This window comes from Brachyspira innocens ATCC 29796 (assembly GCF_000384655.1).
GTDB classification, from domain to species: Bacteria; Spirochaetota; Brachyspiria; order Brachyspirales; family Brachyspiraceae; genus Brachyspira; species Brachyspira innocens.
The window spans coordinates 1-57,671 of the sequence record NZ_ARQI01000118.1 but is presented as its reverse complement, the minus strand read 5'-3'; the positions used below and the strand labels follow the sequence as shown (position 1 = coordinate 57,671).

General features: G+C 28.2%; 49 protein-coding genes and 2 pseudogenes (1 of these 51 running past the window's edge). 31 read left to right on the top strand and 20 right to left on the bottom strand.

What is annotated here, in order from left to right:
• Window positions 1-740 carry the 3' portion of a cation:dicarboxylate symporter family transporter gene (locus F811_RS0109905; RefSeq protein ID WP_026364414.1) on the top strand. It extends 442 nt beyond the left edge of the window, so only the last 740 of its 1,182 coding nucleotides appear in the window; the start codon falls outside the window, past its left edge; its stop codon occupies window positions 738-740.
• Between the two features lie 1,044 nt (window positions 741-1,784).
• Window positions 1,785-2,645 (top strand): DUF368 domain-containing protein, encoded by an 861-nt coding sequence (locus F811_RS0109900; protein ID WP_020005090.1) that lies wholly within the window; start codon window positions 1,785-1,787, stop codon window positions 2,643-2,645.
• A gap of 12 nt (window positions 2,646-2,657) precedes the next feature.
• Here the strand turns inward: F811_RS0109900 and F811_RS0109895 are convergent, their stop codons facing one another.
• The 7 genes and pseudogenes from F811_RS0109895 to F811_RS0109865 all read right to left on the bottom strand — a co-directional run bounded on the left by F811_RS0109895 (window position 2,658) and on the right by F811_RS0109865 (window position 8,873).
• On the bottom strand, window positions 2,658-3,221 hold the full coding sequence (locus F811_RS0109895) for a hypothetical protein (RefSeq protein ID WP_245555851.1): 564 nt from the start codon (window positions 3,219-3,221) through the stop codon (window positions 2,658-2,660).
• An 89-nt stretch (window positions 3,222-3,310) separates the two neighbouring features.
• Window positions 3,311-3,826, bottom strand: a complete 516-nt coding sequence (locus tag F811_RS0109890) for a YfbM family protein (RefSeq protein ID WP_020005088.1) — start codon at window positions 3,824-3,826, stop codon at window positions 3,311-3,313.
• 98 nt (window positions 3,827-3,924) lie between these two features.
• Complete coding sequence (locus tag F811_RS0109885) at window positions 3,925-5,031, bottom strand: hypothetical protein (RefSeq protein ID WP_020005087.1); 1,107 nt, start codon at window positions 5,029-5,031, stop codon at window positions 3,925-3,927.
• A 114-nt stretch (window positions 5,032-5,145) separates the two neighbouring features.
• Window positions 5,146-6,163, bottom strand: a pseudogene (locus F811_RS16065) (Rpn family recombination-promoting nuclease/putative transposase).
• A 166-nt stretch (window positions 6,164-6,329) separates the two neighbouring features.
• Window positions 6,330-7,577 (bottom strand): cell division protein FtsA, encoded by a 1,248-nt coding sequence (gene ftsA / locus F811_RS0109875; protein WP_020005086.1) that lies wholly within the window; start codon window positions 7,575-7,577, stop codon window positions 6,330-6,332.
• A 97-nt stretch (window positions 7,578-7,674) separates the two neighbouring features.
• Window positions 7,675-8,193 (bottom strand): hypothetical protein, encoded by a 519-nt coding sequence (locus F811_RS0109870; RefSeq protein WP_020005085.1) that lies wholly within the window; start codon window positions 8,191-8,193, stop codon window positions 7,675-7,677.
• A gap of 5 nt (window positions 8,194-8,198) precedes the next feature.
• A complete protein-coding gene (locus F811_RS0109865) occupies window positions 8,199-8,873 on the bottom strand; it encodes a hypothetical protein (protein ID WP_020005084.1) in 675 nt (224 codons plus the stop codon).
• A gap of 232 nt (window positions 8,874-9,105) precedes the next feature.
• On the opposite strand from F811_RS0109865, the gene F811_RS0109860 reads away from it, so the two are divergent.
• From F811_RS0109860 to F811_RS0109850, 3 genes are read left to right on the top strand one after another with little or no spacing between them, the layout of a single operon-like run.
• The gene (locus F811_RS0109860; RefSeq protein WP_020005083.1) at window positions 9,106-9,792 is read left to right on the top strand and encodes a hypothetical protein; all 687 of its coding nucleotides are present in this window, start codon (window positions 9,106-9,108) and stop codon (window positions 9,790-9,792) included.
• A gap of 9 nt (window positions 9,793-9,801) precedes the next feature.
• Window positions 9,802-10,578: a hypothetical protein gene (locus F811_RS0109855; RefSeq protein WP_020005082.1), complete on the top strand. Its 777-nt coding sequence runs from the start codon at window positions 9,802-9,804 to the stop codon at window positions 10,576-10,578.
• Between the two features lie 26 nt (window positions 10,579-10,604).
• Window positions 10,605-11,588 (top strand): glycosyltransferase family 9 protein, encoded by a 984-nt coding sequence (locus tag F811_RS0109850; RefSeq protein ID WP_020005081.1) that lies wholly within the window; start codon window positions 10,605-10,607, stop codon window positions 11,586-11,588.
• A 205-nt stretch (window positions 11,589-11,793) separates the two neighbouring features.
• On the opposite strand, the gene F811_RS0109845 is transcribed toward F811_RS0109850, so the two are convergent.
• Window positions 11,794-12,816, bottom strand: a complete 1,023-nt coding sequence (locus tag F811_RS0109845) for an SDH family Clp fold serine proteinase (RefSeq protein WP_020005080.1) — start codon at window positions 12,814-12,816, stop codon at window positions 11,794-11,796.
• Window positions 12,817-13,001: 185 nt separating this feature from the next.
• Here F811_RS0109845 and F811_RS0109840 point away from each other — a divergent pair, with 185 nt between their 5' ends.
• From F811_RS0109840 to F811_RS0109820, 5 genes are all read left to right on the top strand, one after another.
• Entirely contained in the window at window positions 13,002-13,964 is a 963-nt protein-coding gene (locus F811_RS0109840) for a flagellar filament outer layer protein FlaA (protein ID WP_020005079.1), read from the top strand.
• 125 nt (window positions 13,965-14,089) lie between these two features.
• Window positions 14,090-14,650: a hydrolase gene (locus F811_RS0109835; protein ID WP_020005078.1), complete on the top strand. Its 561-nt coding sequence runs from the start codon at window positions 14,090-14,092 to the stop codon at window positions 14,648-14,650.
• A gap of 29 nt (window positions 14,651-14,679) precedes the next feature.
• A complete protein-coding gene (tpiA, locus tag F811_RS0109830; RefSeq protein ID WP_020005077.1) occupies window positions 14,680-15,441 on the top strand; it encodes a triose-phosphate isomerase in 762 nt (253 codons plus the stop codon).
• A 241-nt stretch (window positions 15,442-15,682) separates the two neighbouring features.
• Complete coding sequence (locus tag F811_RS0109825) at window positions 15,683-16,651, top strand: DUF3298 domain-containing protein (RefSeq protein ID WP_020005076.1); 969 nt, start codon at window positions 15,683-15,685, stop codon at window positions 16,649-16,651.
• Between the two features lie 22 nt (window positions 16,652-16,673).
• Window positions 16,674-17,357 (top strand): endonuclease III domain-containing protein, encoded by a 684-nt coding sequence (locus F811_RS0109820; RefSeq protein WP_020005075.1) that lies wholly within the window; start codon window positions 16,674-16,676, stop codon window positions 17,355-17,357.
• Window positions 17,358-17,504: 147 nt separating this feature from the next.
• Here F811_RS0109820 and F811_RS0109815 read toward each other — a convergent pair whose 3' ends face one another.
• On the bottom strand, window positions 17,505-18,416 hold the full coding sequence (locus F811_RS0109815; protein WP_020005074.1) for a DMT family transporter: 912 nt from the start codon (window positions 18,414-18,416) through the stop codon (window positions 17,505-17,507).
• A 33-nt stretch (window positions 18,417-18,449) separates the two neighbouring features.
• Window positions 18,450-18,605, bottom strand: coding sequence for a hypothetical protein (locus F811_RS16780; RefSeq protein ID WP_020005073.1), 156 nt, complete (start codon window positions 18,603-18,605; stop codon window positions 18,450-18,452).
• A 177-nt stretch (window positions 18,606-18,782) separates the two neighbouring features.
• Between F811_RS16780 and F811_RS0109805 the strand changes: the two genes are divergently transcribed.
• Window positions 18,783-19,178, top strand: a complete 396-nt coding sequence (locus F811_RS0109805) for a rhodanese-like domain-containing protein (protein WP_026364412.1) — start codon at window positions 18,783-18,785, stop codon at window positions 19,176-19,178.
• 68 nt (window positions 19,179-19,246) lie between these two features.
• Here F811_RS0109805 and F811_RS0109800 read toward each other — a convergent pair whose 3' ends face one another.
• Entirely contained in the window at window positions 19,247-19,612 is a 366-nt protein-coding gene (locus F811_RS0109800; protein WP_020005071.1) for an STAS domain-containing protein, read from the bottom strand.
• Window positions 19,613-19,634: 22 nt separating this feature from the next.
• Window positions 19,635-19,880, bottom strand: coding sequence for a DUF3467 domain-containing protein (locus tag F811_RS0109795; RefSeq protein WP_020005070.1), 246 nt, complete (start codon window positions 19,878-19,880; stop codon window positions 19,635-19,637).
• A gap of 325 nt (window positions 19,881-20,205) precedes the next feature.
• On the opposite strand from F811_RS0109795, the gene F811_RS0109790 reads away from it, so the two are divergent.
• The 8 genes from F811_RS0109790 (at window position 20,206) to F811_RS0109755 (ending at window position 30,345) form a co-directional block, all read left to right on the top strand.
• Window positions 20,206-20,940, top strand: coding sequence for a LolA family protein (locus tag F811_RS0109790; protein ID WP_026364411.1), 735 nt, complete (start codon window positions 20,206-20,208; stop codon window positions 20,938-20,940).
• Between the two features lie 27 nt (window positions 20,941-20,967).
• Window positions 20,968-22,293 carry a helix-turn-helix domain-containing protein gene (locus F811_RS0109785; protein WP_020005068.1) on the top strand — a complete coding sequence of 442 codons (1,326 nt, stop codon included), beginning with the start codon at window positions 20,968-20,970 and terminating at the stop codon, window positions 22,291-22,293.
• An 11-nt stretch (window positions 22,294-22,304) separates the two neighbouring features.
• A complete protein-coding gene (locus F811_RS0109780) occupies window positions 22,305-23,375 on the top strand; it encodes a PDDEXK-like family protein (protein ID WP_020005067.1) in 1,071 nt (356 codons plus the stop codon).
• Window positions 23,376-23,557: 182 nt separating this feature from the next.
• Window positions 23,558-24,880, top strand: a complete 1,323-nt coding sequence (gene rimO / locus F811_RS0109775; RefSeq protein WP_020005066.1) for a 30S ribosomal protein S12 methylthiotransferase RimO — start codon at window positions 23,558-23,560, stop codon at window positions 24,878-24,880.
• A gap of 17 nt (window positions 24,881-24,897) precedes the next feature.
• Window positions 24,898-26,712: an ATP-dependent Clp protease ATP-binding subunit ClpX gene (gene clpX / locus F811_RS0109770; protein WP_020005065.1), complete on the top strand. Its 1,815-nt coding sequence runs from the start codon at window positions 24,898-24,900 to the stop codon at window positions 26,710-26,712.
• A 78-nt stretch (window positions 26,713-26,790) separates the two neighbouring features.
• Window positions 26,791-27,363: an RNA polymerase sigma factor gene (locus F811_RS0109765; RefSeq protein ID WP_020005064.1), complete on the top strand. Its 573-nt coding sequence runs from the start codon at window positions 26,791-26,793 to the stop codon at window positions 27,361-27,363.
• Window positions 27,360-27,689, top strand: coding sequence for a hypothetical protein (locus tag F811_RS0109760; protein WP_020005063.1), 330 nt, complete (start codon window positions 27,360-27,362; stop codon window positions 27,687-27,689). Before F811_RS0109765 ends, F811_RS0109760 begins: the two co-directional genes overlap by 4 nt.
• A 169-nt stretch (window positions 27,690-27,858) precedes the next feature.
• Window positions 27,859-30,345, top strand: a complete 2,487-nt coding sequence (locus tag F811_RS0109755) for an ATP-dependent Clp protease ATP-binding subunit (RefSeq protein ID WP_020005062.1) — start codon at window positions 27,859-27,861, stop codon at window positions 30,343-30,345.
• Between the two features lie 62 nt (window positions 30,346-30,407).
• Here F811_RS0109755 and F811_RS0109750 read toward each other — a convergent pair whose 3' ends face one another.
• Together F811_RS0109750 and secA are read right to left on the bottom strand one after the other, a co-directional pair.
• Window positions 30,408-30,986, bottom strand: a complete 579-nt coding sequence (locus F811_RS0109750) for a DNA/RNA non-specific endonuclease (protein ID WP_026364410.1) — start codon at window positions 30,984-30,986, stop codon at window positions 30,408-30,410.
• A 545-nt stretch (window positions 30,987-31,531) separates the two neighbouring features.
• Window positions 31,532-34,474 (bottom strand): preprotein translocase subunit SecA, encoded by a 2,943-nt coding sequence (secA, locus tag F811_RS0109745; protein WP_020005060.1) that lies wholly within the window; start codon window positions 34,472-34,474, stop codon window positions 31,532-31,534.
• Between the two features lie 314 nt (window positions 34,475-34,788).
• Here secA and F811_RS0109740 point away from each other — a divergent pair, with 314 nt between their 5' ends.
• Window positions 34,789-35,646: a DMT family transporter gene (locus tag F811_RS0109740; RefSeq protein ID WP_020005059.1), complete on the top strand. Its 858-nt coding sequence runs from the start codon at window positions 34,789-34,791 to the stop codon at window positions 35,644-35,646.
• 78 nt (window positions 35,647-35,724) lie between these two features.
• Here the strand turns inward: F811_RS0109740 and ppdK are convergent, their stop codons facing one another.
• Window positions 35,725-38,712 carry a pyruvate, phosphate dikinase gene (gene ppdK, locus F811_RS0109735; RefSeq protein ID WP_020005058.1) on the bottom strand — a complete coding sequence of 996 codons (2,988 nt, stop codon included), beginning with the start codon at window positions 38,710-38,712 and terminating at the stop codon, window positions 35,725-35,727.
• A 278-nt stretch (window positions 38,713-38,990) separates the two neighbouring features.
• Here ppdK and F811_RS0109730 point away from each other — a divergent pair, with 278 nt between their 5' ends.
• Both F811_RS0109730 and F811_RS0109725 read left to right on the top strand, forming a co-directional pair.
• Window positions 38,991-39,554 carry an OmpA family protein gene (locus tag F811_RS0109730; protein WP_020005057.1) on the top strand — a complete coding sequence of 188 codons (564 nt, stop codon included), beginning with the start codon at window positions 38,991-38,993 and terminating at the stop codon, window positions 39,552-39,554.
• A 52-nt stretch (window positions 39,555-39,606) separates the two neighbouring features.
• The gene (locus F811_RS0109725; protein ID WP_020005056.1) at window positions 39,607-40,992 is read left to right on the top strand and encodes a sodium-dependent transporter; all 1,386 of its coding nucleotides are present in this window, start codon (window positions 39,607-39,609) and stop codon (window positions 40,990-40,992) included.
• 398 nt (window positions 40,993-41,390) lie between these two features.
• Here F811_RS0109725 and F811_RS0109720 read toward each other — a convergent pair whose 3' ends face one another.
• Both F811_RS0109720 and F811_RS0109715 read right to left on the bottom strand, forming a co-directional pair.
• Complete coding sequence (locus F811_RS0109720; RefSeq protein WP_020005055.1) at window positions 41,391-42,191, bottom strand: Cof-type HAD-IIB family hydrolase; 801 nt, start codon at window positions 42,189-42,191, stop codon at window positions 41,391-41,393.
• Between the two features lie 87 nt (window positions 42,192-42,278).
• Window positions 42,279-46,037 carry a phosphoribosylformylglycinamidine synthase gene (locus F811_RS0109715; protein WP_020005054.1) on the bottom strand — a complete coding sequence of 1,253 codons (3,759 nt, stop codon included), beginning with the start codon at window positions 46,035-46,037 and terminating at the stop codon, window positions 42,279-42,281.
• A gap of 508 nt (window positions 46,038-46,545) precedes the next feature.
• Here F811_RS0109715 and F811_RS0109710 point away from each other — a divergent pair.
• From F811_RS0109710 to F811_RS0109685, 6 genes are all read left to right on the top strand, one after another.
• Window positions 46,546-46,929, top strand: a complete 384-nt coding sequence (locus F811_RS0109710; RefSeq protein WP_020005053.1) for a VOC family protein — start codon at window positions 46,546-46,548, stop codon at window positions 46,927-46,929.
• A 10-nt stretch (window positions 46,930-46,939) separates the two neighbouring features.
• A complete protein-coding gene (locus F811_RS0109705) occupies window positions 46,940-48,628 on the top strand; it encodes an amidohydrolase (RefSeq protein WP_020005052.1) in 1,689 nt (562 codons plus the stop codon).
• Between the two features lie 84 nt (window positions 48,629-48,712).
• Complete coding sequence (cdaA, locus tag F811_RS0109700; protein WP_026364409.1) at window positions 48,713-49,495, top strand: diadenylate cyclase CdaA; 783 nt, start codon at window positions 48,713-48,715, stop codon at window positions 49,493-49,495.
• The gene (locus F811_RS0109695) at window positions 49,492-50,511 is read left to right on the top strand and encodes a CdaR family protein (RefSeq protein WP_020005050.1); all 1,020 of its coding nucleotides are present in this window, start codon (window positions 49,492-49,494) and stop codon (window positions 50,509-50,511) included. The genes cdaA and F811_RS0109695 overlap by 4 nt, the downstream gene beginning before the upstream one ends.
• A gap of 3 nt (window positions 50,512-50,514) precedes the next feature.
• Window positions 50,515-50,877 carry a NusG domain II-containing protein gene (locus F811_RS0109690; protein ID WP_020005049.1) on the top strand — a complete coding sequence of 121 codons (363 nt, stop codon included), beginning with the start codon at window positions 50,515-50,517 and terminating at the stop codon, window positions 50,875-50,877.
• 9 nt (window positions 50,878-50,886) lie between these two features.
• Complete coding sequence (locus F811_RS0109685; RefSeq protein WP_020005048.1) at window positions 50,887-51,417, top strand: Gx transporter family protein; 531 nt, start codon at window positions 50,887-50,889, stop codon at window positions 51,415-51,417.
• 104 nt (window positions 51,418-51,521) lie between these two features.
• Here the strand turns inward: F811_RS0109685 and F811_RS16060 are convergent.
• Window positions 51,522-52,416: pseudogene (locus F811_RS16060) on the bottom strand (Rpn family recombination-promoting nuclease/putative transposase).
• Window positions 52,417-52,491: 75 nt separating this feature from the next.
• A complete protein-coding gene (locus tag F811_RS0109675; protein ID WP_020005047.1) occupies window positions 52,492-54,240 on the bottom strand; it encodes an LTA synthase family protein in 1,749 nt (582 codons plus the stop codon).
• A gap of 194 nt (window positions 54,241-54,434) precedes the next feature.
• Between F811_RS0109675 and F811_RS0109670 the strand changes: the two genes are divergently transcribed.
• The 3 genes from F811_RS0109670 to F811_RS0109660 are packed head-to-tail and all read left to right on the top strand — an operon-like array spanning window position 54,435 to window position 56,917.
• Window positions 54,435-55,220 (top strand): hypothetical protein, encoded by a 786-nt coding sequence (locus tag F811_RS0109670; RefSeq protein WP_020005046.1) that lies wholly within the window; start codon window positions 54,435-54,437, stop codon window positions 55,218-55,220.
• 44 nt (window positions 55,221-55,264) lie between these two features.
• Window positions 55,265-56,053 (top strand): outer membrane beta-barrel protein, encoded by a 789-nt coding sequence (locus F811_RS0109665; protein ID WP_020005045.1) that lies wholly within the window; start codon window positions 55,265-55,267, stop codon window positions 56,051-56,053.
• Window positions 56,054-56,068: 15 nt separating this feature from the next.
• A complete protein-coding gene (locus F811_RS0109660; protein ID WP_020005044.1) occupies window positions 56,069-56,917 on the top strand; it encodes a hypothetical protein in 849 nt (282 codons plus the stop codon).
• A 391-nt stretch (window positions 56,918-57,308) separates the two neighbouring features.
• On the opposite strand, the gene F811_RS0109655 is transcribed toward F811_RS0109660, so the two are convergent.
• On the bottom strand, window positions 57,309-57,671 hold a 363-nt coding region (locus tag F811_RS0109655; protein ID WP_020005043.1), incomplete at its 5' end, for a PepSY-like domain-containing protein.

Sequence of the window (57,671 nt, the reverse complement as noted above, 5' to 3'; positions counted from 1 at the left end):
AAGGACAGGGAGCAGAATTATTTTCTATAGTAAAAGATTCTGAAGAGGTTATACAAACTATATTAAAAAATATCATTATTCCTATACTTCCTCTTCATATTTTGGGTACATTTGCTAATTTAGCATATGCAGGAAGCATACAGCATATTATAGTAATATTTGCTAAAGTATTTGTTGTTGTTATTATTCTTCATTTGCTTTATATAACAGCTTTATTTATTATTTCTGGTATTATAGGAAAGAAATCACCTTTAATGCTTATCAAAAATCAAATACCTCCTTACTTTACAGCTATAGGTACTCAAAGCAGTGCGGCAACTATACCTGTTAGTTTGATAGCGGCAGAGAGAAACGGAGTATCTGAACAAATTAGAAAATTTGTAATACCTCTTTGTGCTACTATACACTTGGCAGGCTCTATGATAACTATTACATGCTGTTCTACTGCTGTTATATTAATATTGGGACAAAACCCTACATATAGCTCAATACTTCCTTTTATCCTTATGTTAGGAATTGCTATGGTAGCAGCTCCAGGTGCTCCCGGCGGTGCTATAATGAGTGCTTTGCCTTTCCTTTATATGGTTGGAATTACTGGAGAAGAATTGCAGGGACTAATGATAGCATTATATTTAACTCAGGATTCATTCGGTACTGCTGCTAATGTTTCTGGAGATAATGCTATTGCTGTATTTGTTGATTGGTATTATCAAAATAAAGTTAAAAAAGATGCTGCTTGATTTTATTATTTAAATTAGAATGAGAATATAAAAAGACGGTTTCTTAAAATTTTTAAGAAGCTGTCTTTTTTATTATTAATTTATTTATTTTATTGCTAGGATATAAAACTATTATTTCTTATTAAATAATAGACTTTTTTCAAAACTATTTTTATTTATAATTGCGGGGACTAGCCTCCCCACTTCTTTTGGTGGCCCAAAGAAGCAAAAAGACTGCATTTTATACTGAATTTAATAATTTATCATACATGTAAAACATAATTGGTACAATTTATTATTATTTGTGACTTGCACTTTCACAAAGCGGAAACTTTTGGCGAATCCCGCAGAGCGTGTATGGCAAAAAAGTTGATAATATATTCATTAAATAAAACTTTGTCAAAAATTTATACATTTATTTTTATTAATATTTTCTCTATCAAAAACAATGCTTTGAAGCGTTTGAAAATCTATAGATAAAACTCTACACATCATAAATATTTCTACAAGTTTTATATTTAATAGCTAGATAGTAAAAAATTATTAATAAATGAAATTGCATGAATTAAGAATAAGTTAATAAATTTTTATTAATTCTAAACCTTCAAGACCCAAGTCTTTTTTTGCAACTTTTTTTGACGAAAAAAAAGTTGATAAGATATTCATTAAATAAAAACTTTATCAAAAATTTATACATTTATTTTTATTAATAGACTTGTATTTTTATTAATAGACTTGTTTCAAAACTAAATTTTTTAATATTTATAGTTTTGAAATTTAATATTTTTTTAATTATAGTTGGGGCTTTGCTCTTACGAAGTACACAGTGTGACCGCTCTGCGTGCTTCGCAGGGCAAAACTACCACAACAATAAATTTGAAAAACTGACTTTTGACAAACTTAAAAATTTTCAGTATATATTTTAAAAAAATAGTCTAAATTATACTTAAATTGTAAATATTGTAAAATAATTGTAAAAATACTATTGATTAAAATTGTTTTACATTGTATTATCCTTTCTCTAATATCAAGTAAAAAATTATATTTTAGAGGATTATGAAAAATATGAAATTTTTAGGATTTATGAATTATATATACACAGTCATAAAGGGATTTATTATAGGAGCTTCAATGCTGGTACCTGGTTTCAGCGGAGGCACTATGGCTATGATACTTGGTATATACGATAAATTAATATCCTCTTTAAGCGGTATTTTGACTTTCTCAAAAAATGAGAATTATTTTATTAAAAATAAGTTTAACTTTTTATTTTTAATATTTTTTTCTGCAGGCTCTCTTTTAGGAATGGTGATAATATCAAAACCTTTATCAAACTTGATAGAAAGATATTATACTGTATCTGCTTTCTTTTTTATGGGGGCAGCACTTGGAGGTTTTAATACAGTTTATAATAAAACTAAAGAATATAAATTTAATTTTTTGAGTATTATATACATACTATTAGGAGCAGCAATAGTATATTTAATATCAATTATTCCAGAAGGTTTTTTCAGTAGTTCATCAGATAGAAGCGAATTATTTATGTATTTTATACTTATAATAGCTGGTTTGATAGTAGCCATTGCTATGATACTTCCGGGTATAAGTGTGTCATATATGTTTTTGCTTTTGGGTATATATCAGGAAACTATTGATGCTGTACATAATTTATATTTTCCATATTTAATACCTTTAGCTGTAGGTGCTATTTTGGGAGTTGTTCTTACTACAAAAATTTTAGAATATTGGATGGAGCATTATGTAAAGGCTTCTTATTTAATAATATCTGGTTTTGTATTAGGCTCTATTATACAGGTGTTCCCTGGTCTTCCAAAAGGCATAGAGTGGGCATTATGTCCTGTAATGTTTTTAGCGGCTTATTTTCTTATAAGGCTTTTGCAGAGATTTGACCCTGATAATAGATGATATTTTATGATATTAATTGTATATTAGCTTTATATTATAAATATTAAAATAGTACGGATATCTGCTGAAAAGCTCTATATCAAAAGTTTTATAATTATTGTTTTCTTTATAATGTTTTATTTTTTTACTGCCATTCAAATAGAAGTCTGTTTTTAGAAATGAGTTTATATTTTTTTCGTTTATACTGTCATAAATATTTTTTGGTATTTGTATTATGAATGATTTATTTTCTTTTACAGATTTATAATTATTGTATCCATCTGTAATTTCTATATTAAATAGAGTAGGGTATATATTAATTTTATATGTGTTTAATATACGCCCTAATTTAATTATATTTATTTCTAAAATTTTTATATTGTATTTTATATTTTGTTTTGCAGTTATTTTTAATTCTATATTGGCATCTTTGTCAAATGTTTCTATATATAAATTATTAGTGTCAAAATTATCATCTTCTAAAAATAAATTGTAATTATATTCATCTTTATGAAAACCTATTATATCAGACTTTTCTCTGAGTATATCATAGCCTTTATATTTTAAATCGCTTAATTTATAAATATCATCAGGCATAATTGAAAAGGCATTTATATAATAAATAGTAAAAAATAAAAAAATGAAATATTTATGCATTTATTTATTAACAATATTAAAAAATAATTTTACTGGTCAACTGTAAATATTACAGCTCTGTTTGCTTCAGAAGCATTTTTCCAAAACTCTATACTTCTGTAAAAATAGTCCCAAGTATATTCAAAGTCTTCATCATTTAACGGATACTCATAATCTTTTTCATCTATCTTAAAATATTTTTCTTTGAACTTTTCTTTTGTGATAGTTTCTATTTTTTGAGCAATGTCTTTAACTACATTTGCTTTTTTTAATGTTATAATATAATCCTCTTCTTCATCACCATTTCCGTATAAAACATCTCCTCCCATTATAACAGAGCCGAAAGGATAATTATCATCACCAAATACCAAAAGCCCATCATTAGAAAGACATCTATGCATAGCGTCCCAAGATTTATCAAGTTCATAAATATATTTTTTATGTTTTTCAAAGTATATCTCTTCTAAATATTCACAAACAAAATCAGGTCTTTCAAGTCTTGAAGTTTTTAATAATTTATTTAAATCCTTATCACTTAAAGCAAAGAATACACCAAGACAACCCATAAAATAGCTCCAAAACAATTAATTGTTATGTTATAGAAAATAATTATTTTGCAATTATTATTTTCTATAACTATTAATCAATATTATAATGCTTAAAATTAATTAAGTAAACCTTTTAATATATTATTGACATCAAATTTAGGTATATATATGTCAATTAAATCTTCCATATCAATATCCATTACATATACTAAAGATGATATTTTTCTATATCTATTCATAATATTATTAAAGTCACTATTGATTTGACATATTGTTTTATTATAGTTATTTATATAATTCATTGCATCATTTTCTTTTTCTATATTATACTCAGCAGATAAAATAAAGAAATTAGCAGCTTTTATCTTTTCTTCAGCTTCTTTTTTATCAGCATCTTTTATATTTTCATTCTTTTTAAAAGAGTTTTCAAATTCCAATACTCCTTTTTTAGCATTATCAATATATTTAAGAAACAGTTTTTTGATTATATCATCGTCCAAAATATTTTTATCTGTATCGTTAGAAGATGGTGTTTCTTCTTTACTATCATTAACAGTTTCAGTATTTATCTCGTTATTCGTTTTGTTATCAGCTGCTTCTAAAATTTCATTATTTTCATCATCTAATGTAAAAACTTCATCGCATTTATAATCATCAATATTAGTACTGTCATATAACTTGTTTTCAATATATACAGCTAATGAGGCTAAAAGAGTTCTTATGTCTTCATCAATATAAGTAAAATATTCATCTTTATTATATTCTTTAGGGATCCTGAAGAAGTTCGAATTATAATGAGTATGACCATATTTAGACTTACATTCTTTATCTTTTATAATTGGTATATTATTAACTTTTAAGAAATTTTTTAAAGATAGTTTAAGCAAATTAAAATGTTTTTTATTAATCTTAACAAATTCTTTAGTAAACTTAATTATACTTTTATATTTATCAGAGTTTTGTGAATATGATCTTTCTATATTAAATGTACCATTACTGTTAAAATAAAGACCGCCTTCAAATTTTTTACGAATAGAATATTCATAAATTTTATTTATACCTGTGTCAATTACTACATGACTGTCATAATAATACAAATTTATATTTAAATACCCTGATGTATTATTATTGAAAATTTGATTATTATGTAAATATGAAATTATATTTATAATACTTTCTTTTGGTGCATATATTGATATTTTGAAATCGCTATATTCATACATAAATAACTCCTAATTATTTTTAATTTTTTTATTATAGTTTTTCTATTTCTTTTATAATATATACATAAAAAAATTATTCGCTGAAAATATCTGACAAGTAAACTTATCAGATGCTCATAATTTTTTTATTTTATTTATACTTAAACCTGTAATTCTGCTTATATCTTCATTACTCATATTCATGTTTTTTAAATTTAGTGCTATGTCTTTTGCTTTATTTATTTCACCTTTCTCTATACCCTTTTCTATACCTTGTTCTATACCTTTTTCTATACCCTGCTGAAATCCTATTTCTATACCTTCTTTTTTTCCTGCTTCTCTTTCATACTGGAGCATTACAGACTGTCCGTAAAGAAAAGTATCTCTTTCATTATAGGCAGACATCTCTTTTTCATCGGCTACAAATCTTTTATATTTATCTATAACTTTAGTCATTATATCATTACCTCCTATAAGTTTATTAATATCTTTTTCTAAATCTTTTGTTGTAAAAAAATCAATCCAAGATAAAAGTTTATTTTTATTATAGTCATTAGTACTAGCATTTTTTAATATTTCGGCAAATCTTTTAATCTCGATAAAATGTATCTGAAAATCGTCCAGTCTAATGCTAGGATTGTTAATATCAGCAAAAATAAAAAACTTGTGAGCGTCTAGTAAATCTATTTACTAGACTATAAAAGCGAGCAAGTTTTTTATGTATAAATAACATCAAACATTTATGTTCTTTTTTTATATCAGCTTCACTTCCAATATCTAAATTAAAATTTATAAAACTAATACTAATCATCTGGCTTATATTAATGTATAAATCACTTTCTTTTAATTCAGAAGCTATATTTTTAGCTATGTAGTATAATATCCTTTTTATAAAATTATTGTTGCCTACTAATTGTATTTCAACAAGCACTTTCTTACCATCTTTAGTTTTTGCTTTAACATCAAGTATAGATTCTTTTAAATTTTCATTTTCAGGTAAGTTGTAAGGATTTATAATTTCAAGATTACTCACAGATTCAAAGCCTACATCATTTAAAACGGCATTAACAATATTTTCTAATATATCTTCATCGCCTTCAGTACCGATTAAGTATCGTACAAATAAATCATTAAGTCTGTTAATCTCTTTCATAGTTTAATTATACTAAAAATGATTTAATTTGTCAAAAATGTATATAATTGATTTTTAGTATTATAAAAGTTATGAATATCTGATTATTGGGTATAATAAAATATTATACCTCAATAAGTTATATATGAGGTATAATATTAATTATGTTTATATATTAAATTCCAAATTATTTGAAAAACTCAGAGAAAGGATTTTTAAAGTTGAATTTAAACTTACCTTTTTCAGAAGTTTTTTTATGAGGCACATTAACCTGAGTAGCTTCATCTAAACTCATCATAAGTATTCCAACAACAGCAGAGTAGGCAGGATTATTTGCTATATCTCTTATACCTTCTATTTTATCAGGTACACCTATTCTTGCGGTTATTGGGGCTGCACCTTTTACAGCAGTCTGATAAGCCTTAGCAAGCTCTACAAGCCCCGGAAGTAATGATCCGCCCCCAGTAAATACCATTCCAGCTGAAAGAGAATCAATATATTTCATTTTGCTTAATTCCTTTCCGCATAAACTGAATATTTCTTCTACTCTAGGCTGTATGATTTCAGTTAAAACTCTTTTAGGTATAGTACGCATTTGTCCGCTTGCTGTAGGCACTTCAATAATTTCTTTTTCTCCTACCATATCGATAAAAGCAAATCCATGATCTTTTTTTAATTTTTCAGCAGAAGGTATTGTTATTCTAAGACCTTCTGCTATATCATTAGTGATATGCTGACTTCCAACAGGTATAACAGCAGTATGCCAAACAGAACCTTCCAAATATACCATCATAGAGGTAGTAGAATGCCCTATATCAAATACAACAACTCCTAATTCTTTTTCATCATCAGTAAGGCATGCTTCAGCACTTCCTCGTATATTAACTATAAAATCCTTTCCAGAAAAACGCATTTTATTTAAAGTTTTTCTAAGATGTTCGCTTACATGTTTAAGACCTGTTATAATATGCACTTTGGTTTCAAGTCTTGTACCAGACATACCTACAGGATTTTTTATTTCATCTTGTCCGTCTAAAGAGTATTCTTGTTCTATAGCCTCTATTATTTCTCTATCAGCAGGTATTAATATATTTTTAGCACTTTCCAAAACTCTGTCAACTTCAAGAGGAGTAACTTCTTTATCTTTTGTGTTTACCCCGATAACACCTTTGCTGTTTAATCCTTTAATATGATCTCCGCCTATTGCAGCGATTATATCAGGAGCCTGCAAGCCAGCCATATGTTCGGCTTCATTGATAGATTTTTCTATAGCATTAGCAGCAGCATCTATATTGATTATTACACCTTTTTTAATGCCTTCGCTTTCGCTTTCGCCTATTCCTATAACATCTAATTTATCATCATTAACACGGGCAATGACGGTTTTTATTGATGCACTTCCTGCATCTAATCCCGCTATAATTGGCTCTTTCAAGGTAAACTCCTAGTTAAATAGTATAATATTATGTTAATAATGTCGGAAAAATATAAAGTATGATTAATAATAATTTTTTATAAGCATTTTGATATTTTTACATTATAACCCATCTGTTATTTTCATAGCACATTATAAATGTTTGTCTTGCTTTTGAAGTGGTATCTTCTACTCTGTCATATACTGAAGAGTCTACATCAATATATGCTTTTTGTCCGTCTAGTTTTATATCATATACTTTATCTATTTTGGTTTCAAATTCAAAATCAAGCGAAGGATCGCTTTGTACATACTCATCAGCGTTTTTTATATTTCTGCTTTTTCTTAATATTTCTTTGTAGTTGGCAGAATAGAATTTTTCATAAGCTATGCGTACATTTTCTTTGTTATAAGGCATAGAATAGAACTCTTTTAAAGATGTTAAAGCCATTTGTTTTAACTTATCTTCATCATATTCTTTTACTTCTTTATTTTCTTCATTTATATTATCTATATCATCGCTTAAAATAATTTCTACTCTATTTGGCATATTTTCTTTTTTTTCATTACTATTTTTACTGCATGATGATGCGAATAATGTTATTGTAATGATTAGTATTACTTTATATTTATGCATTTTTATTAAAGCCCTTCCAATATAGATTTTCTTGTATTTTGAGGAGGAGACTCTTCTTTTTCTTTTATCCTTGTATCGGAAGTACTTGTAATATTGCTCATATTGATATATTTAACAACGCTTGGTCTTTCTAATATTATTCTTATATCTCCATTCTGCCAAGCTACAGTATTAGCATCTAAAAATGAGCCTTTACTGTATTTAGCATTTAAAGCAGATAACAGCTCCAAAAAATCAACCTGATTAGGCTGAAAATTGATAGTTATTGAGTATAGCGAATCATCTTTAAAAACAAAATACCCGCTTTTATAAAATTTATTTTCTTCCAATGCTAGGAAATTAGCACTTTCTTCAGCGGATAAATCTACAGTACCTGTCATATATTGTTTTGGTAAAGTCATAGTATTGTCGCTTAATATAGCATTTATAGTGTCTTCTCTTGTGGCACCTAAAGTAATATTTTTAAAACCAGTTATAGGTGTATCTATTACAGAAGGCTTTCTTCCCATAACAGCATCATTAGTTATATATTCTGTATTGTTATTATCTTGATTATTATTATTTTCTGTTACTGTATTGTTGTTATTATTGTTATTTGGCACATATGCATCGTTTGTTGCATATTGCGGAAACAGATAACAGCCAAATATAAACATCAAAATAATTATATATTTTTTCATAGTTTATTCCTAATTTTTTAAGTTATCAAAATAAAGTCTTATTATATAATATCGGCTTTATTAAAATTTTCAAGCAGTAAATTTTATTTTTTATAGTGATTTCTAGGTATATTAAATTTGACATTATGAAAATAAATTTTATAATTATTAAATTATTTTTAAGTAAAAAAAATTTGAAAAAATTATTAAATATATTATATTTTAGATATTGGTAATTTGTTAGGATTATTTGATGAGTAAATACTACAATCGTGTAACAATAATATGCGGTCATTACGGAGCTGGAAAAACCACTTTTTCTATTAATTATGGTTTGTATATTAGAAAAAATACTGATAAAGAAATTTATATAGCTGATTTGGACGTAGTAAATCCTTATTTCAGGTCTAGAGAGCATTCAGAGTATTTAAAGAATCAAAATATTAAAGTAATAGGTACTTATCTTCCGCAGTCTGGTGCCGATATACCTGCTGTATCTGCTGAAGTTTATTCTATATTTGATAGGAAAGATATTATAGGAATAGTGGATATGGGAGGAAACTCTGCAGGAAGTTTGTCTTTTGCTACTTTTAGAGATAATACTGATATTTCTGAAACAGATGTATTTTTTGTACTTAATGCTAATAGAGAAGAAAACTCTACATCAGAATATGCTTTGGGTCATTTGATAAGTATAGAGGCGACCCTTGGATTAAAAGTTACGGCTATAATTAATAATACACATTTAATGAATGATACCTTATTTGAAGATATAGAAAAAGGCGAGATGATAGCTTTAGAAGTTTCAAAAGAAAAAAATATTCCAGTTAAGTTTACTTGTGTCAATAAGGATTTTTACAGCAGGAATCCTAATATAACTACTAAATATGATTTATTTGTGATGGACTATGATATAAAAAGTATAGGAAATGTTTTTTAGTTTTTAATTATGGATTATAATAACGTCAGATTATATGAGATAGCTTCTATGCTTTCACCAAGTGTATATGAAACTGTGTTTTATAGTCAGTATCAGGGACGTTCAGATAAAGATGCCATTATTTTAGATGATGAAACTTTTGAAAAATGCTATGTTTCAGATAATGTATATAAAAATTTTTTATTTTCTAATTCGTCAAGATTAGGAAAAAGCATTGATTATATAGGTGTTAATCAGATGCATAGTGCTGTTATAGAGGATATGCAAGTTACAGATGCTCAAATAAAAATGAAATTAAATGATATAGCTTTAACTAATTTAGCTAATACATTAATTGAGCTTAAGTCTATGGATAAAAGTATAGAGCCTTTTTATATTACTTTGATATTTAACGGTATTAATTACTATGCCAATAATTGTTTAGATGAAAATGAGAAATTAATACCTGTAGATGAAGGCGTTATTAATTCTGTATATTGTCAGGATCAATTAGCATTTGTTAATGATAAGCATATAGATATGGTTATTTCTACTCAGCAATCAGTAAACAGCAGCAGATTAAGATACATGATAATAAACTGCCGTAATATTGATGTTATTGAATCTGCTAAAGATGTATGGAAAAATACTTTTAAGAATGATTTTTCTATGCTTTATGAATATTTTATAAATCTTAGAAAATCTAATAATTTGATTATGGAAGGGAGTGTTTATAAAAACATAATATCGGGATATGAAAGATTTATGGATGATTTTATAGATTTAGATGATCTTGACGATATCTGAATTTTATTATGTTTTTAAGATTATTTATGAAAAATATTAAGAATTTACTTATACATTCGCCTAATTGGCTTGGAGATATAATTATGTCTTTTCCAGCTATTTATCTTATAAGGGAAAAGTACAAAGAGGCAAAAATTACAGTAATGACAAAAAAGTCTATGTTCGGCATATTTAAAGCTAGTGATTTGGTTGATGAGTGTTTGGAAGTAAAAAGATTTCCTCATTTAAGAAAATACCGTTTTGACACTGTAATATTGTTTCCTAATTCATTTGAGAGTGCTTTCAGGGTTTTCGGACATGGTATAAAAAGGCGTATAGGATATAAGGCTGATTACAGAGAACTTATGCTTACAGATGCTGTTGACAGAAAGGAAGTAAGGTGGATACACACTGCTGATTATTATGTTAATCTTCTTAAAGCTATAGGAATAGATGAGAAAAGACCTGTTATTAAACTAAATATAAAAGAAAAATTACTCAATAAAGCTAAAGATTATTTAAAAACTGTAAATCCTGATAATAAAAAAATATTTGCATATGGCATAGGGGCAACTAATAGTTTTGGAAAGATTTGGAAAGAGGAATATTTTGCTGAAACTGCTAATTATTTGTCAAAAAAATATGACGCTTTAACATTGTTTATTACTACGCCGAATGAGAAAGAGATATCAGACAGAATATCAGCTATGCTTTTAGATGAGCCTATTATACCATATATGTCACTGGATATGATAGCAGCAATTTTAAGCTTATGCAGCGGTTTTATAGGAAATGATTCTGGAGCTATGCATGTGGCTTCTATAGTTGGTATTCCTACTTTGGCACTTTATTTTGCAACACCAGCTTATCAAAACTTCCCAATAGGTATAAATAGTCATGCAATAGAGAAAAAGCCTGATAATAAAGCCTGCATATGCGGCGGAAAGAAATGCGAACTTAATACTTTTGAGTGCAGGGAAATTATAAAACCTGATGAAGTTATAAAGAAGTTTGAAGAATTAATTAATTGATTTTTAAAGACAATTATATAAATTCTTTTTAACAGACTTGTTTATAGAGTTATTTATAAAATTATTTTAATTAGAAATAATGTTCTATATGCTGTATTATTTTTTAATTTATAAATATTAAAACGTACTTCTGTTAAAACCCAAATTATAAACGGCAAATAAAAATTACTATAGATATTTGTAAATTTATTCTTGAAAAATAAAACTATCTTATATGAAATATATTTTTAACATGTTTTCCATTTATTAAAGTATTTTTTATCCATCCGCTGTTATCATTCATAGGTATCCATCTCCTTTCTTCTGATCTGTAATGCCAGTCTTTATCCTCCTGATAGTATATTTGAACTCCAGCACCTTCATGTATATTGAGTATTTCATTGTCATGATAGTTAAATTCATCATAATCAGTACATGATTTCTGTCCCATTTCGGAATAGTATTCATTTAGAGCCATTAATGATTCATTTAATTTTTCATCCATTTCTTTTACATTCAGCCCCAATTTTTTTGCTTCTCTTATAGTGATAGGGTAGTTATGAGAAGGATAAGCAGAGTTTAGAGAATTTGATATGTTGTCTATTAATTTTTGATTATCCATATGATATGATAAAATATCTTTGCATAGTTTTATTGATAAACTTGAGGCTCTGTCAACGGCTCCCAAAACTAATGGGTGTATGTATTTATATATATGTTCATATGGATTATTGTCATTATTATTTGCCTGCTCTTTCCATAGCTTTATGACTCTTGCAAGTTCGTCCTGACTTACATAAACCAAATTATTATCTTTATTCACAGGAGAAAGTTCATGCTGAAGGGAAGTATCTACAGCTGTTATAAATGCTAAAGGTCCCATTTGTATTTCATCAGCACCCAAACAAAGCATAGTAGCAGCACTTGCAGCTTCTAAAGGCAGTAATGCCACAATTTTTTTGCATGACTGTCTAAGCAGATGAACTATTCTAAGAGAAGCCTGTCCGCTTCCTCCAGAGCTTTTTATAAAAAAATATATTTTATCGCATTTTCCAATATGTTTAAGTACATCAGATAATACTATAACATCATTTTGACATACACTTCCGCCATTGGAATTCCAATAAGAAAGCAGCGGTGCATCTAATTGTTTTGTAATTTTATTAATAATTTCCTGTGTTTTTGAAAACAGTATAGGCGGTTTAATAGTTTTAGTATGAGTTTTACTAGATGTATTTTTTGAAGCCATTTTCTATCCTTTAGGGTCTGTTTAATTTACATAACTACATTTTTTTTATAAGATTGTACATTAATAATAGATAATGTCAAATAATGATTTATTTTTTAATTAAATTTGCTTGACAAATTAAGAAATTTAGTGTATAAAAGTTGTATTATTATGCTTATTAATTAGTACAAGGAGTGCAATAAATTATGAAAAAGTTATTCGTAGTATTAACTTCCATTTTTATCGCTGCATCTGCTTACGGTTTAACAAACTCAACTTTGATTGATTTTGCTTTAACTGGTAATGCTGATAACTTAGGTGGAGAAGGTGATACAAATGAATTAGTTCCAGTTGCAGAAAATCTTTATAATGATAACTGGGTAGTGTGGTTGAATGAATCTGCTAGATTAACAGAAAATCGCAGAAATTCTTATGTTACTAACGTAGACAGTAAAGGTAACAATGGTGCTTGGGAAGCTGGTAAAGTTCTTGGTATAAGAGTACATTTCCCATTAGCAGCTTGGAACAGTTATGCTTTAGTAAAACCAGTATATGAACTTGAAATGTATGGTGGTACTAACGGTACTAAATATACAGAAGGTAAAGGTGTTATACATAACGTTGGCGAAATTAAATCTATAAGCTCTTGGGTTTACGGACGTAATTTCTTAGTTAGCTACTTCGTAAATTTACAAAATGAATTTGGTGAATTAAAATCTTATCCTATGGGTACTGTTTACTTCAATGGCTGGAGACAAGTAAGATGGGAAAACAGAGAATATTTGCCTAATGTTCGCGACAGAGTATTAGTAAGAGAACCTCTTTATCCTAGAATGGTTCCTTCTATAAAATTAGATTCTTTAGGTTTCTATAGAACTAAAGATACTCAAGGCGGCGATTTCATTACTTATGTTAAAGATATAACAGTTGAGTACGATGTAGTAGTTGTTGATGCTGAAGAAGATATCGATGATGAAGGTACTTGGCAGATCTTAAAAACTGAAAATGACAGAAAACAAGCTATAGAAGCTGCTAGAATACGTGAACAAGCAGAATTAAGAGATCTTGAACAAAGACGTATCGGCGATGGTACTGAACAACAAGATCAAGCTGCTGCTGATAACGGTGCTGCTGCTGACACAGGTGCTGCTGAAGAGCAAGCTCAATAATTTAGAATTTAGTATAACTAAATATAAAAATTAAGGGGAGACTTAAAAGTTTCCCCTTTTTTTTATTTGTATTTTTTATCATTTTGTCTTATAATTTATATCAAAATCATATTAAGGACTTATTTATGAAATTAATGAATAAACCTATACTTGATAAAGAGGATTCATTATATATTTGTATAGATTTGCAAAGTAAAATAATACCTACTATGAGTGATATTGATCCTTTAATCAAGAATACGAATATTTTATTAAGAACTGCTGATATTTATAATATTCCAGTTTTAGTTACAGAACAATACCCAAAAGGTCTTGGTGCTACTGATGAAAGGATAGTATTTCCAAAGGATTATAAATTATTTGCTAAGGATTATTTTAGTATATTTGGAACTGAAGATTTTGTAAAAGAGTTTAATTCTTTTGATAAAAAAAATATTATAGTTTTTGGCATTGAGACTCATGTGTGTGTATATTATAGTGTATTGCATTTAATAGATAATGGTTATAATGTTTATGTTGTTGCTGATGCCTGCTCGTCGAGAACTAAAGAAAATAAACATATAGCTTTAGAACAGATGAGAAAAATCGGTGCTAATATTGTAAGTACTGAAATGATTCTTTTCTGGCATATAGAACATTCTAAGGTTGATTGTTTTAAAGAGCTTAGTAAATTATTAAAAGAATAATATTAAAAAATAATCGGAGGATTTTTAAAATGGCTAGAAGAAAACTTATTGCGGGTAACTGGAAAATGAATAATTCTAATAAAGAAGCTTTAGAATTAGTTAATCAGTTAAAAGATTTGGTTAAAGATGTTAAAGACAGAGATATTATGATAGCTCCTACATTTACTTGTTTGAGCGATGTACATAATGCTCTTAAAGGAAGTAATATAAAATTAGGAGCTCAGAATTTATATTTTGAAGAGAAAGGTGCTTTTACTGGTCAAATTTCTGCTGACATGCTTTTGGCTGTAGGATGCGAATATGTTATTGTAGGACACTCTGAATGCAGAGATATTTTCGGTGAGAAAGATGAACTTATAAATAAAAAAGTAAAGAGAGCTTTAGATAAAAATCTTATACCTGTTTTATGTGTTGGCGAACATTTAGAAGAAAGAGAAAAAGGAATTACTTCTGATATAGTAAGTAATCAAACTAAAGAAGCATTTAAAGGTTTAAGCGAAGCTGAAGCTAAAAAAGTTGTTATAGCATATGAACCTGTTTGGGCTATTGGTACTGGTAAAACTGCTACTCCTCAGGACGCTGATGAAGTGCATAAAACTATAAGAGAAACTTTGAAATCTCTTTATAATGAAAATGTTGCTGAAGGAATGATTATACTTTACGGCGGAAGTGTTAATGAAAAAAATGCTGATGATTTGCTTAATATGCCTAATATAGATGGTGCTTTGGTTGGCGGAGCTTCATTAGTAGCTGATAAATTTGCAAGAATAGTTAATTATATTGCTAAATAAAAAATAAATTATTTAATATTACAGAGTATGTCATTTTATATGATGTACTCTTTTTTTGTATTATATTAAAAAATTGTTATATTAATTATGATTATAAAGTACTTGTTTTATTTTTGTAAATATATATAATAAAATTAAAAATCTCATAAAAGAGTGTAATTTGAAGCTGTTTAGAATTTTTTTTATATTGGTATTTGTTTTTTATTCAAATATCTTGTTTTCTCAATCGCCTGAATCACATGTGAAGAAATTTTATTTTTGCAGCGGTAATATAGGAAACTCTAAAATATATTTATATTTATATATTAATGATAAGGCTATTACAGGTAAATATTATTATGACGGTATAAATCAGTTTATCAATATAGAAGGCAGTATATCAAATAACACTATTAGTATAAATGAAAAAGTAAATAATAGAATAACAGGATATTTTAACGGCACTGTTTCTGATGGTATGGTATTTTCTGGAGAATGGTCTTCTTATGACGGAAATAGTAAATATAATTTTGAGTTTGCAAATAACAAATCTTATCCTATAAACAATTTAGATATTATTAATTCATCATTAAAAATAGATTATGGAGATTATGTTTTTGAGTCGAGTAAAGATGCTGTTATTGTTGATAATGAAAAAGGGCTTAATTCTGTAGATAAAATTTCTTTAGATATTGATGGTATAAGATCTCTTAATTCTGAAAGAATAGAATTACTTTTAAATAATGAGATTATAGATGATTATAAAAGCTGGAAAGATTCATCATACAGCAGTTCAGATTTTTATATGAAGAAGGAAATTAATGTTTCTTTTTTAGATGAAAAAATAATATCCTTCTCTGTTTATAACTACTCATATGCAGGCGGAACGCATGGAATATATAATTTTATACCTTCTATATATTTAATTTCGACTGGAGAGAGAATAGGGCTTAATTCATCAGAACTTTTAGAAAATAAGAATGACAGAGAGCTTATCAATTTAATGCAAAGTAAATTACTTAGAAATTTTACAGAAAGAGATTTTTTTGATTTTCATTCTATAGAACTTAGTGATGTATTTGATATTACTCCCTCTGGCATTAAATTTATATGGCCATTATATAAAATATCAGGATATGCTCAGGGTATTATAGAAATTGATTTTACATATTTAGAATTAAAACCTTTTGTAAAAAGAGATTCTAAATTTTGGTATTTGTTTGATAAATAATATATTATAAAGGTTTTATTTTATGAATGACAATGATATTCACCCAATAATGAAAGAACTTACTAAAGTTACAAAAGAAATGCCTATGCCTGTTGTAACTGAAATAAAAATAATTACAAACAGAGATGCTTATAAAATTTTAATATCTACAATGCTTTCTCTTAGAACAAAAGACCCTACTACAAGAGATGCTTCTATGCGTTTGTTTGAAAAAGCAGGCACAGCGGAAGATATGCTAAAACTCACAGAAGAAGAAATAGCAAAACTTATATATCCAGTAGGTTTTTATAAAGTAAAGGCAAAAAATATACTTGAAGTATCAAAAATGATTATAGATGATTTCGGCGGAAAAGTGCCTGATGAGATAGATGAGCTTCTTAAACTTAAAGGTGTTGGAAGAAAGGTTGCCAATTTAGTTGTAACTGAAGCATTTGATAAGGACGGAATATGTGTTGATACGCATGTGCATAGAATATCAAACAGATTCGGTTATGTTCATACAAAAACACCTGAAGAGACTGAGTTTGCTTTGCGTGATAAGCTGCCTAAAGAGTATTGGAGGGTTTATAATGATACTTTGGTAGTTTACGGTCAGAATCTATGCAAGCCTGTTTCTCCTTTATGTTCTAAATGCACAGTATCACAGTATTGCGATTATTTTAAAAACGAATATAAAGAAAAAAAGCCTTCTAAAAAAAGTAAATAAAACAGTATTATTTTTATATTTGCAATTTCACGAAGCGTATCCAAACTTGTTGAGGATATAAGGTTCTTTTACGAAGTCGCAGCGGGAAAGCAACAACATAAAAATTGACAAACTTAAAAATTTTTCAGTATATAATAAATTCTAGCATCAAATACTATTCTTCTTCTTTAATAAAAAAGAGGCAAAATTTGATTCTGATATTATAACTCCTAATAATATTAATACTACTCCTATCAAAGCAAATATTGTAATATTTTCATTTAATATTATTTTTGAAGCTATAAGAGTTATTATTGGTATGAAATATATATAAGTATTGTTTCTAACAGCACCCAAAATCTTTGTAGAATATGTCCAAGCTATAAAGCATAAAGTACATGCTACAAATGATAAAAATAAAAAGTTTATAAGATTTATAGGTTTTATATAATCGCTAATATTAACATCAAATCCAACAAAAAACATTATTGGTATCATAAATATTATGCCGTACATAAATGTCTTTTTTGTTATTGTAACAGAGTGAAATCCCATATCGCCTATCATTTTTATAAGTACAGAATAAAGCCCCCACATAACAGCGGCAAGAATAGCGAGCATATCTCCAAGAGGATTTATTTTTAATATAAACTTTCCATTAAATGTTATTACTGCTATTCCTACTATAGCAAATATAAAACCTATAATAAAATTTATTCTTAATCTTTCTTTTAATATTAGAGATGAAAAAATACCAGTAAATAAAGGACCTACAGCAACCAAAATTCCTACATTTGATGCAAGAGAATAATTTAACGCCATGTTTTCAAATAGATAGTAAAGCGTTATACCTGTTATCCCAGCGGCTGCAAATAATGCTTCTTCTTTTTTTGAGTAGATTTTATTGTTTTTAGGATATATTATCATTAAAAGTATGAAGCCTAATACAAATCTGCTTAAAAGAATTTCTATAGGCGAAAAATCATTTAATAATATTTTTGTAGAAATAAAAGTTATACCCCAAATTAATACGCTAAAAATAGTTCCAGCATAGGCTTTTGTTTTTTGATTAATAAACATGATTGTTTTTTCCATTTTTTAAGTGTTTTTTAATTATTTAGAAGAATCCTTTATTATATTTTTTATATATTCATCATCTTCCATAATATTAGGAGATTTTTTTTCTTTTGATTCTTTCTCACTTTTATCAGCACATGATATTAATAATAACATTATTATACTTAATAAACAATATACTTTTTTTATCATTATCTAAAATTTCCCGTACGAAAGTTTTACTATATAAAACAGAAAAGTAAAGAAAATATAAAATTAAAATTATTTTATTATTAAAAGAGTTTGACAAAATATATAAATATAATATTATTAGTATTATTAATTAACATAATATTTAAGAAAAAATAATTATAAAAGGATATATAAAATATGAGAAAATATTTATTATGTTTTTCCTTGATTTTAGGATTTTTATTAATGATATCATCATGCTCTAAAAATGGTTATGATAATATTAATATAAAAAAGGCATTGGATTTAATGAGCAAATCTACAAATTTGGTTCTATTAGATGTAAGAACACCAGAAGAGTATATGTCTGGAAGTGCCCCTAATTCAATTAATATTGATGTGTTAAATACTGATTTTACAAGCAAAATAAATCTTTTAGATAAAAATAAAGAGTATATAGTATACTGCAGAAGCGGAAACAGATCTACTATAGCCTCATCTATAATGTTTACAAATGGTTTTTTGCATGTTTATAATTTGGCTAATATTAATTATACAGATTTTGTAAATGCCTTATTAACAAATCAGAATTAAATAATTAAAAAATAAAGCAAGGAGTTTTTTCCTTGCTTTTTGTTTATTATATTTATTTTATTATTTCATTATGCTGTAATTTCTTCTATATCTTCTATTGCATTTTGAATATTATCGAATATCTTTATTTTTTTATGAGCTTCTAGTGATTTTACAGACCATTTTGCATATTCGTTTAATCCAGTAAGTATCATTTTACCTCCTCTAAACTCAAGCACCTTTTGTGTTTCAAGCATTAAATATATAGCATTTGATACAATATATTTTATACTATTTCTAAAATATATTATGATATTTTTACTTCCATTTTCTAAAAGTCTATTTAATGTACTATAAAGTTCATTATACATTTTTTTATTAATATCTTTTTCTATTATAAGAATAATATTTTTATCATTTTTAATACAGTATTCTTTTATATAATCATTTTTCATAAGCTTAATAATCTCCTTATAACTATAATAAATTTCCGCCTTTTCTAAACATATCAATTTTTTCTTTCAAAGTATCATATAGTCTTAAGAAACTAGGTAAAGATAAATATACAGCGGCTTCTACATCTACAACTCCCTCTTTACGCATTTCATTTCCAAGAAGAAGTACTATTTCTTCATCATTTTGTATTATTGCACTTCTGTTGCTGTATATGCTTTTATATTTTGACATGTTATATTTAGTATTATCTATTTTTTTTATTTTCATAGTTATCCTCCTAAATGTATATAGTTTATTATATATAATGTGATTTGTTTTGATAGTTTATTTTTAAATATACTTTATATTTAAAATAAGTCATTAATATGAGGTAATATATAGTTCCTATAATTGACAAAAATGATATATATAGATAAAAAAATCAAGTTTCATACCCGTTTTTGACAAAAAATGAGTATGAATTTTTTGTGATTTATTTAAAATAATGATTTCAAATAAAAAATAAAATACTTGTTTTTTATATATTTTTATTATATCATATAATTTTAGTATAAATTATACCGACTTTATTTAAGGACAAATAAAAATATCTATGAAAAAAATAATACCTTTTATTTTATTATCTCTATCATTATCTTCAATAGCATATACTCAAATAATGACCCCCGAAAGAGTTGTCAGCATGATATCCAATAGATTCTCAAAAATAAACGGATTTTCAGCCAATTTTGTAGAACGTAACGGAGAAAAATTATCCTACGGAAAACTAATAACTAAAAATCCAAATCTATTTAAAATGGAATATACAAGCGGTGCCAACGGACAGTCAATATACTGCAATGGTGAGACTTTATGGATAATTTTCCCTAGAAATAATGTTGTAGCAGAGCAGAAACTTAATTACGGAGATTCTGGGGCTATTTATACAGCAGAAGGTATATTAAGACTAACAAGTAAATTTAATATAGATTTTTATAATGAACGTGAATTGGTGGCTATTAATAGTTTTAAAGACTCTGAACTTGGCATTGCTAAATATAATAGTGCTTCTTATGCTGGTAATGATAATAGAAGAGCCTATCATATGCTTTTAACTTCTAAGCAGGCCAGTGTAGACAGAACAGGTTTTACAAAAATACATTTATGGGTAGATGATACTGGTATGATTATAAGAATATTAGGTATAACTACAACTAATGTTCCAGTAGAGTATTTATTTACAAGCATAAGATACAATCCAAAATATGAAGACGGAAATAAGGATTTTGAACCAGTAATAGAAGAAAATATGCAGGTATTAAAAGATGGTTTAGTACCAAATAATTAATTTTTAAGGATTTATTAGGAAATTTATATGGAAACTATTGGTCAAATATTAAAGAATGCTAGAGAGAAAAAAGGGCTTACAATAGAAGAGTTGGAGGCTTCTACTCATATAGTTGCAAGATTTATAAAAGCATTGGAAAATGAAGAATTTGATGTATTACCAGGTGAGATATATGTTAAAGGATTTATAAAGAATCTAAGCGACAAATTATCATTAGATGCCAATATGGTTTTGGAAAGGTATAATTTACAAAAAAACGGTATAAAATCAGAGCAGGATTTACTAAAAAATACTAAAAGCAGTAAAAATGTAAAAAAATCAAAAGAAAATACTGAACAAGATAACAGTAAAGAAAAAGAAAATCAGCCTCCTGCCAAAGAAAGCCTAAAAGATACTATAAATACAGAAAAAAATGAAGAAAAAACTATAAAAGAAACCAATAAAAGAAATAAAAATATGAATTCTGGTAATGCCGAAGCAGATTTGCTTTTTATGGCTAAAAGAGATTTGTATAAATTAAGAAATAGAAACAGATCTATAATTCCAACAATAATTATCATACTTGCGATAATTGTTGTTCTTGCTGTTATATTTGTTAATAGAAATAATATATTGGGCTTTTTTACTTCAAATAAAAAACAAAATAGAAATGAAACAGAAATATCCAAAAATATAGTTGACAGCAAGGCAAGACAGAGTGTTAAAGTAGGTGATATTATATACTTTAAGCCTCTAGGCATATCTGCTACTATAAAATTTAATACCATAGGCAATGTTGTTCATATTAATGTAAACGGTCAGGATTTATCATTTTCTAAGAGCAATCCTATAATATTGGATTTAAATGGAAATGGTATAAATGATTTTAAGATAAGCGTTATAGAAGTGTATGATAATTCTGCTACAGTTGAAATGGAAAGACTTGAAGAAGATCAGATGGTTAATACAGGCTATAATACAGAAATAGATCAAACAGAATTAAACAGCACCAACTATAATAATACAGTTTCTACTAATCTTCTTGTTATAAACGGTGAAACTTATATAGAGCAAGATACAGAAAAAGTTGATATCAGGATAGAGATAACAGCTAAACATTTTGTATATGTAAGATATTTTATAGATTCCAACAGACCTGCTACAACAAACCTTTTAAGTGGAAAGACATTATATTTAGAAGCTAAAGATGTTGTTATGCTTACTATAGGTAATGCTGGAGAGGTGGTAGTTAAAGTTAATGGAAAAACTATTAATGTAGGCGGTGCTGGAGAGACTGTTAATAAGACTATAAAATGGGTTAAGAATCTTAATGATTCTACTAGATATAATCTTATTATGTCTGATACTAAGTAATTATTTATTTTATGGACAATAGTTTAATAAATTTTTTAAATAAATATAAAATAATTGAAACTGTGAGGTCTAAAAAAAATTTTTTTGAGATTTCTGGATTTCCTCACTATGAAATAGTTTTTAATAATGTACTTGCTTTTTTTATGAATAGTGATGAATGTCATAATTTTGGTAATTTAGTTTTTACATCATTATTAGAAATTTTAAAAGAAAAAGAAAATATTATTAATATTATCGATGATCATACACAATATGTTATTAGGGAAGAGTCAACAATAAATGGTAAGCTAATAGATATACTTATAAAAAGTGAACATTATATAATTGGCATTGAGACAAAAATAGAAGCAATTTTAAATAATGATTTAGAAGAATATAATAATCATGTGAAATTATTGTCTCGGCAAGAAAACAAGAAAAGTATATTTATAGTTCTTTCTAAAACTAATAAATATAATGATGTTATTAATATTTCTCATAAAGAATTAGCAGATAAAATTTTATTTAATTTGCAAAAATATAAGAAATCTTTAATCCATAATAAATATTATTATTTTCTTAATGATTTTTTGGAGAATATTTTATTTATTAGCAGAGGAGTAAATATGAATAAAGATTTTTTGAAACTTTTAAAAGATGAAGATAAATATAATAAGATTGAAAATATTTTTTCTAATATTTGTGAAGTTAGGAAATTGTTTGAGGCTAAAGCTAATGAATTAAGAAGTGATTTGAATTTAAATATTTTTAAATCTTCTATTAAAAAACCTGAATGGACAATAGCTATATGTTTGAGTTTAGAGGGATATTTTTATGATAATGAAAATGAATTAGTTATTGAAATTTATATTAACAATATTGATGATGAATATAATATTTATATATATTTTAGAAAAAAAGGAAATGTTATAAAAATTAGTGATAAATTAAATATTTTTTTACAAAATATATTGTATAATTATAATGATTTTGATAAAAATTATTATAACGATTATGATGAACTAAATTTAGTTTTAAAAAGTAAAGATGAATTAATTAATTTAGTTAAAAATATAGAAATGAAATGCCAAGAGTATAAATAATAAATATACCTATATATAAAAATTCAGTTTTTTTGCTTCTTTGTAACAACAAAAGAAGTGGGGGTATGGGGGCTAGCCCCCATAAATTAAAAATTATTATTTTTTAGTTAATATGATAATTGACATTTTAATGATTTTGAGTATATTTTTAATATATAATCAATTAGGAAAGGATAATTAATTTGCAAAATATATATTTACACAGTTTAGGATGTGAGAAAAATACTGTTGATGGGGAGCATATATTAGCTATATTACAAAAAAACGGATTTAATGTTACCAATAATCCAGAAGAAGCTGATGTTATAGTTATAAACACTTGTGCTTTTATAGAAGACTCAAAAAGAGAATCTATTGACGCTATATTTGACCATTCTATGTACAAAAAATACGGAAAATGTAAAAGGCTTATAGTTTCTGGCTGTATGAGTGAAAGATATAAAGATAACTTTCTTGATATGTTTAAAGAGGTTGATGCAGCTATTGGCATACATGATTTGGAAAAGATATTGGAAGCTGTAAATAAAGATGGTTTTCATGATGGAGAAGATAATACAGAATATAAAGAGTATGGAGATAGAATAAATACTGGCTCTAAACATAGTGTTTATATAAGAATAAGCGATGGATGTCATGCTAATTGTAGTTTCTGTGCTATACCTAATATTAGGGGAGAGCATAGAAGCAGAAAGATTGAAGATATAGTTAAAGAGGCAGAGAATTATGCTAAAAATGGTGCTAAGGAAATTAATTTGATAGCACAGGAGACCACATATTACGGACATGATATTTATAAAAGGCTAGCTTTGCCAGACTTGCTCAAAGAACTTTCAAAAATTGAAGGTATTGAATGGATAAGAGTATTATATCAAAATCCTGTTGTATTAAATAATGATATAATAGAGGCATTTTTTACAATAGATAAAGTTGTTCCTTATTTTGATATACCTTTGCAGCATGTTGACGAAGAAATACTTAAAGATATGAACAGAGGAAAAAGAGCGTACAAATTTTACAGAAATATGATTAATAGAATAAGAAGTTATGATGAAAATGCTGTAATAAGAACTTCTTTAATAGTGGGTTTCCCCGGTGAAACTAAAGAGAGTTTTAAGAAATTAATAAAATTCGTAAGAAGTGCCAAAATAGATAGGGTAGGGGTGTTTACATATTCTGAAGAGGAGAATACAAAAGCATTGACTATAGATAAGCCTAAAATAAGCAGAAACAAAAAAATGATGCTTAGAGAGAGACTTATGAGGGCTGCTATAGAGGTTTCTGAAGAGAGGCTTGAAAGATTTATAGGAAAGACTATAGATGTATTGATAGAAGAGAAAGAAGATGATAATAAGTTCATAGGCAGAAGCAAATATGATGCCCCAGAGGTTGACGGCTGTGTTGAGGTTTTTAATGAAAATAATTATGATATAAAGATAGGTGATATAGTCAAAGTTAATATCACTCATCATACAGAATATGATTTAATAGGCGATTTGGTTAAATAGTTTTAGGAGTATTATTTATGAAGAAGAAAAATAATGAAGAAGCTAAAGAAAATCAGGAAAAATATAAAGACAGAGAAGATGCTTTCAGAGCATATTTTGAAATAATTACTAAGATAGTTTATACACTAAATTTGATATCTGACAGAAATGATATGACTAGAAGACTATCCAGCAATATTGACAGAGCTTTGGGCTATGAAGATGAAATGGTTTCCAATAATGAAAAAGCTGTCAATAATGCCAATGAAGTTGATTTGCTTGTTAATTCATTAAAGGGTGATGTAAGAAAAATATCTAGTTTTAAGAAATATAATTTTAATATAGAAAAATTTATATCTGATAGAGAACTTAATTTAGATGAGAGATTTATATTATATTCAGTTTTGGTATATACAATTTACGGGGATTCTATGTCTGCTATATCTATCAGACGTATACTAGAACTTATTACTCTAAATTCAGATATATATATAAATAAATATCATTATTTTGACCCTAAAGGTAAATTAATGTCAAGCGGTATATTTACTTTATCTCATGAACCATATCCAAGCGGGGGTATATTAGAGATATCAAATACACTTATAACATTTATTAACTCTAAAATTATTTTTGCTTTTTTGGAGAAAGAAAATTATAGTATTATAGAAGGAGTTATAAACAGCGAAGAAGTTATAAGAAAATATACATCAGAAAATAATGTATCAGGTAAGAAAAAATCATCAGATATACTTACACCAAAAGAAATAGTAGCAGAACTTGATAAAACAGTTATAGGTCAGGACGAGGCTAAAAAAGCATTGGCAGTACATGCATATTTGCATTGCCTTAGAATAAGCGGAAATAAAGAAATACCTTTTAGGTCTAATATACTTATGATAGGACCTACTGGTGTAGGAAAAACTTATTTGGTAAAGACATTAGCAGATATTTTAGGACTTCCATTTGCCCGTGCTGATGTTACTACACTTACCGAAACAGGATATGTAGGAGATGATGTAGAGGTTGTTTTATACAATCTCTATAGAAAGGCTAATGGGGATTTAGAGCATGCTCAGCATGGTATAGTATTTTTAGATGAGGTTGATAAGATAGCGAAAGCGGATGCACATCAGTCTACTACTGGCAATCCTTCAGATAAAGCTGTTCAGGAGGCTTTGCTTTCTATGATGAATGGGGAGGACATAAGGGTTCCAGAGTTCGGCGACAGACGTATGATGCATTCAAGTGACGGCATACTTATGAATACTAAAAATATATTATTTATATTTGGCGGTGCTTTTGTGGGGCTTGATGATATTATAAAAATGCGTTTGAAAGGAGAAAACAGCTTAGGTTTCGGTTCTAATGCAGTTATTAATAAACTTCAAAAGGATAGAATATTAAGTCAGGTTGATGTTAAAGATATAGAAAAATATGGTATGATACCAGAGTTTATAGGAAGAATACCTATAATCGTAACTTTAAATGAGCTTACTAAGGAAAATTTAAAAGATATCTTGACAAAAACTAAAGAATCTCCTATTATAAAATATACAGACTTTTTTAGGAGTATAGGTAAAAAACTTACTGTAACCTCAGAAGCTATCAATTTTATAGTTGATAAGGCTTCTAGTATGAATATGGGGGCAAGATCATTAAAAAGTATAGTAGAAACAGCAATGGTTAATATACTTTTTAATTTGGACGGCATAAAAGGCAGCACTCTTACTCTTACTAAATATGATATAGAGTGTGCATTTAATGAGAAAGAGGCAGTAAACTCAGGAAATGATAAAAAGAAAACAGATGGTTCTAATAAGAATTTTGTTAAAGAAAGTTATATGGCCTGATTTTACTTAAATGTTATTGTATTTGTTATAAATAATGTGTATATATTATTTTAAGAACAGATAATGGAGTTTGCAGAGATGATAGAAACTAAAGAAAAAGAATTATTAAAAGATTATGAACTTATAGAAGCACATAAAAAAGGCGACAGCGAAGCATTGGACTTATTATTAACTAGATATAAAAATTATATATTTAATTTATCATATCGTTTTATGCATAATTATGAAGATGCTATGGATTTAACACAAGATGTACTTATACGTGTTTATAAGGCTATAGACAGATATGAAGAACGTAATTATTTCAAAGGCTGGCTATACCGTATAATAAGCAATACTGCTATAAACATGTATTCTAAGGCTTATAGAAGAGAGTCGCCTTATTTAGAAAAATTAGAGGTAGTAGATGATAAGAGGTATAATACCGAAAAAGAATATGAGAGGATATACCTTCAGGAGAAAATATATAATGCCTCTACAAAATTAAAAGGAAAACAAAGAGATGTCTTTATATTGAGATATTATGAGAATTACTCATATAAAGAAATAGCTGATATTTTAAATATATCAAGCGATTCAGCTAAGAGTAATTATTCTTATGCTCTTAAAAAAATGAAATCGCTATTAGAAAAAGAAAGGACTCTTTTATGAAATTACATGAGATGATGCAATTTAAAAGCAAAATTGAAAGAAGAAAACATTATTTCGATTTGCCTAGTTTGCCTGATAGAGAATGGCAGTATATGCTTCAAAGGGCTAAGATGGAAAGTTCCAAAAAAAATGAATTTAATCCTTTTTATGCCTTTATGTGTTCTGCTAGGCTTTCTTTTGCTCTGTCTTCGGCAATAGTTTTAGCGTTAGTGTTATCATTATTATATTCTAATCCTCAAGATGAAACTAATACTAAGACAAATACTGCATCAACTGCTAGAACTAATATAAATGTTGTTAATGTAGCTAATAGCAGTTTTATTTAAAAAAATATAAATTGTTATTAATACTTTTATATCTTAGCACCATTATATATTAAATCTATGATTTTATCAGGCTTTAATTAATAATAGTATTTCTATTATAGCCGATAATAGCTACTAAACTAAAAATTATAAAAATAATTATATATAATGTTATATATAGGATTGTAATATGTTTCAATTTCATTTAACAAGTAAAGCAAAAAAGGTTATAGAACTATATGCTCAGGAAGAAGCTAAAAGATTAAATCATGATATGGTTACTCCAGAGCATATTCTTTTGGGGCTTCTTCATGAATCAGAGGCTTTAGCTACACGTGTTTTACTTAGATTGAAAATTGATTTGGATAGATTAAAACTTGAGCTTGAATCTGCTATGGTTAAATCTTCATCTACAAAAGTATTTGGTACATTGCCTACTGCTCCAAGAGTACAAAAACTTATAAGCAGGTCAGCTGAAGAGGCTAGAGCTTTAAGCCATAACTATATAGGTACAGAACATTTACTTCTTGGGCTTTTAAGAGAAGAGGGAGGTACTGCATATAATGTACTTACAAGTATGGGGCTTGAACTTACGATATTAAGACAGGAAATATTAAAAATGCTTGGTGTGGCTGGAAGTAATATATCTTCTTCAGAGCAGACTCATCAAGATGAAACTGTAAAAAAAGTAAAAACTCCTACATTAGATCAGTTTGCCCGCGATTTAACTAAACTCGCACGTGATAAGGCTTTAGATAAAGTTATAGGAAGAGAAAATGAAGTTATGAGAGTGGTGCAAATACTCTCAAGAAGAAAAAAGAATAATCCTATACTTTTAGGCGAGCCCGGTGTAGGTAAGACAGCTATAGTTGAAGGTTTGGCAGAGAAGATAGTAGCTGCTGATGTACCTGATATACTTCTTAAAAAACGTGTATTGACTCTTGATTTGTCATCTGTTGTGGCAGGTACTAAATATAGAGGTGAGTTTGAAGAGAGAATAAAAAATATAGTTTTGGAAATAAAAAAAGCTAATAATATAATAATATTTATAGATGAGCTTCATACATTAATAGGTGCTGGAGGGGCTGAGGGTGCTTTAGATGCGGCTAATATGTTAAAACCTGCTCTTTCACGCGGTGAAATTCAATGTATAGGAGCTACTACAATCAATGAATATAAAAAATATATAGAAAAAGATGGTGCTTTGGTTAGAAGATTTCAGCCTATCAATGTTGAAGAGCCTAGCATAGAGGATACTATAGAGATATTAAACGGTATAAAATCAAAATATGAAGAACATCATAAAGTAAAATATACTGATGAAGCTATTGCTGCTGCTGCTGTTTTAAGTAAAAGATATATTTCTGAAAGACATTTGCCTGATAAAGCTATAGATTTGATAGATGAAGCTGGTTCAAGAGCAAGGCTTATGAATATGACAAGACCTCAGGAGTTCAAAGATTTAGAAAAGAAAATAGAAGAACTTAACCAAGAGAAAAAGAATGTTGTTGATAATCAGAACTTTGAAGAGGCTGCCAAAATAAGAGATGAAATTACTGCTTTGCAGGAAGAGCTTGCCAAAAAAGAAGAAAAATGGCGTGAAGAAAGAGAAAAAATTGAAACTTATATAGAAGAAGATGATATAAGACATGTAATATCAGAAATAACTAATATACCTATAAAAAGACTTTTAAACTCAGAAAGTAAAAGACTTATAGGTATGGAAGACGAACTTCATCAGAAAGTTGTAGGTCAAAAAGAGGCCATAGCTTCCATATCTAAAGCTATAAGAAGAAGCAGAGCAGGGCTTAAAACTTCTAAAAGACCGCTTGGAAGTTTTATTTTCTTGGGACCTACTGGAGTTGGAAAAACTGCTTTAGCTAAAGTGCTTTCAGAGTTTATGTTCGGAGACAGCGATGCACTTATAAGAATAGATATGAGTGAGTTCATGGAAAAATTTGCTGTAAGCAGGCTTATAGGAGCTCCTCCGGGATATGTCGGTTATGAAGAAGGCGGCGGACTTACTGAGAAAGTAAGAAGAAAACCTTATTCTCTTATACTTTTTGATGAAATAGAAAAAGCTCACCCTGATGTTACTAATATACTTTTGCAGGTGCTTGAAGAGGGGCAGCTTACTGATAATTTTGGAAGAAAGGTTGATTTTTCTAATACTATAATTATAATAACAAGCAATTTAGGTGCCAGAGATATAGTTAAGGGCAGTTCTTTAGGATTTAATGCTGTTGGAAGCGAAAAAGATACTAATGATATCAAAAATTTCGCTTTAGAAGAATTAAAACAAAACTTTAATCCAGAGTTTTTAAACAGAATAGATGATATTATAGTTTTCCATACCCTCACTAAAGATGATCTTAAAGATATCATTAATATAATGCTTAAAGAATTGAACGAGGCTATTAAAGAAAGAAATATAGTAATCAATTTGACTGAAGAAGCCAAAAGCTATATTATAGATAAAGGCTTTGATAAGAAGTATGGTGCTAGAAGTTTGAGAAGAGCTATACAAAAAGAGATAGAAGATTATGTGAGTACGGAAATATTGTTTGGTAATATAGAAGAGGGTGATATTATTAATGTTGATGCTAATGATGGCTCTTTGATATTTTCTTATACTAAGTCAGTTAAGACTGAAGATAAGGAATTATCCAAAAGTTAGTTAACATACTCCTATAAATATTTAAGACGCTTCAAAATTGTCTCATAATTTTGGGGCGTTTTTTAATTGTTTGTTTCTGCTATGTTTGTAAATATTTTTATTACTTTATAATTGGTATAATCTTTATCTACTGTATAATTAATCTTTATTATATTTGGACGCATATTGGTATATATGTACTCTATATTGATTATTATATCTTTTATTTCATTGCCTTCATTTAGATTATCTCTCCATTCCATTTCTGTTTTTCTCATTTCGCCTATATTTAGTCTTTTATTTATAGGTATTAAATTATCAATATTAGGAGAGCCTCCGAATTGTCTGCCTATGATATGTCCTCCCTGATCACAGCCTTTTATACCATAAAGATTTACTATTTTTCTTTGGGCATAATTATTTCTTTTGGCATTAGAGAGTATTAAAGTATTTTTTCTTGTAACTTTATATATTCTTGAAAGTGTATCAGTATTATATTCTGTACCGTCTATATTGTATTTTATATTTGGTTTTAAATATTCTATTTTGTCTATTTTTACAAAATGAGATTTATCATCATAATCTCTTATATTGTATACTTGATTTGTTTTGCATGAAAGCAAAAAAAACATAAATATTAAATAAAAAATATATTGTTTCATAACTATATAATTTATTATCGATTAGTTTAATTAAGATATTATAAATAATATTTGTCTGTATACAACATTTTAAAAGATGACTTTTATATTTTTCTAAGTATGAATTCATCTTATATTTGGTATTGTTTTATATTACTTCTGACTTATTTATGGATAAATATTTCATAAAATAACAATTTATTTATATTACCGCACTTTATCTTTATAATGTTATTTTTTTACTCTAATATAATTATTTTTACTGCCTAATTATAAATTATAATATTGTTTAACATGCATTGTCTTCGGTTTTAAGTTTAAATAAAGCTAGGGTGGAAGTAAAAGTTAAAAAATAAATGTAATATCATAATAACAAGTAAAAATTGATATATGTTTTTGGAGATAAGAATAAAATTTTCATTATACTGAATAAAGTTTGGATATATTATTTTAATTTATTATTAATTATGAATGAGTTTGATTATAATTCTTATACAAAATAAAAAAGGCATATATAATTTATATATACGCCTTTTAAAAATTATTTTTATTATGCTTCTATTATTTTATTGCTGATTATCTTTACCATGACAATGTTTATATTTTTTTCCGCTTCCGCAAGGACAAGGATCATTTCTTCCTATTTTCTGAGTCATTTTTACATTAGCCTGAGCAGTTTTTACTTTGCTTTGAATATTTTGAGTATTGTTTCCATTCATAGCACTAGCACTGCTTTTCTCCTCGACTCCTCCGTCAAAGGCACTTTCTCTTTCCATGGCATCAAATGAATTAGGTATAATACGAACTCTCATAATTAAATTTACAAGCTCATTATGTATTACATTCATAGTGGCAACAAACATTTTATAGCCTTCAAGTTTATATTCAGTAAGAGGGTTTTTTTCAGCATATCCTCTTAAACCTATACCTTCTCTTAAACTGTCCATAGCAAATAGATGATCTTTCCATCTGTTATCTATTATTGATAGGAATATATTTTTTTCTACTTCTCTGAATATTTTTTCATTTACTTCCAAAGATTTTTTTCTGTACGCTTCTAAAAGTAAATTAGTAAGATTTTTCACAGCATTATCAACACCGCCTTCTACAGCCTTATTTGCTGCATCTTCATCTATAGCTATTAAATAACTATTAAGCCATTTTGTTACTTCCAAAGGATCAACATGTTTTTTATTGTCGCTTATATCTTTAACAGTATCTTCTGTTACTTCAGCTATAATTTCTTCTACCCTAGGAGATATATCATCAGAATAAAGTATATAATCTCTCTCTCCATAAACTGCCATACGCTGCTGATTCATAACATCATCATACTCAAGCAAATGTTTCCTTATATCAAAGTTTCTGCCTTCTACTTTTCTTTGAGCATTTTCTATAGATTTGTTAAGCCATTTATGACCAAGCTCTTCTTCTTCGCCCATTCCCATAGCAAGCATCATTTTTGATACTCTCTCACCGCCGAATAAACGCATTAAATCATCTTCAAGCGATAAGAAAAATACGCTAAGTCCGGGATCTCCCTGTCTTCCGCTTCTTCCTCTAAGCTGATTATCAATACGTCTTGCCTCATGTCTCTCACTTCCTATAACATGCAAACCGCCAGCAGCTAGAACTTTTTCTTTGTCTATTTTGGATTTTTCATTTATCTGAATAATTCTGTCAATTTTTTCTATCATTTCAGAAGCATTATTTTTTTCTGCCAATTCTTTAGCTTCATCTATTTTTCCAGCAATAACGCTTCTTACAAATGCTTCTTTGTAAAGGTCTATAGCTTTAACTTTTTTTGTCAATTCTTCTTTTTTATAAGGATCTCTTTCTTTGAATGCTTTGTCTTTCATAAGTACAAGCACTTGTTCTATCTCAGCTACCCCTTTTGCAACTGGGTTACCTCCAAGTACAATATCCGTACCACGTCCTGCCATGTTTGTAGCAAGAGTAACAGCCCCTGGTTCTCCAGCCTGTGCTATTATTTGAGCTTCTCTTGAGTGGTTTTTAGCATTTAATACTTCATGATTAATTTTATGCCTTTTGAACACTTTAGAAAGCTCTTCGTTCATCTCTACCGATACTGTACCAACAAGTGCAGGTTTTCCAGCATCTTGAAGTTCTTTTATATATTTTGCTAATGCTTCAAATTTTGCCTTTTTAGTCCTGTATATTCTGTCTGATAAGTCCTGTCTTGCTATAGGTTTATTAGTAGGAATAACTGCAACATCCAATTTATAAATTTTATAAAACTCTTCTGCTTCTGTTTCTGCAGTACCTGTCATACCAGAAAGTTTAGGATACATTCTGAAATAGTTCTGGAATGTTATTGTAGCATAAGTTTGCGATTCATTTTGTATAGCAACTTTTTCTTTAGCTTCTATTGCTTGGTGAAGTCCGTCACTGTATCTTCTTCCTTCAAGTACACGTCCTGTAAACTCATCTACAATCAAAACTTCTCCGTCTGTAACCATATAGTCAACATCTTTTTTGAATACTTTATGAGCCTTTAAAGCCTGATTAACATGGTGAACTATTGTACTGCTTTGAGCACCGTATAAATTTTCTACATTAAGAAGTTTTTCTACTTTATGTACACCTTCTTCTGTAAGGTATACATTTTTATCTTTTTCATCAAGTACATAATCACCAGTGCCTGCCACCTCACGCATTCTCTCATCTACTTCTGCCTGTTTAAGCATAGGTATTATTCTGTCAATTTCATAATACATTTTTATGTTTTTTTCAGCTGGTCCTGATATTATAAGAGGAGTTCTAGCTTCATCTATCAAAATACTGTCTACCTCATCCACTATGGCAAAATAGAATTTTCTCTGAACTTTATCCTCTTTTCTTGTAACCATATTATCTCTTAAATAATCGAATCCAAACTCATTATTAGTACCATAAACAACATCGCAGTTATAAACAGCACGTCTTTCTGGGGAATGAGGTCTAGTATTATCAAGTATACCCACACTTATTCCAAGCATAGAGTATATAGGAGTCATCCATTCAGCATCACGCTTAGCAAGATAATCATTTACTGTAACTACATGCACTCCAAGTCCTGTTAAAGCATTAAGGTATACTGCAAGAGTAGCAACAAGTGTTTTACCTTCACCTGTTTTCATCTCAGCTATTCTTCCCTGATGAAGTACAGTTCCTCCCATCACCTGAACATCAAAGTGTCTCATACCTGTAGTTCTTATACTGGCTTCACGTACTACAGCAAATGCCTCTGGAAGTATACTGTCTAATATATCCTGAAGTTTTTTCTTATTTTCTTCTTTACTTAAATCCAATTCTTCTGTTTTACAGCCTATATGTTTTTCTACTCTTTCTCTGAACTCTTTAGTTTTATTTGTAAGTTCTTCATTGCTTAATTTTTTTATCTCTTCTTCAAATGATAATGTCTTTTCTGCTATAGGTTTTAATACTTTAGCGTCATTTTGTTCTTTAGAGCCGAATATCAATTTGAATACTAAATCCATTGCTCCCATCAGATATAAATCTCCTTAAAGGTAAAATTGTCTAAACTAATAACATTTTTTATTAAAACTCAATAATAACATAAAATGTAAATATAATAAAGTAGAAAAAATTGATTTTTAAAAGTAAATAATTAATAAGTAAAATACATAATTTTATATTTTCTATTGATTTATTAAAAATATTATATATTATTAATAATCATAATTAGTTTTAGGGTTAATATATGCATTAATAATTTCTTTTATTTCATAAATTTTAAATCATATTCAAATATTTTATTCTAAATTTTTTTAATTTAAATTTTTAATTATAGAGGATTTCAATGTTAAATGTTTTATTAGTTATAATAGGCTCTATTGCCTATGGATTTTTACCAATTTTCGTTAAAAATATTATAGCATATAATTATTCATCACTTTCTATAGTTTTTTATAGATATTTTTTTACTGCTATTTTTTTATTTATAATTATACTTATTACAAGAAAAAGTTTTAAGATAACAAAAAGACAATTTATAGAATTATTAATATTTAGTATTACGGGTCTTGGACTTACTTTTTTCTTTTTGTCTCAGTCATTGCTCTATATATCAGCAGGATTAAGCAATATGATACATTTTGGATATCCTGTGATAGTTTTGCTTATAATGATATTTTTGTTTAAAGAGAAGATAAATATATTAAAAATACTTTCAATGCTGTTTGCCGTTTCTGGAATAGTTCTCCTCACAAAAGTTGTAAAAGTAGAATCATTTTTGGGAGTAATATACGCACTAGTTACAACAGTTACATACGGAAGCTATATAGTGGCAAATAAAAAATGCAGTTTTTCTAGTATTGATACTATTGTCTCTCTTTTTTATATGTCTTTGATTGTTTCTGCAGCTTTTTTTACAGCTGGAATATTTACAAATTCTTTGCAGATTTTAAACAATATTAATGTTTTTTATAATTTTATTGCTGTATCGCTTTTATGCACTATATTTTCTTTAGGGCTTTTACTTTACGGGGTTAAAAAATTAGGCTCTTCTCTAGCATCAATACTTAATATGTTTGAACCTACTACTACAGTTGTGGCTTCGATTTTTATATATAATGAAGATTTAACTTTTAATATAGTTATAGGCTCTGTTTTGATAATACTTTCAACTATTAGTATGGTTATTGGAAGTAAGAGATGATTAGTCAATTTTATTAAAAAATCAGGGCTTACAGATTACTGTAAGCCCCTCTTTATTATTTATATAAATATTTTATTATTATTTCTTTTTCTTACTTGAAGATTTAGAAGGTGTTTTTTTAGCAACAGCAGCTTTTTTAGAAGCTGATTTTTTTACTTCTACTTTTGCAGCTGTTTTTTTAGCACTGGCTGATGCTTTAGCAGCAGCTTTTTTAGCAGGAGCTTTCTTAGCAGTAGCTTTTTTAGCTGGTTTAGATTTTATAGCTCCTTGAGCAGCAGCAAGTCTTGCTATAGGTACTCTGTAAGGAGAACAGCTTACATAATCTAGTCCTATATCATTACAGAACATAACAGTAGCAGGATCTCCTCCATGCTCACCACATATACCAACAACAAGTTTTTTATTAGCAGCTCTTCCTTTAGTAACACCTATTCTTAAAAGCTCTCCGATACCTTCTTGGTCTAATGATTGGAAAGGATCTCTTTCGTATATTTCTTTATTAACATAATCTTTTAAGAATTTACCTGCATCATCTCTTGAGAAACCGCCGCCCATTTGAGTTAAGTCATTAGTACCGAATGAGAAGAACTCAGCTTCAGTGGCAATTTTGTCAGCAACTAAAGCAGCTCTAGGAACTTCTATCATAGTACCTACTTTATATGTAACTTTAGAACCTTCTTTTTCAAATACTTCATCAGCTATTTTGATAATTCTGTCTTTTATCATTTTTAGCTCTTTCAAAGTACCAACAAGCGGAATCATTATTTCAGGGTGAACATCAACACCATTTTTCTTAACTTTAACAGCAGCTTCAATAATAGCTCTAGCCTGCATATCATAGATTTCTGGATAAGTGATACCAAGACGGCAACCTCTGTGTCCAAGCATAGGGTTAAATTCATGTAAAGAATCTCTTATAGCTTTAAGTTTTTCAAAAGGAACATTCATTTCACTAGAAAGCTCTTGTAATTGAGAATCTTCATGAGGAATGAATTCATGCAAAGGCGGATCTAAAAGTCTTATAGTTACTGGATATCCGCTCATAGCAGTAAATATACCTATAAAGTCCTCTCTTTGCATAGGAAGAATATTTGCTAAAGCATCATCATAAAGTTTTCTAGGTTCTTTATATAGAGGTTCAAGCTCTTCTATAGCTTTTTTGTCGCCTATTTTTTCAGCAGCTTCCAATTTTTCTTTTAATTGTTTTACTTCTTCAGCAACAAGTATAAGCTGTCTTACGCTTTTAATTCTGTCAGCATTGAAGAACATATGTTCAGTACGGCATAAACCTATACCTTCAGCACCGAAACTTCTAGCAATTTGTGCATCATGAGGAGTATCAGCATTAGTATGTACTTCTAGTTTTCTAGCAGCATCAGCCCATTCCATAAGTTTTTTGAAGTCTTCAGACATTTCAGCTTCTTTAGTAGCAACTTTTCCTAGCATAACTTCGCCAGTAGAACCGTCTATAGATATATAGTCGCCTTCTTTTACAGTTTCATCGCCTACTTTCATAGATTTTGATTCATAATCAATTTCTAAAGCACTGCAGCCTGCAACACAGCATTTACCCATACCGCGTGCAACAACAGCAGCATGTGAAGTAGAACCGCCTCTTGCTGTTAATATACCTTCAGCAGCATTCATTCCCTTAATGTCTTCAGGGCTAGTTTCTATACGTACAAGTATAGTTTGCTCTCCAGCCTCTTTCATTTCTTCAGCTCTGTCAGCAGCAAATACTACTTTACCAACAGCAGCACCAGGTGAAGCATTTAATCCTTTAGCTATAACTTTAGCTGATTTTTTAGCAGCAGGGTCAAACATAGGGTGAAGCAATTGATCCAAATCTGAAGGATTAACTCTCATTATAGCTTCTTCTTTAGATATTATCTTAGCTTCAGCAAGTTCAACGGCAATTCTTACAGCAGCAGCAGCAGTTCTTTTACCATTACGTGTTTGAAGCATATAAAGCTTGCCTTCCTGAATAGTAAATTCCATATCCTGCATATCGCTGTAGTATTTTTCTAATTGATTTTTATAGCTTACTAATTGTTTATATACATTAGGCATAACTTCTTCAAGAGAAGGATATTTATTTTTTCTGTCTTCTTCGCTTATGCCATTATTTTTAGCCCATTCCAAGCTGCCTTCTAATGTAATTTCCTGAGGAGTTCTGATACCTGCAACAACGTCTTCACCTTGTGCATTGATTAAAAACTCTCCATAGAATTTGTTTTCACCAGTAGCAGGGTTACGTGAGAAACATACTCCAGTAGCAGAAGTGTCTCCCATATTTCCGAATACCATAGCCTGAACGTTAACAGCAGTACCTAAAAGACCTCTTATGTCATTTAATTTTCTGTATGCTTCAGCTCTAGGGTTATTCCAACTTCTAAATACAGCATTAATAGCATGCCATAACTGTACTTTAGGATCAGTTGGGAACTCTTCGCCTTTTTCTTCTTTATACATAGCTTTGTATTTTTCAACAACCACTTTTAAATCTTCAACATCTAAGTCAGTGTCTTTTACATCTTTTTCAGCTTTTCCTACTTTAGATGCTATAGATTTTTTTGCTTCGTCCAAAATTTCCTCAAATTTATCATGGTCAACGCCCATAGCAACATCGCCGAACATCTGTATAAATCTTCTGTAAGCGTCCCAAGCAAATCTAGGATTATTAGTTTTTTCTACAAGACCCTCTACTACTTTTTCATTAATACCTAGATTAAGTATAGTATCCATCATACCAGGCATAGATATAGCAGCACCTGAACGAACTGAAACCAAAAGCGGTTGTTTTGGATTTCCAAACTGCATATTCATAGCTTTTTCTAGTTTTTTAATATTTTCATCAACTAGTTTTTCTAAGCCTTTAGGATATGACTTATTTTTTGAATAATAATCACATACTTCTGTAGTGATAGTAAAGCCAGCTGGTACTGGTACTTTACTTTCTGTCATCTGTGCAAGTCCTAAACCTTTTCCGCCTAGGAGTGCTTTAGTTTCTTTAGCGCCTTCAGATTTACCATTGCCAAAGAAGTAAACCAACTTTTTTGATGCCATAATAAACTCTCCTCTAAAATAAAATATTTATATAAATTTAAACTTACTACTATATATTAAGTATATTAGTATTTTTCTTATTGTCAATTTCATTGTGAATATTTATGTAAATTTTTTTTGTTATTTAAATTTTTAACTATCTATAACGCTGCAAAAGATGATTGTTATATTAAATATAGACAAATTAAAATTTCTATATGTATTAGTCGAACATTAAAAAGATATTTAAATTTTTTTTATCTATTGTATAATTAACAGAAAAAGAGGAAACAGTATAAATGTTAAAAAAAATAAATATAATAATTATAGTATTTTTAATAGCTGTTAATGCTTACGGAGCTATAGTTATTTCAACATACAGAAAGCCTAAAGAAATAAAATATAAATATAAACTTACTGAAAGAGGTAAGGTATTAATAGTTCCTAAAAATATATTATTTGATTTTAACAGCAGCAGTCTTGATTTAAAAAAATATTTAAAAACCTTGAAATATGTAGGCGATGTAACTACTAGCACAAATATTATGGATATTATTATTGAAGGGCATTCCAGCATCGATGAAATAAAAAGAATTACAAATGGTTATGATAAAAAAGATATTCTATTTCTCTACAATAGAAGAAATATTGATGAATTATCATATCAGCGTTCATATAATGTGTTTTTGTCCATAACTAATGGAGATACAAGCAAATTGACAAATTACGGGCTTCAGGATTTACTGAATGAATATAAAGATGTCAAAAAAAATAGAAGAGTTGAGTTTATTTTAATAGAAAATACTAATGATATGAATATATATACTAACTATATAAATAAATTAATAATGTCAAATCTTTAATTTTATTATATAATTAATTAATATAAAAATAACAATTTTTAGGTATACACTTATGCATAATGACAGAGAAAAACTTTCAAGCAGATTAGGGTTTTTATTAGTTTCAGCAGGCTGTGCAATAGGGCTTGGCAATGTGTGGAGATTTCCTTATATTACAGGCAAGTACGGCGGAGCTTTATTTGTTGTACTTTATCTCATATCCCTTGTTATATTGGGGCTTCCTATACTTGTTATGGAGTTTTCTGTGGGAAGAGCGGGTAAGAGAGATTTGGCTGGTTCTTACAGAGCTTTACAGAAAAAAGGATATAAATGGCACATTGTGGGATATATACAGTTATTCGGCTGTGTGCTTCTTATGATGTTTTATACTACTATAGCAGGCTGGTGTTTATCATACTGTTATTTTATGGCGGCTGGAAAACTTCAGGGACTTAATCCTCAGCAGGTTGGGGAGTTTTTTAATACAGTGCTTGCTTCTCCTTCTACATTAATACTATGGATGACTGTATCTATAGTAATAGCAACTATTGTTTGTATGATGGGTCTTGAAAACGGAGTGGAAAAAGTTACAAAGGTAATGATGACATTGCTTTTACTTGTTCTTTTTGTGCTTATAATAAGGGCTATTACTTTACCTAATGCTAAAGAGGGATTAAAATTCTATCTCTTACCAGATTTTAGTAAGATGTTCAGCGGAGGACTAAAAGGATTTTTCTCTGTAGCTTATGCTGCAATAGGGCAGTCATTTTTTACTTTAAGTTTGGGTATTGGTGCTATGACTATATTTGGAAGCTATATAGAAAAAGACTATTCTCTTACAGGAGAATCTATTATGGTTGTAGGGCTTGATACTTTAATAGCATTTCTTTCTGGACTTGTAATATTTCCTACTACATTTGCTTTCGGTATTAATCCGGGGGAAGGTGCTGGTTTGGCATTTGTTACTTTGCCTAATATATTTAATTCTATGGTTTTAGGAAGACTTTGGGGAGCTTTATTTTTCTTATTTTTGTCTATGGCGGCTTTAACAACAATCATAGCTGTATTTGAAAATATAATAGCTTTTACTATGTCTGAAACTAAAATGCCTCGTAAAAAAACTACTATAATTGTAGCTGTAACTATATTTATATTAAGTCTTCCTACTGCTTTGGGATTTAATGTGCTTTCATTTATAAAACCTCTTGGAGAGGGAAGCACTATAGCTGATGGGCTTGATTTTTTGGTGAGCAATAATTTCCTTCCTTTAGGCGGTATAATAATACTTATATTCTGTACTAGAAATTTTGGCTGGGGATGGGATAATTTTATAAAAGAGGCCGATACTGGAAAAGGTATTAAATTTCCTAAATGGGCTAGATTTTATGTGTCTTATATACTTCCTTTTATAGTGCTTGCTATATTTGTAATAGATTATGTAAATAGGTTTTTTATTTAATTAAGTCAGTTTAATTTTGAATATAAATAAAATTACTAATAGTATATAAACTTAAAATTTTTGGAATAATTTTTAATATTACTTTATTTCTTATAAGATTAAATTATATATACCTGTTGTAATTTGTATTTACAGTTAATATAAAAATTGTTTTTATACTTTTTGCTTATTTTATGCCTATGGCATTGAATAGCGGCAGCAAAAGAAACTAGTATTTATATGCGTGGAAGATTGTTAAAATTAAATTAATATTTATAATTATTTACTTGTATAAATTTAAATAGCTCTAATTATAATTTATTAGTTTTAAATTTTATTATTTGTATTGCTAACCCTAAAATAATTAATGAATTGTTTATGGAATATAATTGTCATTCATAATTTAAGTTTTACTTACATCAATAAAATAAATCACTTAAAAACTTACCAACTCCATCTTCTTCATTAGAAAGCGTAATATAATCAGCCTTTTGTTTTACTTTTTCTTCAGCATTTCTCATAGCAACGCCAATACCAGCATACTCTATCATCTCTATATCATTAAAATTATCTCCAAAAGCTATAGTATCCTTTATATCTATTTTTTTTATTTCGCATATTTCTTTCAATCCATTTCCTTTATTTGCTTCTTTATTTATAGCTTCTAAAAATAAATCCCCTGAAAAACAAGTGTGAACACAATTTAATGAGTCAATTTCTTTTTTTAATTTTTCTAAAATATCTCTTTGACCTAATATAAGTATTTTATCAAAATTATAGTCATCAGTATTTTCAAGTCCTACAACTACATTGACAGTTTTTTCTCTTTGAACATATGATTTTATAGGGAAATCTTCTTTTGATATTATATATTTGCCGTTATTATAAACATGCATACATACATCATATTTTTTTGACAATTCTATTATTTGTTTAGAATAATCTTCTTCAATAGTCTTTTGAAATATTATTTTCCCGTTATTATCAGCAATAGAAGCTCCGTTAAAAATAATGGATAAATTATTATTTTCTAAAAGTTTATTATAATTTTTTATTCCTTCATAAGGCCTTCCGCTTGATAATATAAAGTTTATATTATATTCATTAATAAGTTTCTTAATTATTTTTTGATTATACTCTGAAATTTCTTTGTTGCTGTTAAGTAAAGTTCCGTCTAAGTCAGCAGCTATTAATTTAATTTTTCCTTTTGAGATATTCATAAATATATCCTTAAAAAATATAAACAAGCATAGTTAAAATATTTACATATGCTTGTCTATAATATTATTTATTTTATTAAAAAATTTTTATTTAAAATAGTTCACACCATTTTCAAAAATATTGTAAATATCTTTTGTAATGATGTTTTTGTATAGATTATTTGAGTATCTTTCGCTATGTCCCATTTTACCGAACACTTTTCCATCTTCTGAAATTATACCTTCTATAGCATAGGCTGAGCCATTAGGATTAAATCTAAACTCATTAGTAGGCTCTGATTTGAAGTTAACATACTGAGTAGCAACTTGTCCTTTTTTGATGAGCGCCTTTATAATATTTTCATCAGCAAAGAATCTGCCCTCACCATGAGAAACAGGAACAACTAATTCGCTTCCAACAGGTATATTGTAAAGCCAAGGAGAATTGTTTGACACTACCTTTGTTGTTACCATTTGAGAAATATGCCTTCCTATTTTATTGAATGTAAGAGTAGGGGAGTTTTCTGTAATGTTTCCTATTTTTCCATAAGGAAGAAGTCCAGATTTTATTAATGCCTGAAAACCATTACATATACCTAAAACAAGTCCGTCTCTTTCTAATAATTTATGTATAGAAGTTTTTATTTTTTCATTTGTAAGTATTGCAGAAATAAACTTTCCAGAACCGTCTGGCTCATCTGCAGCACTAAATCCGCCCGGTATCATAAATATTTGTGAATTATCTATTTTTTTAGACATCTCTTCTATTGATTCTTTTATGTACTCTGGTTTTATATTTCTAAATACAAAGATGTCAGTGTTTGCCCCTGCATCAGAAAATGCTTTTTGAGTATCATATTCGCAGTTTGTACCCAAAAATGAAGCTATTAAAACATTAGGTTTAGCTTTTTTATTTTTGCATATAAAAGGAGTTTTTCTCTCATAAATAGCTAGCGTGTAAGTTTCTATATCTTCATTAGTTTTGTATGGAAATACAGATGATAATTTTTCAAGCCATGATTTTTCTATTTCTTCTAAGTCTACAATTTCACCGCATACTTTTATTTTGTATTCATTGATAGTTTTTCCTATTAGAATGGCATTTTTATAATTAATCTCTTCTTTTGTTTCTACTATAAATGAAGCAGGCATGATGTTAAAGAAGTAAAGCTCATCTTTTATATCAACACCTATTCTATTACCGAAAGACATTTTTGTTAAAGCCTCAGCAATACCTCCAAATTTAATAGTGTATGCGGATAATATTTTTTTGTCTTTTATATTTTGATGTAAGAAGTCAAAGTTTTCTTTTATCTCTTCTATATTAGGCATATAATTTTCTTTCATATTATGCTTTATTAAGTAAACATAATTATTAGAGGATTTGAACTCTGGAGATATAACATCATTGCTGTTAATAGCTGCTACTGCAAATGATATTAAAGTGGAAGGCACAGATATATTATTAAAAGTTCCGCTCATAGAATCCTTTCCGCCTATAGCTGGTATGTCAAACTCTGTCTGAGCATATATTGTACCAAGTAATGCAGAATAAACTTTTCCCCATTTTTTAGCGTCATTGCCTAGTTTTTCAAAATATTCTTGGAATGATAATCTTATATTTTTATAATCTGCTCCAACAGAAACAAGTTTTGACATAGATTCTATTACAGAGTATATTCCGCCATGAAACTCTGACCATTTCATAATAGAAGGATTGTACCCCCAAGTAATAGCGGAAGCCGTATTTATTTCTTTTGCATTGTTGTCAAATATTGGTATTTTTTGAATGCTTACATCGCTTGGAGTCATTTGGTATTTTCCGCCGAAAGGCATTAACACTGTAGAAGCTCCTATTGATGAGTCAAACATTTCAATTAACCCTTTTTGAGAAGCAACATTTAAATCTTCCACCATATTAAACCAATGCGATTTTAAAGAGCATGCATTTTTTGTGCTGAAAGGATTATTTTCAAAATCAATATTTTTTAATACTGCATTAGTTTCCTGTTTAGCTCCGTTGGTATCTAAAAACTTACGGCTTATATCTACAATTTTTTTGCCTTTCAAGTACATTACAAGTCTGTTAGTGTCAGTTATTACAGCCACCTTTGTAGCTTCAATATTTTCATCATTGGCTAATTTTATAAACTTATCAGCATCTTTACTTTCAACTACAACAGCCATTCTCTCCTGAGATTCTGATATTGCTAGTTCAGTGCCATTTAATCCTAAATATTTTACAGGAAGCACATCGAGGTTAATATCTATTCCGTCAGATAATTCTCCAATAGCAACTGAAACTCCGCCAGCACCGAAATCATTACATTTTTTTATTAATTTTGTAACTTCTTTATTTCTAAACAATCTCTGTATTTTTCTCTCTTCTGGGGCATTACCTTTCTGCACTTCAGCACCGCAAAGTCTTAAAGATGTGTCAGTATGGCTTTTTGATGAACCTGTAGCTCCGCCGCATCCGTCTCTTCCTGTTCTTCCGCCAAGCACTATAACAATATCGCCTGCTTTTGGTTTCTCTCTTCTTACATAGCTTACTGGAACAGCCCCTACAACTGCACCTACTTCAAGTCTTTTTGCTTTATATCCTTCATCGTATATTTCATTAACTAAACAAGTTGTAAGTCCTATTTGGTTTCCGTAAGAAGAATATCCAGCTGCTGCAGTAGTAGTAATTTTCTTTTGAGGAAGTTTTCCAGCCAAAGTATCTTCTAATTTTTCTAAAGGGTTAGCACTTCCTGTAACTCTTATAGCCTGATATACATAGCTTCTTCCAGAGAGAGGATCTCTTATAGCACCTCCCAAACAAGTAGAAGCTCCTCCAAAAGGTTCAATTTCAGTTGGGTGATTATGAGTTTCATTTTTGAACATTAATAAATATTTTTCTGTTTTATTTTTTCCGTTTTCATCTACAGCATCAACATCTATATAGATAGAACATGCATTTATCTCATCTGAAATCTCTAAATCTTCAAGTTTGCCTTTTTTCTTTATATATTTTGCTGATACTGTAGCCATATCCATTAAGTTAATATCTCTTTTACTGTCAACATCTTCTCCGTAAAGCTCTTTTCTCATATCATAGTATCTGTTAATGGCATTAAGTACAATTTCTGCAAAATTACTTTTATTTTCTTTTAGTGATTCTTCTAATTGCACATCATTAATTTTTGTCATAAATGTTGTGTGTCTGCAGTGATCTGACCAATATGTATCAAGAACTTTTATTTCTGTTTCTGTCGGGTTTCTTTTCTCTTCGTTTTTAAAATAATTCTGTACGAACTCTATATCTTTATATGTCATAGCCAAATCAAGATTATTTCTATACTCTGATAATTCATTACTGTTAAAATTAATAAAGTTTTCTACTTCTTTTATATCATCAGCTTTTTGAGATTCTTCTATTTCTAATTTGCTTAAATCTTTTTCTCTGCTTTCTACAGGGTTAATATAGAATTTTTTTATTTTTTCTATAGTGCTTTCATCAATATTGCCTTCAAAAACTATTACTTTACCGCTTACTATAGAAACATTTTCGATATTGTTATATATTAGTTTAAGGCATTGAACTGCTGAATCTGCCCTTTGGTCAAACTGCCCTGGTAAATATTCCACTGCAAAATGTTTTAAGTTTTCAAAATCTTTCTTTTCAACTATTTTATCAGTAGGAGGCTCTGAAAATATTACCTTAATGGAGTTTTGTAACTGACTTTCCTCTATATTAAATATATCATAAACATTGAGAAGTCTTACACTAGATTTTATTTTAAAATTTTCTTTTAATTGATTTTCTAATCTTTTAGCTTCCAAATTAAAGCCGTCTTTTTTTTCTATAAAGATACGATAATTCATTGATACTATTTCCTAATTAATTTTTTTAATATAATGATTATATATGCAATAGTTATTATATCAATAGTTTTGAAAAGTGATTTTTATTATAATAGACTTGTTTCAAAACTCAATTTTTTAATATTTATAGTTTTTTAATTTAATATTTTTTTGATTATAGTTTGGGCTTTGCCCCCAGCTCTGCGTGCTTCGCAAAATCCCACTTCTTTTGGACGCTGTCCGCCCGTGGCGTGGCACAAAGAAGCAAAAAGACTGCATATTTATATACTAAAACGATAGGATTATAAAACATTATTTTTATGATTGATAAATTTCTAAATTTTTATATATAATTCTGTCAAGTAGTTTCGAAACAAGTCCAATTATTTCTATTAAAATAAATTCTTAATAATTTTTAATCGATAGTTCATTATTTTTGCTGTAATTACTCATATAAAAAGAAAATAGCTGTTTTTTATTTTTATATTAATGTTATAATAATATAAGAATTTTATTATGAGGCTATAACATGAAAATATCTCATATTGCTGTTTGGGTTAAAGATTTAGAGAGTATTAAAAATTTTTATATTAAGTATTTTAACTGTAAATGCAATGATAAATATGTTAATGAGAAAAAAGGCTTTGAATCATATTTTCTTACATTTGAAGATAATTGCCGATTAGAAATAATGACTAGAAAGGATATAAAAGAAAGAAACACTAATTATGATATATACGGTTTTGCTCATATTGCAGTATCTGTTGGAAGCAAAGAAAAAGTTGACAGCCTTACAAAAGAATTAGAGAGTGATGGATTTAAAATCGCATCATATCCAAGAACTACAGGCGATGGATATTATGAGAGCGTAATACTAGACAATGAAAATAATAAAATAGAAATAACAATATAAGGGGATAAAAATGAAAAATACATACTTCTTCATCTTTTGCTTACTAATAGGTTTTATTATTAACTCTTGCTATGATAAAACATCGCATAAAATAAAAGTTTATCATAATGGTAATATACTCACTATGAAAGGAGATGAGGCTTCTTATGCTAAAGCTATTGAAGTAAGAGATAATACTATTATGAAAGTAGCCTATACAGAAGAAGATAAAAAAAGTTTAGTAAATAATGTATATGCTGAAATAGTAGACTTAAAAGGAAAAACTTTAATGCCTTCTTTTATAGATGCACATAGTCATATGGTGAGATTTGCTCAGTCGCTTACTACAGTAGATTTGACAGGCTCTACTAATATGCTTGAGATTGCTCAAAAAATTACTAATTATATAGAAGTTAATAAATTAAAACCAGATGCTTGGGTAGTTGGTTTCGGATATGATAATAATTTACTGCCAAATAAAAAAAATCCAGACAGAGATGATTTAGATAAAATTTCTACTACTCACCCAATATTTATAACTCATGCTTCAGGACATGTAGGAGCTATGAACTCAAAGGCATTAGAAGAGTTTGGAGTTAATGAAAATACTCCAGATATACCAGGCGGTGTAATAGAAAGATATCCTAACAGCAGAAAACCTACTGGATATATGGAAGAGGCTGCATTTATGCATTATGCACAGAGTATCAAATTTTCTTTTACAGATGAGGACTTGATGAACTTCATTAATCAGGCAGAAGATGTTTATTTGGGATATGGTATTACAACAGCACAGGATGCATTAATTTCTACGGCAGAATTTCCTCTTATAAATAATATGATAACTAATAACAGATTTAGAATTGATGTTATAGGTTTTATAGATTTGAAAAATTCTTATTCATTAGCAAAAACTAATAGTGATATGATAGGTAATTATAGCAACAGATTTAAAATAGGAGGGTATAAAATATTTTTAGACGGTTCTCCTCAAGCAAAGACAGCATGGTTAGAACAGCCTTATGTAAGCGGACCTGCAAGATACAGAGGATATGGAATATATAGTAACAGCGATGTAGAAAAATTTGTAGAAACTGCATTAGATGATAAAATGCAGCTTCAGGCTCATTGCAATGGTGATGCAGCAGCAGATCAGTATATCAATGCATTCAGTAACGTTATGATAAAAAGAAATACTACAAATAATTACAGAGCAGTTTTAGTACATAGTCAGATAATAAGAGAAGAACAGTATACTTCTATGTCAAATCTTAATATAATACCTTCTATATTTGTAGCACATGTATATTATTGGGGAGATGTACATTTAGCAAATTTAGGTATGGAAAGAGCTTCTCAGATTAGTGCTTCAAAAACAGCATTAAATAATAATTTGGGATTCACATATCATCAGGACACACCCGTTATAAAACCTAATATGCTTGAGACTATTTGGTGTGCTGTTAATAGGGTTACAAGAGACGGTGTATTACTAGGCGAAAATCAGAAAGTTACTCATTATGAAGCTTTAAAGGCTATCACCATTAATGCTGCTTATCAAAATAAAGAAGAGGATATAAAAGGAACCATTGAAGAGGGTAAATTTGCAGATTTGGTGATATTAAGCGATAATCCTCTAACATGCGACCCTATGAAAATAAAGGATATAGAAGTGCTTGAAACTATCAAAGAAGGAAAAACTTTATATACAAAAAAATAAATAATGTTTTAATAATATCAAACTTTTTTATAAACGTATAAAGTTATTTACAAATCTTTATATTTATGCTATAATATTACAGCTATGTTTTACAGTGTTAGTAATTTTATATCAACAACAAATTGGCGATATTTCTTTTATGGTCTGGATATAATATTAGTTGCAATACTGTTTTATATAATATATATGCTTATGTATAATACCAGAGCATACAGCATAGCAGTGGGCTTTATTATCCTTTTCTTCATTACAATAATAGCAAAAATATTCGGACTTTCTACATTATCATGGATATTTGATAAATTCTTTCAAGTTGGACTTATAGCTATAGTTGTACTTTTTCAGGCAGAAATTAAACATGGGCTTAGAATATTAGGCGGAAGGGCTTTTTTAAAAAAGTCATTTAGATATGATGAAGATCAAATTCAAAAAATATTGAGTGCTACTTTTAATTTATCATATAAAGGATACGGAGCATTAATCGTTTTTCAAAGAAATATATCTCTTCACTCTTTAGTAGACAGAGCAGTTAAACTCAATGCCGATATATCTATGGAGCTTGTAGAGTCTATATTTTTTAAGAATAATCCTATTCATGACGGTGCTGCTATAATAATGGAAAACAGAATAGCTGCTGCCAGTGCATATTTGCCTCTTACAGAAATAGAGCCTCAGATAAAAAACCGAAGACTTGGTACTAGGCATAGAGCAGCACTTGGTGTTTCTGAGCAGACAGATGCTGTTGTTATAGTTGTTTCAGAGGAGACTCAGTGCGTATCTATAGTGCATAACGGAATACTTGAATATAATTTAAGCAGAGAAGAGCTTGACAGAAGAATAGGGGAGCTTTTAGAGATAAAAAAATGAGTGAAAAAAGAAAAACAGAGTTTAAAAAAAAGTTTAGCTATAAAAAAGTGTTATACTATATAACGAATAGATTTTGGATAAAGTTATTATGTCTTCTTATGTCTTTTTTGCTCTTTTTATTTGTAAGATATCAAAAAGAATATACTAAAGATTATATTACTAAAATAGAAATCAAAAATATACCTTCAAGGCTTCTTATAGCAAATCAGGTACCAGAAAATGTTACTATAACATTAAAAGGTTTTAAAGATAATGTTTATGAACTTCCTACAGAGTTCAGTGCCTATATAGACCTTACAAATGCTTCAATAGGAAGTAATATGTATGAAATTTATTTAGCAGGAGATATAGATTATAGTAAAATGAATATTACAGTATCTCCTAGTAAACTTCCTATAGTTTTAGATGAATTAGCATACAAAACTGTGCCTATAGAAGTGCCTACTATAGGGGTAGCTTCTCTAGGGCTTAGTGTTGATGATATTATAGTTAATCCTTCAAATACTATTATATCTGGACCTAAAAGTTTAATATCTTCTATAGACGAGATAAAAACTTATAATCTTGATTTAACTGATAAGTATTTAGACTATTCAGCAATATCAAGACTTAATTTGCCTAGAAATATCAAATCTGATGTATCTAGGGTTAATGTTAATGTTATTTTTAATAAAGATGTTGAGAGAATGGAGTTTAATAATATTGCAGTTAATATAGATAATTTAAATAGCAGATTTAATATTAATAGCGATAGTGCATTTATTGTTAATAAGGTAGTACTAGAGGCTAATAAGGTCTTGCTTACAAATGTATCTTTAAATGATATTTTGCTTTCTATAGATTTGAAAGATATTACAAATGCAGGCGTATATTCAAATATATCTGTGGAGGCAAATATACCTATTCATACAAAATTGGTTCAGATAGAGCCTTCATATTTTGATGTAGAAGTTATTGACAGAGAGTCAGGCATTACTAATATGATTGAATCAACTAATGAAGAGGCAGCTCAGTAATTGATGAGAAATTTAAGATTCGGAGATATTATTATATTTATTTTTATAATATTATTTTCTTTTCTTTACGCCAAAACTCTTATACAAAATAAAAGCAGTAAAATAATAATAGATTCATATAATAAATCATTAAGATATGATTTAAATACTGACAGAGAAATTATCATTGAAGGCTTGCTTGGTGAGTCTAAAATAGTTATAACTAACGGAAATGTAATGTTTTTAGATTCATGCTGCAGAGATAAATTATGTGTTAAAGCAGGTATTTTGAAAAATGCTCCTATAATATGCATGCCTAATGGTATATCTATAAGATTTGAAAAAAATCTTGAAAATGATATAGAGATAGATTCTATTGTACAATAGGAATTGTTTATGAAATTTTTTAATGACATAAAAAATCATACTGGAAAAAGAAGAATATATGATATAATATTTTTTGCTTTTATATCATCATTTATAGCTGCTGTTGAAAATATGTTTCCAAGACCTATACCTTATTTTAGAATAGGTTTTTCTTTTATTGTAATATTAATGGTAATAGATGTATTTAGTTTCAAAGAATTTATTCTTCTTATACTTATAAAAAATGTATCGGTTGCTTTAGTGTTTGCATATATATTTACGCCTCCTTTTTATTTGGGGTTATGCGGAGGAATTAGTTCTATTATAGTGATGAAATTAATGAGCTATTTTAAAAATGTATTTTCTATTTTTGGTATAAGTTTAGCAGGTTCTCTTGTAAGTAATTTATCGCAGGCATTTTTATCAAAGTATTTATTTAGTCTTCCAGACATTAGTTTTTTGATAGTGCCTGTATTTATACTTTCGCTTATAACTGGCAGTATAGTAGGTATTATTACTATGGTATTATGTAGCGATAAGTCTGTAATTCGAGATAATTAATTGAATATCGAAGTTTTATTACTTATTTTTAATATATAAATTTCATGATATCTGTATATTTATAAGTTTCTTATAAATACTTTTATATTAGTAATTTTAATCACTTACAATTTTTCTATTTCTTCTATACTTAATCCTGTATTATCACTAATAAACTTTATATCTAAACCAGAATTTTTTAAATTTCTAGCTATTGTGATTTTGTTTTCTTTAATACCTTCTTTGATACCTTCTTCTCTTCCTTTTATGATACCCTCCTCAATACCCAATCTTCTTTCTTCTTCAAGCATTATCTGATTGCCGTATAGATATGCCTGTCTTTTATCATATTCATTCATCATTAATCTATCTTTAATAAAGTTATTGTATCTTTTTTGTACTTCTTCCATTATAGGTTTTTCTTTTACTAATTCTGACATTATAACCTCCTTATTATCTTTCTCTTTCATAGTAAAAAATTTAATCCAGCAATTCAAATCAGGATTTAGTAAATTATATTTGAACTTATCTAATTCTATTATATGTATCTGCAGATGGTCTGTTAGTAATCTATTATTAGTATCATAAATCATATAGCAGGGAATGTACGTTATCATTATCATCTAAATTAAAATTAAGCAAATTAATACTAATTACTGGAGTTAAAGCATCGTATTTTTCTCCATGCTTTAATAATTTACTGTAATTTGAAGCCCAATAATATAATATTCGTTCTGGGAATCTTGAATTACCTTGTAATTGTATTTCTATAATTACAACCGTTCCATTCTGAGTAATGCATTTTACATCAACAATAGTTTCTTTGTCTTCGTAATTTTCTTTATAGTTAAGGCATCTGCCCGCCTTCGGCGAAGGTGTCAGTATTTCTACTGATCTAAAAGTTTTCATATTAGAATCAAGCATTATAGAGTTAATGAAATCAAGCAATATAGGATTGCTGTCTTGTGATGAAAATAGATATCTCATAAAATAATCATTCAAAACATTAATATTTCTCATAATACTATTATACAAAAAATAATTATAAAAGTAAAGTTTAGTAGATGGTATTGATATAGTTGTATAATTAATTTATTATTTGTCATTATTTATATAAGTATAAATATATTTTTTGCCTCTTAGTATATCTTCAGATAATATTTTTTGAGCATGATTAACTATATATGAAGTGCTGTCTTTTTTTACTTCTATTTTTTTTATACTTCCATTATCATTAGTATAGAAAGCGTTATAATATCTTATAATATTATCTATTTTATCCTTATATAAAAGTGATATTATAGAGTTGGTATAATTTGCTTTTGTATTTACTGCTACAAACATAGGAATATTTTCTGGAGGAAATCCGTCTTCTTCAAATCTATAAGCTCCGTTTGTGCCATTCCATATTAACATAGGAGATATTGTATTATCATTGAAGAAATCTTCTTTTATGTTGTTATCTATAGATGAGTTTTCTATTATTGTTTTTAAATACGGATATAAGTGATCATGTTTAAATATTATAATTGCATCAGGATATTTTTCTAATATAGTGTCTCTTGTATCTATTATATCTTTGGCTGCTAATGCAGAGTTTTCCATAGTCTCTATAAGTACTGGTATATCTTTTTTACTTATTTTATCCATCAATCTTTTATTGTTGTCATATACGTTTAAATCATTTTCAACATGGCTTCCAGCATGCCCCATAAATGTAAAACCTGCCAAAAATATAGGCTTATCATAATTATTAGTTTTTATATAATTTTTTATATTAGTAAGTCCCAAACTGAAAACTACTTCTTCCATTCCAATATTTGGAAGCAATGCATCAAGATAATAAGTTACTCCCGATTCTTCTAATGCTATTGTATGATATCCGTTATCTTTCATAATATAAGGCAAAGCTGTATATATAGGAGTTTTTTGTTTTTTAGGAAATAAAGGAGAAGAAGCTATAAGTCCAGATGTTCTTGCAAATAAACTTCCGTAGCTATCATTAGGTCCCACTCTTGTAGAATTACTTGCCCATTCTCTGTATTCTTTTGGGAAAGGATCTTTATCCATAAGAGGAATAAAATGTTCATAATCGTAAAATGATTCCATAAATATTACAAATACATTTCTTTTTTTATCGGTATCATATGGAAGTATTAAGTTTGATATATCTCTTTTATTTTGAATGTCTGTTAATAATTTTAATGCCTCTTTAACACTTTCTTTATTGTCTCTTGCTTCTACAGATTTATCGTATGATATTCTATAGCTTATGGTGTTGATAATTCCGTATTTATTTGCTATATCATTATAGTCAGCGTATATTGAATTAATTTTTACAGGTCTGAAAAATGATATATAAGTTACAAATATAACTACTATTGTCATTACAACGGCTTTTTTTATATTTGTTTTATACATTTTATAAAGCCCGTATATAAAGTATAAAGCATAAGCAAGTAATAGTCCGAAATAAAGAACTGTTGCAGTAATAGTGATTATTTGCATATATAGCGGAAGTACCTCTATAAGAGAAGGATACATGTCTGGCATATCAGTAAAAAATAAAGGTTTTGCTTCTATTGTCATTCCTAATGGTTCTATTGTGAAAAAAGAAAATACTGCTACTATTATAAAAAAGTATGAAGTTAATTTATTTTTATTTGAAAGTATATATGATATTATTGAAAACACATATACATAAATTATATCTATAATGCTGAAATTCATTTTGTTTACAGAGAACATTGGAAATATTAATTGTGTTATAAGATAGTACATTATTATTATCAGTATTAATGATATTATCAAAAAACTATTATTTTTTAATGTATTGTATTTCATATTATTATCCGAAGTATAAAATATATTAATGTTAAATTATACTATATAATTTTTTTTACACAATTTATTTTTTGTTTATTTTTGCTTAATTGTTTATATGACAATATGCATACTTGTTTGAAATGTAAAAAAAGTGCTTGAATAATATGTTAACATATGGTAGTATAAAAATTATATTAAATAAAAGGATAAAGATGAAAGCAGCAAAAATATTATTGGTATTATTTGCTTTTACTTCTGTTTCGTTTGCAAAAAGCGGACTTGAATTAGGTGTTTTTGTTCCTATGGGAATAGGAGTAGGAATTCACTACTATAATAAACCGCCTTCAAGTCTAGACAAAGCTCAAAGCAATACTTATAACAGCTATATAAGCAATAATACAAGAACTTCGCATGTAGGTTTTGAAGCAAGAGTTTTGTTTCAGGCGGGATACAGACTAGAACTCAACAGCGATATGAGTTTTAGTTTTATGGGAGAGTTTGGATACAGCAGAGATACTCTTAATTACAGAGCAAATGATATTAATACAGATTCTTTGTCTCTAAAAATGCAGAAGTATAGATACTATAATTTTAATAGCATTGTTATAGGTGTACTTCCTCGATTTAATTATCAAAGATTTTCTTTAGGTATAGGATTCGGCATGAAAATTATTATAAGCGGTACATTTAATGATTCCAGCTATAATAAACTTTTGGGCTATTCTACAGAAACTATTAAAATGCTTGACACAAAAAATTATAAAAATTATTTTTCTTCTAATATAATACCATATTTAAAAGTAACTATTGATTATGCAGTATATACATCTGCTAAATTTGATTTTGTTGTAGGGGCATATTTGGGATATGACTTTGCTTTAAAATATCCTAGCAGTGTAGGTAAAATCAGCGGTACTCAAGTAGATGTTCCTATAGGTAATATGTCTAGTGTGGATTTAGGAATTCAGATAGGTACTAGAATAAGACCTATGAATTAATTTAAGTAAAAAATTGTAGTAAAAAAATAATAACAGAGAAAATTATGAAAAGATTATTAAATATATTTATAATATTGCTTTTATTTGCAGCAAGCAGTCTTTTTGCTAAAAGCGGCATAGAGATAGGTATATTTGTTCCTATTGGAATGAGTGTTGGGTTAAACAGTTATTCTCTAACCAACAAAAATCCTACTAAACAGCAGCAGGATAATTTTGAAACTGCAGTAAAACAGTTTGAGAGAAAATCTGCTGTGGGGTTTGATGCTGGGGCTTCATTTCATATAGGATACAGATTTGAGATTAATAAAGATATGAGTGTTGGTGTTCTTGGCGAATTAGGATATGCTCATGATGAGTTTTCTTTTTATAGAAACAGCAGTGATAAAAATTATAAAGATACGCTAAATTATACACTTGAAAGTTTAGCTATAGGAGTATATCCCAAATTTAATTGGAAAAAGTTTTCATTCGGATTAAATTTAGGATTAAAAATTCCATTATATGCAAAATCAATCTCTGCATATACAGATTATAAGAATAAGAATATCGATAGAAACATAGAGTATTATAATGCTTTTCAAGTAAAAGACTTGTTTAAAGTTCAGGCAATGGGTTATATTAGATTTTCTGTAGATTATTCTGTTTATACGGATAAGAAATTTGCATTAGTATTGGGCGGATATATAGGAGGAGATTTCGGCTTATCATTGAAAAAACCTTCTATAAATAATCAAACTATTGCTAATCAGAATATTGCAGCACTTACTAAACAAACAGTATCTAGTTTTGATATAGGTTTTCAGGTAGGTGTTAAAATACTTCCCAACAATTAATTTAAGGAGATATATATGATAAAAAAATTATTTGTATTTAGTTTGGTGTTATTGTCTGTTTTTGGATGTACTAATAGTGCATTAAAGCCAAAAGATTTTAGTAAAGAAACTATAGATGAAAAATATCCTTACTGGCAGGTAGGTATAGAGCGTTTTGAGATAGACAGCAGATTGACAAAATACACCACTATTACAGTAGATGAAAAAAGATATATGCTAATATGTATGGCACTTCTTAGACTTGCACTTAATACTGAGGAGTTTGTAAATGGTGTAAATGAAAAGAAGAATGAATTAAAATCTTCTGTTGGGGATTCTTATGACGGACATAATTTAGTATATGGAGACCAATATGAACCTCAAAAACTAATTGACTGTATACGTTCTCTTAAATACGATTTTGTATATGTGAAGATGGGTACTGCTGCTGGTTCTGGTACAGGCGAAGAAGGAAAATCAAGATATTTACGTTACGGACTTCAGCCAGAAAGTCAAATACCTATTGGAAAATGGGTAGGATTTAGCACAGGTAATTGGGGAAGTTCTGAGTCTGTTTTGTTTGGAGATTATTTTACTTATCTTAAGCAAAGTCAACCATATGCTAATTTAGCAGGTTTAATGTTTCATGAACATTTGCATAATCTTGGTTTTAATCATTTTGGAGATTATAAAGTTCCTTATGCTCTTCAGGGCATAGTAACTGACATTTTAAATAGAATATTATGGAGAGATGCAATAAACGGTACTAAGCCAAGTTTAAAAGATAAATATAAAAAACAGGTTGAGGAACTTATAGCTTATTACCTTACAGAATACAAAGATTTATTGACAGAAGACAGTATATTTGATCCTAATGTGAAATAATTAAATATTTATAAAAAATAAAGGACTTATGATTATTCCATAAGTCCTTTTTAGTTATTAGACTTCTTTTAAAAGTACTTGACAAATAATTTCATGAGTTTATTATTTTATGCTAAATTATATAATATTAATTATTAAATAAATCGTATGTTTTACATGTTGTATAATTTATCATTTTAATATATAAATATGCAGTCTTTCGCGTCTGCGGGCTGTGCCTGCTTCTTTGGGTCACCACCGAGTAGGTGCCTATTCGGCAAAAGAAGTGGGGTGCGGGGGCTAGTCCCCGAAATTATAAATAAAAATAGTTTTGAAACAAGTCTATTTATAAAAAATAAAGGACTTATGAAAATAATCATAAGTCCTTTTTAATTATTTAATATTTAAACTATTAGTCTAATTTATCACCTACTATTTTACCGTTGTTATCAACATAAACTTCTCTATTGTTTCCTAGTTTTAATTTGTAGCTTAAATATTCTTTGCTTATTTCTAATACTGGAACTTGAGGATATTTTCCTTCAACAGCTTTCATTATATTTGCAGGTATAAATTTTGTAGGTAAAGGGGTACGTTCAGAGCCTACATCAGTCCAATCACCGTTTCTGTCAAAGTCAATTTCTACTCCGCTTTGAAGTTCTGCCTTAAAACTATTTCTGTCTTGTTCAGCATATACAACAGGGTCATTAGCAAAATTAGCACTTATAAAATCCTGAGCTTTTTTTGGAAGCTGATTTGCTTGTATAGGCATGTC

What these genes read in the sequence shown, in the direction of transcription:
- F811_RS0109900 (WP_020005090.1), top strand. Translation starts at nt 1,785, where the DNA reads ATGAAATTTTTAGGATTTATGAATTATATATACACAGTCATAAAGGGA.
- F811_RS0109895 (WP_245555851.1), bottom strand. Translation starts at nt 3,221, where the DNA reads ATGCCTGATGATATTTATAAATTAAGCGATTTAAAATATAAAGGCTAT.
- F811_RS0109890 (WP_020005088.1), bottom strand. Translation starts at nt 3,826, where the DNA reads ATGGGTTGTCTTGGTGTATTCTTTGCTTTAAGTGATAAGGATTTAAAT.
- F811_RS0109885 (WP_020005087.1), bottom strand. Translation starts at nt 5,031, where the DNA reads ATGTATGAATATAGCGATTTCAAAATATCAATATATGCACCAAAAGAA.
- F811_RS0109870 (WP_020005085.1), bottom strand. Translation starts at nt 8,193, where the DNA reads ATGCATAAATATAAAGTAATACTAATCATTACAATAACATTATTCGCA.
- F811_RS0109865 (WP_020005084.1), bottom strand. Translation starts at nt 8,873, where the DNA reads ATGAAAAAATATATAATTATTTTGATGTTTATATTTGGCTGTTATCTG.
- F811_RS0109860 (WP_020005083.1), top strand. Translation starts at nt 9,106, where the DNA reads ATGAGTAAATACTACAATCGTGTAACAATAATATGCGGTCATTACGGA.
- F811_RS0109855 (WP_020005082.1), top strand. Translation starts at nt 9,802, where the DNA reads ATGGATTATAATAACGTCAGATTATATGAGATAGCTTCTATGCTTTCA.
- F811_RS0109850 (WP_020005081.1), top strand. Translation starts at nt 10,605, where the DNA reads ATGAAAAATATTAAGAATTTACTTATACATTCGCCTAATTGGCTTGGA.
- F811_RS0109845 (WP_020005080.1), bottom strand. Translation starts at nt 12,816, where the DNA reads ATGGCTTCAAAAAATACATCTAGTAAAACTCATACTAAAACTATTAAA.
- F811_RS0109840 (WP_020005079.1), top strand. Translation starts at nt 13,002, where the DNA reads ATGAAAAAGTTATTCGTAGTATTAACTTCCATTTTTATCGCTGCATCT.
- F811_RS0109835 (WP_020005078.1), top strand. Translation starts at nt 14,090, where the DNA reads ATGAAATTAATGAATAAACCTATACTTGATAAAGAGGATTCATTATAT.
- tpiA (WP_020005077.1), top strand. Translation starts at nt 14,680, where the DNA reads ATGGCTAGAAGAAAACTTATTGCGGGTAACTGGAAAATGAATAATTCT.
- F811_RS0109820 (WP_020005075.1), top strand. Translation starts at nt 16,674, where the DNA reads ATGAATGACAATGATATTCACCCAATAATGAAAGAACTTACTAAAGTT.
- F811_RS0109815 (WP_020005074.1), bottom strand. Translation starts at nt 18,416, where the DNA reads ATGTTTATTAATCAAAAAACAAAAGCCTATGCTGGAACTATTTTTAGC.
- F811_RS16780 (WP_020005073.1), bottom strand. Translation starts at nt 18,605, where the DNA reads ATGATAAAAAAAGTATATTGTTTATTAAGTATAATAATGTTATTATTA.
- F811_RS0109805 (WP_026364412.1), top strand. Translation starts at nt 18,783, where the DNA reads ATGAGAAAATATTTATTATGTTTTTCCTTGATTTTAGGATTTTTATTA.
- F811_RS0109800 (WP_020005071.1), bottom strand. Translation starts at nt 19,612, where the DNA reads ATGAAAAATGATTATATAAAAGAATACTGTATTAAAAATGATAAAAAT.
- F811_RS0109795 (WP_020005070.1), bottom strand. Translation starts at nt 19,880, where the DNA reads ATGAAAATAAAAAAAATAGATAATACTAAATATAACATGTCAAAATAT.
- F811_RS0109790 (WP_026364411.1), top strand. Translation starts at nt 20,206, where the DNA reads ATGAAAAAAATAATACCTTTTATTTTATTATCTCTATCATTATCTTCA.
- F811_RS0109785 (WP_020005068.1), top strand. Translation starts at nt 20,968, where the DNA reads ATGGAAACTATTGGTCAAATATTAAAGAATGCTAGAGAGAAAAAAGGG.
- F811_RS0109780 (WP_020005067.1), top strand. Translation starts at nt 22,305, where the DNA reads ATGGACAATAGTTTAATAAATTTTTTAAATAAATATAAAATAATTGAA.
- clpX (WP_020005065.1), top strand. Translation starts at nt 24,898, where the DNA reads ATGAAGAAGAAAAATAATGAAGAAGCTAAAGAAAATCAGGAAAAATAT.
- F811_RS0109765 (WP_020005064.1), top strand. Translation starts at nt 26,791, where the DNA reads ATGATAGAAACTAAAGAAAAAGAATTATTAAAAGATTATGAACTTATA.
- F811_RS0109760 (WP_020005063.1), top strand. Translation starts at nt 27,360, where the DNA reads ATGAAATTACATGAGATGATGCAATTTAAAAGCAAAATTGAAAGAAGA.
- F811_RS0109755 (WP_020005062.1), top strand. Translation starts at nt 27,859, where the DNA reads ATGTTTCAATTTCATTTAACAAGTAAAGCAAAAAAGGTTATAGAACTA.
- F811_RS0109750 (WP_026364410.1), bottom strand. Translation starts at nt 30,986, where the DNA reads ATGAAACAATATATTTTTTATTTAATATTTATGTTTTTTTTGCTTTCA.
- secA (WP_020005060.1), bottom strand. Translation starts at nt 34,474, where the DNA reads ATGGGAGCAATGGATTTAGTATTCAAATTGATATTCGGCTCTAAAGAA.
- F811_RS0109740 (WP_020005059.1), top strand. Translation starts at nt 34,789, where the DNA reads ATGTTAAATGTTTTATTAGTTATAATAGGCTCTATTGCCTATGGATTT.
- ppdK (WP_020005058.1), bottom strand. Translation starts at nt 38,712, where the DNA reads ATGGCATCAAAAAAGTTGGTTTACTTCTTTGGCAATGGTAAATCTGAA.
- F811_RS0109730 (WP_020005057.1), top strand. Translation starts at nt 38,991, where the DNA reads ATGTTAAAAAAAATAAATATAATAATTATAGTATTTTTAATAGCTGTT.
- F811_RS0109725 (WP_020005056.1), top strand. Translation starts at nt 39,607, where the DNA reads ATGCATAATGACAGAGAAAAACTTTCAAGCAGATTAGGGTTTTTATTA.
- F811_RS0109720 (WP_020005055.1), bottom strand. Translation starts at nt 42,191, where the DNA reads ATGAATATCTCAAAAGGAAAAATTAAATTAATAGCTGCTGACTTAGAC.
- F811_RS0109715 (WP_020005054.1), bottom strand. Translation starts at nt 46,037, where the DNA reads ATGAATTATCGTATCTTTATAGAAAAAAAAGACGGCTTTAATTTGGAA.
- F811_RS0109710 (WP_020005053.1), top strand. Translation starts at nt 46,546, where the DNA reads ATGAAAATATCTCATATTGCTGTTTGGGTTAAAGATTTAGAGAGTATT.
- F811_RS0109705 (WP_020005052.1), top strand. Translation starts at nt 46,940, where the DNA reads ATGAAAAATACATACTTCTTCATCTTTTGCTTACTAATAGGTTTTATT.
- cdaA (WP_026364409.1), top strand. Translation starts at nt 48,713, where the DNA reads ATGTTTTACAGTGTTAGTAATTTTATATCAACAACAAATTGGCGATAT.
- F811_RS0109695 (WP_020005050.1), top strand. Translation starts at nt 49,492, where the DNA reads ATGAGTGAAAAAAGAAAAACAGAGTTTAAAAAAAAGTTTAGCTATAAA.
- F811_RS0109690 (WP_020005049.1), top strand. Translation starts at nt 50,515, where the DNA reads ATGAGAAATTTAAGATTCGGAGATATTATTATATTTATTTTTATAATA.
- F811_RS0109685 (WP_020005048.1), top strand. Translation starts at nt 50,887, where the DNA reads ATGAAATTTTTTAATGACATAAAAAATCATACTGGAAAAAGAAGAATA.
- F811_RS0109675 (WP_020005047.1), bottom strand. Translation starts at nt 54,240, where the DNA reads ATGAAATACAATACATTAAAAAATAATAGTTTTTTGATAATATCATTA.
- F811_RS0109670 (WP_020005046.1), top strand. Translation starts at nt 54,435, where the DNA reads ATGAAAGCAGCAAAAATATTATTGGTATTATTTGCTTTTACTTCTGTT.
- F811_RS0109665 (WP_020005045.1), top strand. Translation starts at nt 55,265, where the DNA reads ATGAAAAGATTATTAAATATATTTATAATATTGCTTTTATTTGCAGCA.
- F811_RS0109660 (WP_020005044.1), top strand. Translation starts at nt 56,069, where the DNA reads ATGATAAAAAAATTATTTGTATTTAGTTTGGTGTTATTGTCTGTTTTT.